Annotated in this window: 47 protein-coding genes, 1 tRNA gene and 3 pseudogenes (2 of these 51 running past the window's edge); 35 read left to right on the top strand and 16 right to left on the bottom strand. The window is 70.2% G+C overall.

Annotated features, from left to right (window positions below; translation table 11 throughout):
* Positions 1 to 1,468: the 5' portion of a glycosyltransferase gene (locus ACZ4WS_RS03840; protein ID WP_467976795.1), read on the bottom strand. 983 nt of this gene lie to the left of the window's left edge; 1,468 of the gene's 2,451 nt are visible here — the first part of the coding sequence; its start codon is at positions 1,466 to 1,468; the stop codon falls past the left edge of the window.
* A gap of 415 nt (positions 1,469 to 1,883) precedes the next feature.
* Between ACZ4WS_RS03840 and ACZ4WS_RS03835 the strand changes: the two genes are divergently transcribed.
* Together ACZ4WS_RS03835 and ACZ4WS_RS03830 are read left to right on the top strand one after the other, a co-directional pair.
* Positions 1,884 to 2,255 (top strand): ANTAR domain-containing response regulator, encoded by a 372-nt coding sequence (locus tag ACZ4WS_RS03835; protein WP_467976793.1) that lies wholly within the window; start codon positions 1,884 to 1,886, stop codon positions 2,253 to 2,255.
* 626 nt (positions 2,256 to 2,881) lie between these two features.
* A tRNA-Leu gene (locus ACZ4WS_RS03830) sits at positions 2,882 to 2,966 on the top strand.
* Between the two features lie 145 nt (positions 2,967 to 3,111).
* Here ACZ4WS_RS03830 and ACZ4WS_RS03825 read toward each other — a convergent pair.
* The 4 genes from ACZ4WS_RS03825 to ACZ4WS_RS03810 all read right to left on the bottom strand — a co-directional run bounded on the left by ACZ4WS_RS03825 (position 3,112) and on the right by ACZ4WS_RS03810 (position 5,784).
* Positions 3,112 to 3,552, bottom strand: coding sequence for a recombinase zinc ribbon domain-containing protein (locus ACZ4WS_RS03825; protein WP_467976791.1), 441 nt, complete (start codon positions 3,550 to 3,552; stop codon positions 3,112 to 3,114).
* A complete protein-coding gene (locus ACZ4WS_RS03820; RefSeq protein ID WP_467977176.1) occupies positions 3,489 to 3,737 on the bottom strand; it encodes a recombinase family protein in 249 nt (82 codons plus the stop codon). The genes ACZ4WS_RS03825 and ACZ4WS_RS03820 overlap by 64 nt, the downstream gene beginning before the upstream one ends.
* 11 nt (positions 3,738 to 3,748) lie before the next feature.
* Positions 3,749 to 4,372: a UPF0158 family protein gene (locus tag ACZ4WS_RS03815; protein ID WP_467976790.1), complete on the bottom strand. Its 624-nt coding sequence runs from the start codon at positions 4,370 to 4,372 to the stop codon at positions 3,749 to 3,751.
* Between the two features lie 167 nt (positions 4,373 to 4,539).
* The gene (locus tag ACZ4WS_RS03810) at positions 4,540 to 5,784 is read right to left on the bottom strand and encodes a DUF6880 family protein (RefSeq protein WP_467976788.1); all 1,245 of its coding nucleotides are present in this window, start codon (positions 5,782 to 5,784) and stop codon (positions 4,540 to 4,542) included.
* A gap of 43 nt (positions 5,785 to 5,827) precedes the next feature.
* On the opposite strand from ACZ4WS_RS03810, the gene ACZ4WS_RS03805 reads away from it, so the two are divergent.
* The 7 genes and pseudogenes from ACZ4WS_RS03805 (at position 5,828) to ACZ4WS_RS03775 (ending at position 13,308) form a co-directional block, all read left to right on the top strand.
* Positions 5,828 to 7,000 (top strand): hypothetical protein, encoded by a 1,173-nt coding sequence (locus ACZ4WS_RS03805; RefSeq protein ID WP_467976786.1) that lies wholly within the window; start codon positions 5,828 to 5,830, stop codon positions 6,998 to 7,000.
* Between the two features lie 243 nt (positions 7,001 to 7,243).
* Positions 7,244 to 8,323: an SEC-C domain-containing protein gene (locus ACZ4WS_RS03800; protein WP_467976785.1), complete on the top strand. Its 1,080-nt coding sequence runs from the start codon at positions 7,244 to 7,246 to the stop codon at positions 8,321 to 8,323.
* A 22-nt stretch (positions 8,324 to 8,345) separates the two neighbouring features.
* The gene (locus tag ACZ4WS_RS03795; protein ID WP_467976783.1) at positions 8,346 to 8,657 is read left to right on the top strand and encodes a hypothetical protein; all 312 of its coding nucleotides are present in this window, start codon (positions 8,346 to 8,348) and stop codon (positions 8,655 to 8,657) included.
* Between the two features lie 375 nt (positions 8,658 to 9,032).
* Positions 9,033 to 9,230, top strand: a pseudogene (locus tag ACZ4WS_RS03790) (DUF4357 domain-containing protein); the annotation flags it as partial.
* A 9-nt stretch (positions 9,231 to 9,239) separates the two neighbouring features.
* The gene (locus tag ACZ4WS_RS03785) at positions 9,240 to 10,067 is read left to right on the top strand and encodes a DUF429 domain-containing protein (RefSeq protein WP_467976781.1); all 828 of its coding nucleotides are present in this window, start codon (positions 9,240 to 9,242) and stop codon (positions 10,065 to 10,067) included.
* 168 nt (positions 10,068 to 10,235) lie between these two features.
* A complete protein-coding gene (locus ACZ4WS_RS03780) occupies positions 10,236 to 12,527 on the top strand; it encodes an FdhF/YdeP family oxidoreductase (RefSeq protein ID WP_467976779.1) in 2,292 nt (763 codons plus the stop codon).
* 229 nt (positions 12,528 to 12,756) lie between these two features.
* On the top strand, positions 12,757 to 13,308 hold the full coding sequence (locus ACZ4WS_RS03775; RefSeq protein WP_467976777.1) for a beta-class carbonic anhydrase: 552 nt from the start codon (positions 12,757 to 12,759) through the stop codon (positions 13,306 to 13,308).
* 13 nt (positions 13,309 to 13,321) lie between these two features.
* Here ACZ4WS_RS03775 and ACZ4WS_RS03770 read toward each other — a convergent pair whose 3' ends face one another.
* Positions 13,322 to 14,014, bottom strand: coding sequence for a GntR family transcriptional regulator (locus tag ACZ4WS_RS03770; protein ID WP_467976776.1), 693 nt, complete (start codon positions 14,012 to 14,014; stop codon positions 13,322 to 13,324).
* A 302-nt stretch (positions 14,015 to 14,316) separates the two neighbouring features.
* Between ACZ4WS_RS03770 and ACZ4WS_RS03765 the strand changes: the two genes are divergently transcribed.
* On the top strand, positions 14,317 to 15,144 hold the full coding sequence (locus tag ACZ4WS_RS03765; RefSeq protein WP_467976774.1) for an acyl-CoA dehydrogenase family protein: 828 nt from the start codon (positions 14,317 to 14,319) through the stop codon (positions 15,142 to 15,144).
* A gap of 118 nt (positions 15,145 to 15,262) precedes the next feature.
* Here the strand turns inward: ACZ4WS_RS03765 and ACZ4WS_RS03760 are convergent, their stop codons facing one another.
* Positions 15,263 to 15,952, bottom strand: a complete 690-nt coding sequence (locus tag ACZ4WS_RS03760; protein ID WP_467976773.1) for a GntR family transcriptional regulator — start codon at positions 15,950 to 15,952, stop codon at positions 15,263 to 15,265.
* 276 nt (positions 15,953 to 16,228) lie between these two features.
* Here ACZ4WS_RS03760 and ACZ4WS_RS03755 point away from each other — a divergent pair, with 276 nt between their 5' ends.
* From ACZ4WS_RS03755 to ACZ4WS_RS03735, 5 genes are all read left to right on the top strand, one after another.
* On the top strand, positions 16,229 to 16,708 hold the full coding sequence (locus ACZ4WS_RS03755) for a formate dehydrogenase subunit gamma (RefSeq protein WP_467976772.1): 480 nt from the start codon (positions 16,229 to 16,231) through the stop codon (positions 16,706 to 16,708).
* Entirely contained in the window at positions 16,705 to 18,342 is a 1,638-nt protein-coding gene (locus ACZ4WS_RS03750) for a formate dehydrogenase beta subunit (protein WP_467976770.1), read from the top strand. The genes ACZ4WS_RS03755 and ACZ4WS_RS03750 overlap by 4 nt, the downstream gene beginning before the upstream one ends.
* Positions 18,339 to 21,170, top strand: coding sequence for a formate dehydrogenase subunit alpha (gene fdhF / locus ACZ4WS_RS03745; protein ID WP_467976769.1), 2,832 nt, complete (start codon positions 18,339 to 18,341; stop codon positions 21,168 to 21,170). Before ACZ4WS_RS03750 ends, fdhF begins: the two co-directional genes overlap by 4 nt.
* Position 21,171: 1 nt before the next feature.
* Entirely contained in the window at positions 21,172 to 21,384 is a 213-nt protein-coding gene (locus ACZ4WS_RS03740; RefSeq protein ID WP_467976767.1) for a formate dehydrogenase subunit delta, read from the top strand.
* Positions 21,385 to 21,540: 156 nt separating this feature from the next.
* Positions 21,541 to 22,473, top strand: coding sequence for a LysR family transcriptional regulator (locus tag ACZ4WS_RS03735; RefSeq protein ID WP_467976766.1), 933 nt, complete (start codon positions 21,541 to 21,543; stop codon positions 22,471 to 22,473).
* 16 nt (positions 22,474 to 22,489) lie between these two features.
* Here the strand turns inward: ACZ4WS_RS03735 and ACZ4WS_RS03730 are convergent, their stop codons facing one another.
* Positions 22,490 to 24,085 carry a FadD7 family fatty acid--CoA ligase gene (locus ACZ4WS_RS03730; RefSeq protein WP_467976764.1) on the bottom strand — a complete coding sequence of 532 codons (1,596 nt, stop codon included), beginning with the start codon at positions 24,083 to 24,085 and terminating at the stop codon, positions 22,490 to 22,492.
* A gap of 256 nt (positions 24,086 to 24,341) precedes the next feature.
* Here ACZ4WS_RS03730 and oxc point away from each other — a divergent pair, with 256 nt between their 5' ends.
* Both oxc and frc read left to right on the top strand, forming a co-directional pair.
* The gene (gene oxc / locus ACZ4WS_RS03725) at positions 24,342 to 26,093 is read left to right on the top strand and encodes an oxalyl-CoA decarboxylase (protein WP_467976763.1); all 1,752 of its coding nucleotides are present in this window, start codon (positions 24,342 to 24,344) and stop codon (positions 26,091 to 26,093) included.
* 96 nt (positions 26,094 to 26,189) lie between these two features.
* The gene (gene frc / locus ACZ4WS_RS03720; protein ID WP_467976761.1) at positions 26,190 to 27,446 is read left to right on the top strand and encodes a formyl-CoA transferase; all 1,257 of its coding nucleotides are present in this window, start codon (positions 26,190 to 26,192) and stop codon (positions 27,444 to 27,446) included.
* An 80-nt stretch (positions 27,447 to 27,526) separates the two neighbouring features.
* Here frc and ACZ4WS_RS03715 read toward each other — a convergent pair whose 3' ends face one another.
* On the bottom strand, positions 27,527 to 27,967 hold the full coding sequence (locus ACZ4WS_RS03715) for a PAS domain S-box protein (protein ID WP_467976759.1): 441 nt from the start codon (positions 27,965 to 27,967) through the stop codon (positions 27,527 to 27,529).
* A 262-nt stretch (positions 27,968 to 28,229) separates the two neighbouring features.
* Here ACZ4WS_RS03715 and ACZ4WS_RS03710 point away from each other — a divergent pair, with 262 nt between their 5' ends.
* The 3 genes from ACZ4WS_RS03710 (at position 28,230) to ACZ4WS_RS03700 (ending at position 30,881) form a co-directional block, all read left to right on the top strand.
* Positions 28,230 to 29,087 carry an AAA family ATPase gene (locus ACZ4WS_RS03710; RefSeq protein ID WP_467977174.1) on the top strand — a complete coding sequence of 286 codons (858 nt, stop codon included), beginning with the start codon at positions 28,230 to 28,232 and terminating at the stop codon, positions 29,085 to 29,087.
* On the top strand, positions 29,084 to 30,454 hold the full coding sequence (locus tag ACZ4WS_RS03705) for a VWA domain-containing protein (RefSeq protein ID WP_467976758.1): 1,371 nt from the start codon (positions 29,084 to 29,086) through the stop codon (positions 30,452 to 30,454). The genes ACZ4WS_RS03710 and ACZ4WS_RS03705 overlap by 4 nt, the downstream gene beginning before the upstream one ends.
* Positions 30,455 to 30,560: 106 nt before the next feature.
* Entirely contained in the window at positions 30,561 to 30,881 is a 321-nt protein-coding gene (locus ACZ4WS_RS03700) for a hypothetical protein (RefSeq protein WP_467976756.1), read from the top strand.
* 204 nt (positions 30,882 to 31,085) lie between these two features.
* Here ACZ4WS_RS03700 and ACZ4WS_RS03695 read toward each other — a convergent pair.
* Positions 31,086 to 31,922: pseudogene (locus tag ACZ4WS_RS03695) on the bottom strand (RNA repair domain-containing protein); the annotation flags it as partial.
* Between the two features lie 278 nt (positions 31,923 to 32,200).
* Here ACZ4WS_RS03695 and ACZ4WS_RS03690 point away from each other — a divergent pair.
* Positions 32,201 to 34,399: a hypothetical protein gene (locus tag ACZ4WS_RS03690; protein WP_467976755.1), complete on the top strand. Its 2,199-nt coding sequence runs from the start codon at positions 32,201 to 32,203 to the stop codon at positions 34,397 to 34,399.
* A gap of 169 nt (positions 34,400 to 34,568) precedes the next feature.
* Here ACZ4WS_RS03690 and ACZ4WS_RS03685 read toward each other — a convergent pair whose 3' ends face one another.
* A complete protein-coding gene (locus ACZ4WS_RS03685; protein WP_467976753.1) occupies positions 34,569 to 35,393 on the bottom strand; it encodes an FUSC family protein in 825 nt (274 codons plus the stop codon).
* Positions 35,394 to 35,419: 26 nt separating this feature from the next.
* A pseudogene (locus tag ACZ4WS_RS03680) lies at positions 35,420 to 35,530 on the bottom strand (hypothetical protein); the annotation flags it as partial.
* A gap of 52 nt (positions 35,531 to 35,582) precedes the next feature.
* Here ACZ4WS_RS03680 and ACZ4WS_RS03675 point away from each other — a divergent pair.
* Positions 35,583 to 35,807, top strand: coding sequence for a hypothetical protein (locus ACZ4WS_RS03675; protein ID WP_467976751.1), 225 nt, complete (start codon positions 35,583 to 35,585; stop codon positions 35,805 to 35,807).
* A gap of 336 nt (positions 35,808 to 36,143) precedes the next feature.
* Here the strand turns inward: ACZ4WS_RS03675 and ACZ4WS_RS03670 are convergent, their stop codons facing one another.
* Positions 36,144 to 40,220, bottom strand: a complete 4,077-nt coding sequence (locus tag ACZ4WS_RS03670) for a discoidin domain-containing protein (protein ID WP_467976750.1) — start codon at positions 40,218 to 40,220, stop codon at positions 36,144 to 36,146.
* 282 nt (positions 40,221 to 40,502) lie between these two features.
* Between ACZ4WS_RS03670 and ACZ4WS_RS03665 the strand changes: the two genes are divergently transcribed.
* From ACZ4WS_RS03665 to ACZ4WS_RS03605, 13 genes are all read left to right on the top strand, one after another.
* Entirely contained in the window at positions 40,503 to 42,632 is a 2,130-nt protein-coding gene (locus ACZ4WS_RS03665; RefSeq protein ID WP_467976748.1) for a DUF8189 domain-containing protein, read from the top strand.
* Between the two features lie 115 nt (positions 42,633 to 42,747).
* Positions 42,748 to 44,034, top strand: coding sequence for an ABC transporter substrate-binding protein (locus tag ACZ4WS_RS03660; RefSeq protein ID WP_467976747.1), 1,287 nt, complete (start codon positions 42,748 to 42,750; stop codon positions 44,032 to 44,034).
* A gap of 1 nt (position 44,035) precedes the next feature.
* The gene (locus ACZ4WS_RS03655) at positions 44,036 to 44,971 is read left to right on the top strand and encodes a carbohydrate ABC transporter permease (protein ID WP_467976745.1); all 936 of its coding nucleotides are present in this window, start codon (positions 44,036 to 44,038) and stop codon (positions 44,969 to 44,971) included.
* Positions 44,971 to 45,819, top strand: coding sequence for a carbohydrate ABC transporter permease (locus ACZ4WS_RS03650; RefSeq protein ID WP_467976743.1), 849 nt, complete (start codon positions 44,971 to 44,973; stop codon positions 45,817 to 45,819). Before ACZ4WS_RS03655 ends, ACZ4WS_RS03650 begins: the two co-directional genes overlap by 1 nt.
* The gene (locus ACZ4WS_RS03645) at positions 45,816 to 47,900 is read left to right on the top strand and encodes an alpha-galactosidase (RefSeq protein ID WP_467976741.1); all 2,085 of its coding nucleotides are present in this window, start codon (positions 45,816 to 45,818) and stop codon (positions 47,898 to 47,900) included. Before ACZ4WS_RS03650 ends, ACZ4WS_RS03645 begins: the two co-directional genes overlap by 4 nt.
* A gap of 73 nt (positions 47,901 to 47,973) precedes the next feature.
* Entirely contained in the window at positions 47,974 to 48,747 is a 774-nt protein-coding gene (locus ACZ4WS_RS03640; protein WP_467976739.1) for an SDR family NAD(P)-dependent oxidoreductase, read from the top strand.
* 35 nt (positions 48,748 to 48,782) lie between these two features.
* Positions 48,783 to 49,520: a FadR/GntR family transcriptional regulator gene (locus ACZ4WS_RS03635; RefSeq protein WP_467977172.1), complete on the top strand. Its 738-nt coding sequence runs from the start codon at positions 48,783 to 48,785 to the stop codon at positions 49,518 to 49,520.
* Positions 49,517 to 50,662, top strand: a complete 1,146-nt coding sequence (gene dgoD, locus ACZ4WS_RS03630) for a galactonate dehydratase (protein ID WP_467976737.1) — start codon at positions 49,517 to 49,519, stop codon at positions 50,660 to 50,662. Before ACZ4WS_RS03635 ends, dgoD begins: the two co-directional genes overlap by 4 nt.
* Before the next feature lie 8 nt (positions 50,663 to 50,670).
* A complete protein-coding gene (locus ACZ4WS_RS03625; RefSeq protein ID WP_467977171.1) occupies positions 50,671 to 51,480 on the top strand; it encodes a hypothetical protein in 810 nt (269 codons plus the stop codon).
* Positions 51,481 to 51,509: 29 nt separating this feature from the next.
* Positions 51,510 to 52,142, top strand: a complete 633-nt coding sequence (locus tag ACZ4WS_RS03620) for a bifunctional 4-hydroxy-2-oxoglutarate aldolase/2-dehydro-3-deoxy-phosphogluconate aldolase (protein ID WP_467976736.1) — start codon at positions 51,510 to 51,512, stop codon at positions 52,140 to 52,142.
* Complete coding sequence (locus ACZ4WS_RS03615; protein WP_467976734.1) at positions 52,139 to 53,029, top strand: SMP-30/gluconolactonase/LRE family protein; 891 nt, start codon at positions 52,139 to 52,141, stop codon at positions 53,027 to 53,029. Before ACZ4WS_RS03620 ends, ACZ4WS_RS03615 begins: the two co-directional genes overlap by 4 nt.
* Positions 53,026 to 54,027, top strand: coding sequence for a sugar kinase (locus tag ACZ4WS_RS03610; protein ID WP_467976733.1), 1,002 nt, complete (start codon positions 53,026 to 53,028; stop codon positions 54,025 to 54,027). The genes ACZ4WS_RS03615 and ACZ4WS_RS03610 overlap by 4 nt, the downstream gene beginning before the upstream one ends.
* A 924-nt stretch (positions 54,028 to 54,951) precedes the next feature.
* Positions 54,952 to 55,158, top strand: coding sequence for a response regulator transcription factor (locus ACZ4WS_RS03605; RefSeq protein WP_467976732.1), 207 nt, complete (start codon positions 54,952 to 54,954; stop codon positions 55,156 to 55,158).
* A gap of 64 nt (positions 55,159 to 55,222) precedes the next feature.
* Here ACZ4WS_RS03605 and ACZ4WS_RS03600 read toward each other — a convergent pair whose 3' ends face one another.
* The 3 genes in view from ACZ4WS_RS03600 to ACZ4WS_RS03590 are tightly spaced (at most 3 nt apart) and all read right to left on the bottom strand, a layout consistent with a single transcriptional unit that may run on beyond the window.
* The gene (locus ACZ4WS_RS03600; protein WP_467976731.1) at positions 55,223 to 56,350 is read right to left on the bottom strand and encodes an ABC transporter ATP-binding protein; all 1,128 of its coding nucleotides are present in this window, start codon (positions 56,348 to 56,350) and stop codon (positions 55,223 to 55,225) included.
* A 3-nt stretch (positions 56,351 to 56,353) separates the two neighbouring features.
* Positions 56,354 to 57,184, bottom strand: a complete 831-nt coding sequence (locus ACZ4WS_RS03595) for an ABC transporter permease (RefSeq protein WP_467976729.1) — start codon at positions 57,182 to 57,184, stop codon at positions 56,354 to 56,356.
* A protein-coding gene (locus tag ACZ4WS_RS03590; RefSeq protein ID WP_467976727.1) for an ABC transporter permease crosses the window boundary here: on the bottom strand, positions 57,171 to 57,496 show its end. The gene runs 562 nt beyond the window's last position; the window shows 326 of its 888 coding nt (coding positions 563-888); its start codon lies off the right edge, out of view — the gene reads right to left on this strand; it ends in the stop codon at positions 57,171 to 57,173. The genes ACZ4WS_RS03595 and ACZ4WS_RS03590 overlap by 14 nt, the downstream gene beginning before the upstream one ends.

Genomic DNA, 57,496 nt, shown 5'->3' with positions numbered 1-57,496 from the left:
CCTCCGTCAGCGCGGCCCGCCGCCGCGGCCTGCGCCTGCCGACGTCACCCACCCGCACCGCGATGTCGACGTCCGCGTCCGGAACCCACTGGGCGCGGAAGAACTCCAGCTCGGGCAGCCGGATTTGCGAGCCGATGGTGACGGTGCCGGCGACGTCGTACCGGTAGGGGAGGTACACGGACCGCTTGCGGTGGGGTACTTCGGCGCTCACCGCGTCGGGATCCACCAACATCCTTACGGGATCGCGCCGTTGGACCTTCTTCTCGCCGCCTCGATAGATCATGCGGTCGCTGATCAGGAAGCGGAGGAGGAAGAGCAGTACGAGGGTGAGCGCGTTGGCGGTGAGCACGCCCATGCCCGCGAGCACCAGCCACTGGAGCAGGGGCAGACGGGCGACGAGCAGCAGATTGTTCATCGCGAAGAACCGTCCGGCACGCCCGTACCAGGTGCCCTTGCGCTGTCCCCCGCGGTACACGGCCGCGTCGGTGAGGACAAAGTTCCAGATCGTGGAGAACTGCGTGGCGAGCGCCGCGCCGACCAGATGGTGGACGCCGAGCACGTCGAAGAACAGCCACAGCGCGGCCGTGTTGACCGCGACCCCGGACAGGCCGACCGCGCCGAACGCCGTCATCCGCAGCAACTGCCGCTGCCCGCCCGCCACTCCACGGCGCAGCCGCGCGACATGCCGTACGAAGGCGATCCCTTCCCGCAGCGAGGCCTTGGAGTGACCCGCCTCGCGAGGTGCGAAGGTGTACGCGACCTCGGCGACCCGGGCCGCCGGGTGCCGGACCAGAATCTCCAGGAGGATCTTGAAGCCGACGGGCCGCAGCCGGTCGGCGTCGATCGCGTCCTTGCGGAAGGCGAACAGGCCGCTGAGCGGATCGCTGACCGTGGCGAGCCTGCGCGGGAACGCGGCCTTGACCAGGCGCGTCGCGGTCGACGAGGTCGCCTGCCGGCCGGCGCCCGCGAGCCCCTCGGACTGACCGGTACCGGCATACCGGGTGCCCACCGCGATGTCGACGCCCTCCCGCATCGCGGTCCTGGCCAGCAGCGCCGCTGCTCCCGGCGGATGCTGGAGATCCCCGTCCATGACGAGGACCCAGTCGCCGCGCGCGACCCGGGTACCGGCCACCACCGCACCCGACAGACCTCCTCCGCGCAGGCCCGGCGGACGGTGCAGCACACGGATCGGGACGCGGCTGCCCGGCGCGAGAGCGGCGATCTCGTCGACCGTGCCGTCGTCGCTGTCGTCCACGAAAAGGATCTCCGCGCCGAGCGGCGCGACCGCCGGACCGAGCCGGTCCAGGAGCAGCGGAACACTTTCCTGCTCATTGCGGGTGGGCACCAGGACGGTCAGCCGGGGCGCGGCACCGTCGCCGTGCGCACCGCCGCCGAGATCCTGGACACCGAGGTATTCCGGACGGTCCCCCTCGCGGGCATCCGTACGGGAATTGATGACGTGCGTCATGGAGTCCCCCCAGTAACGCGTGCCCGTCAGCGGCACAGCGCGACGGACACCGGCACCGCCCGAGGACACGGGCGGAGAAGTGAGCGGTGACCCTCGCGGCGTACGGTCTCGACGCGGCGCGGGAGGTACGGGACGTGCCAGAGGTACGGAAACGTACCGGGCTCCACGGTCAGGAGCGGATGCCAGAGGCTAGCAGCGCGATCGTGCGGTTCGCCGGGCATTCGGCTCGTATCCGATGGTAATTAGCCTGCTGTTAACCCGAGTTGGTCGCCTTCTGCCCCTTGGGTCGATCACCGCCCCATCTGTCCCGGTCAGACGTAGTCAGATCTGCGCATCGATTACATGGAGGTGAAAGTCTGCGCATTCTTCACCAGGCCTCTGCCGAAGCCGGCATTCCGCGACAACCATGACCCGCATGACTTCCGACGGATCAGCAACCATGCCGGAAGCCCCCGCCGACGCGCCCGGGGGCGCGCCACCCCCCTCCTCGCGGGACGACGCGCTCACGCTCATGGACGCGATGCGTGCGGTCCTGGCCATGATCGACGACCTGGAGGCACTGAGAACCGAGAACCGCCAGCTCAAGGAGGCCCTCGAGGGCCGCGCCCTGATCGAACGCGCCAAGGGCATGCTCATGGCCCACCGCGGCTGCGACGAGGCGACGGCCTTCCGGCTCCTGGTCGCCCTCTCCCGCAAGCAGCACCGCAAGGTGCGGGCGGTGGCGGCGGACTTCGCGGAGGGGACCGGGACGGGAGGCATGGATGTGGGGGTGCACCCGCCGGCGTGAGGGCATGCCGACGGAGGCGGGTTCCAGCGCCTGCTGCGCGCCGCCCGCTGCTCGCCGTCCGGCTGTCCGATGTCCTGCCGGTCCAGCCGGGCACGGGCCGCACCCGCCGTACGGTCCCGTGCCGGTCGCGGTGCAGCGAGGCATGGCGAGCGTCAGGATCGACTGGACCGGGGGGACGGGGGACGGAGGTGCTGAACACCGCGACGATGAAGGTCATCATCGCGGTGGTGACCGCGGTCACCACGACCTTCGCCTCGTCGACGAGCTTCAGCAGCTCGTTCAGCGCGTCGTAGTCGTGCGCGGCCCGCAGCGCCTCGACGATCTCGGTGTCGATCTCCGACGTCACCGCCCTGGCCGCGAAGACCAGCACTACGGCCGCGGTGGGCGCGAACCAGAAGGTGTCCCGCAGATGCTCCCGCAACGGCGACAGCGTCAGCGGCCGCCACCCCTCCAGTGAGCTCCTGGTAGTCAGGCAGTCACCCATGGTGAGGCTCCAGCTGCACCCCCACCTGCTCCGGCGTATCCGCTCCCACGACCCGGATATGCAGGTGAAAGCCACTCCGAAACCTTGGTATTGTTGTCCATGTCGCCGCGGGGAACACCCCCGGCCAGGCGGCAGACACCTAGTCCGGGTGGCGGAATGGCAGACGCGCTAGCTTGAGGTGCTAGTGCCCTTTATCGGGCGTGGGGGTTCAAGTCCCCCCTCGGACACACACCGAACACCTTCTGTACACGCGGCCTGTTTTCGGGGCAGCGTCGATCGGCGCCCGATCTCGGCCTGAGGCCGGGGCGGGTGCTTTTCGCTGTCTGCCTCCGTTCCGCGTGGAGCTCTGCCTGGTCAGTCGAGGTGTATGCGCTACTTTCCGGGGGTTTGGGCGGTGATGGTCCGGGCCGCCGGGTTGAAGAGGAGCCCGATCTGGTGCTCGCGCAGATATGTGGCTGCTGCTTCGGCGGGCGGTGCTGTCGGGGCTCCGGTGGTGCGCAAGTGCAGGGCGGGCAGGGCCGCCCAGACCCGATCCTCGCGGACGTAGGCGTTGCGTGGCCGGGTGGTGTCCGGTGGGGTGGCGCTGGAGTGGCCGTGGCGGCACCGGTAGGCGGGATGCTGGTGGGCCCAGCAGGACTCCATCCGCCGTCCGCAGATCCCGCAGGTGAGCAGGCCGGCCAGCCGGTAGGTGTGCCCGGGCGTCTGGACGGTGGCGCGGATGGACTGGGCCCGGACGAACTCCGTCTCGTTCACCAGCGCCGGGTGGGCGAGCTGGCGGGAGATGACCCACTCGTCGCGGGGGTTCCAGCGCACACGTCACGGTCCCCGAGGGTGGTGTTGTCCGGGTCGAGCAGGACGTGGTCGGTGCGCTGGCGGTTCCAGACCTGGCGGCCGGTGTAGCGGGGGTTGCTCAAGATCGCGCGCACGGTGGTGAGGGTCCACTGGCGGTGGGTGCGGTGCGGGTTGCGCTGAGGGTCGGCGGCGGACGGGCAGGGGATGTCCGCGTCGTTCAGGGCGCGGGCGATGCGGGACGTGCTGTGTCCGGCAAGACATCTTTGAAGCGGCGGAAGGCGCCCCGGCCGGTGATGGCGATGCGCAGCCGTTCGGCGAGATCGTCATCGTCGAGTGTGTCGATGAAGAGCTCCATGTCCTGGTAGCCAGGTCGGGAGCCGTGGCAGGGCACGTACAGCCAGCGGTCGGGGTCATCCTCCCGTGCGTCGGCTTCGCCTTCGAGCCGTTCGATCGCCTGCGGGTAGCAGTCGCCGGTGGTCAGGTCGAGATGGCCGCCGCCATTCATCAGGTCGCCTTCCAGCAGCGTGGCGAGTTCCTCCAGGTCCACGGGCAGCGGGCGCAACAGCGGTGCCGGGCCCGCCTCGGCGGAGCCGCGCAGCCGGTCGGCCAGTTCCGCGTCGCCGTCCCAGCCGCGGGCGGTGAGGTGTTCGAGGAACTCGGCCGCCACCGCGTCCGCGCCCGGCATCCGTCGGGCGGCCGCGGCCGCAACGCCGTCGCCGGCCAACTGCAGCACCGCCCGCACCGGTCGGCTCCGCAACGCTGCGAGCAGCGCCGACCCGTCCGCGCTGTGGATCGCGGTGCGCACTGCCCGCACATCGTCCTCGCTCCACCCCTGGGCCATGGCGTTGACCATAGCGTCCCCGGCTGGCAGGCGAACGCAGGGAGTGCCGCGCAGGTTGGCCCGCGCACCAGTGGTGGCAGGTGTCATCACGGCACGACGCCGGCGCGGTTGGCTGATCCGTGTCCGGCCGCCGCACCCGCAGCCCGCCGACGTTCGCGTACCCGCCGTCAACCGCCGAGTCCGGCCTTGTCCAGCTGGGCGAGGAAGCTGGTCTTACGTTTGTGCTCGGCACGCAGGGCGTGCAGGTAGTCGGCGAACTCGCCTGGGGTGCCGAGCTGTTGGTGGAGCGCACGCAGCGCCTTGAGGTGGCGTACCGCGTACTGGTAGCGGTACTTATTGCCGGTCTCCGCCAGATACCCGGCGATCAAGCGCCGGTAGGGGCCGGTCACGTCGGCCGGGTGCGTCGTGCGCCGTTGTTCGATCAGGTCCTGGAGCAGGTACTTACCCAGGTCGTCAAGGTGGTCGACGGCTACCTGCCAGGCGTCATCGTGCTGTCCGGTCTCTTGCAGGCACAAGATCAGTTCCCGGGCGCCGGCGGGGTTGGCCGGCAGCCGTTCGCGCAGCAGGCCGAGCGCCCACTGAATGGTCTGTGGATTTCCGATGCGGGTGGCGGTGGCCTGCAGCGGATGGAAGACCGCGTGTACGGGGGTACGCTCGAAGGCCGCGCGGCGCACGGCGAGTGCCTCCTCTTCGTTGCCCGCCCGTGTGAGCAGGTCCACCAGGGCATCGCGCAGCGGCGGCAGGTAAGGGCTGGTGGGGTGGGCGGCCAGACCGCGGCGCGCCCAGACGGTCGCCTCCTCGGTGCGGGCAGCGTCCCGCAGCGCCTCGGTGATCTTCAGATACTGCCCCGGGGTGCGCAGGTCGCGCGCCACCACACCGATGTACCGGTCCGTGTCGCCGACGTTCGCGGCCAGCTGTTCACGCAGATCCTGAATGTGCAAAGCGGCCCCGTACCGGTCCTCATCCGTAAGGCCGGACGCCCGGTCCTCGACCAGGTCAGCGAGGTGCGCCAGTCCGACCGGCCCGAGGCCGGCAGCGAAATCCGCCAGCTGGAGGTCGGGCCAGCCGGGCCCGTCGAACGTGGTCTTGTCGATCCACGTGGCCAACGTCTGCGGACGCCTCGGCGGCGCAGCACAGACGGCCTTGGCGTAGAGGACCGTCAACGCACGCAACGCGTCGCCCACAGTGCCGCCGGAGTCATCCAGGTACATCAACGCCTTCGCCACCCGGTCCACCGCGATGCGCAGTTTCGGCGCCGCCTGGTCCGCCAGCCCGCCGTCCAGCAGCCGCTCGGCCGCTTCGTGGACGGCCCAGGCCGCATCCAGGTATTCGCCGTGCCCGGCGTAGGGGCCGTGGCGCCTGTCCCGGCGCAGCCCGTCCACCAGCCCGGCCAGCTCCTGAACCTCGCTCATCCGGACATCCCATCACACCGCCGCGCAGGTAGGCTGCCGGGCCGTGAGCGAGTACCAGTACTACGAGTTCCTGGCCGTCGACCGCCCGCTGACCAAGGCCGAGATCGCCCAGGTGAGAGCGCTGTCTACGCGGGCCCGGATCACCTCCACCAGCTTCGTCAACGAATATCACTGGGGTGACTTCCACGGCGATCCCACCAAGCTCGTCGAGCAGCTTTACGACGCCCACCTGTACTACGCGAACTGGGGCAGCCGCCGTCTTCTGCTGCGTATCCCCGCCTCCGTGCTCCCGGCCAAGACCGCGCAGGGCTACGCGCTTCAGGAGACACTCGCGGTGTGGACGCGCGGCGGCCATACCCTGCTGGACTTCTCCCTGAGCGCCGAGGACGGCGGCGAGTGGGATTTCGAGACCTCCTTCGAGCTCGCCTCGTTCGCCGGGCTCCGCGCCGAGCTCGCGGCTGGGGACCTTCGCCCGTTGTACCTGGGCTGGCTGGCCGCCGTCGCCGTCTGGGAGCTCGCGGACGATGACGAAGAGGAGTACCAGCGCGAAACGGAGCCATCCGTCCCCGCCGGGCTGGCCGAGCTGACCGGGCCGCAGCAGGCCCTCGCGGACTTCCTGCGCGTCCCGCAGGACCTGCTCGCCGTCGCAGCGTCCGACAGCGCTCCGGCCACCGAGTCGGCGGCCGCCCCGGACAGGCTCGCCGCCTTCATCGCCGGACTTCCGGCGCCCGAGAAGGACACCCTGCTGCTCCAGGCAGCCCTCGGCACAGCCCCCCAGCTCGGCCCCGGACTCCTGGCCCGCTTCCGGCAATCCCTATGCATCAGCGAGGGCGGCCCCGGGGTACGCCGCAGCGCGGCCCAGCTCCTGGACGCGGCCCACCGCCACCGCACCGTGCGCGCCCAGCGGGAGCGGGCCGCACGCGGGGCGGCGGAGCAAGCCCCAGTACGGGCAGTCGCCGAGGCCCGCGACGCGCGCCTGGACCACTTGGCCCGCGACCAGGCGACCGCCTGGCGCACCGTCGACGACCTCATCGCCCAGCGCAAACCGGCCGCCTACGAGCAGGCCGTCGCGCTGCTCAGCGACCTGCGCGCACTCCACGCACGTCAGGGCAGCGCCGCCGACTTCGACCGCAGATCCGGCGAACTGCGCACCGCCCACCGAGGAAAGCCCTCGCTCATGCGCCGATTCGACGCCCTGGGCTTCCCCAACCCCTGACCGTCCGGCCGGGCGAGCCGAGCCAAGGCGCCTTCATACATGGGTGTGCGCCGAAGCCACCCACTAGGCCGGGCGGCTTCGGCACGGAGTTGGGGACGGCCAGAGACGGGCGCGTGCGGCACGTCCAGGCACAGCCCGACCGCAGCGCGGCGATGTCGGCCGTCGATACCACATGGCCCGTCCGGGTGTCAGGCCCGTAAACGAAAGGGGAGTTGGGCTGCCGGTCCTCGGTAGGGTCGCGGTATGAGCAGCGCATCCCCTTCGCCTATCCGAGCCGTCGACTCCCCGTACGAGCAGTTCCTCGCGACGGTGGGCAGGCAGCCGACGGCGGCGCAGTGTGAACAGTGGGCCGACGAGCACCCCGGGGATCCGGACCAGGGCCGCGCCCTGGTGCACGCCGGATGGCTGACCGCCCGCGGCAAGCAGCACCAGGGCGGCGACGACGCAAAGGCGCTGGAGCTGTTCACTCGGGCGACGAAACTCAGCGGCGCGGCCGGCCGACAGGCGCAGGTCGGGGTGGTGGAGACGCTCTACGCGCAGGACCGCGAGCGGGACGCCGAACAGGCCGAGCAAGCCCTACGCGAGGAGCTGACCGAGCAGCCCGATGAGGCCGCGGCCGACCTGCAGGTCTTCGACGACATGGTCGACATGCTCGGGGAGATCGGCAGATCCGAACGGGCCCTTGACTGGTGCCTGGCCGCCCTGGCACACCCCGCAGCGCGGGAGAACAAGGGGACCGGTGGCGGCGAGGCCGCCCGACTGCGCCGCGAGCTGCGCATCAGCCGGGCTCTCCTGCGCCGGGACCTCGGTCTGGAGCCGACCGACGACGACCTGGCCGCCGAAGCCGAGACTGACGCCGAACTACGGGAATTCGGCGAAGAGTTGGACCGGGCGCTGAGTGGGCTGCCGTCGGGGAGGCCGGTGGAGGTGCCCGAGGGCACAGCGGCCTTCGACGGGATCGTGCTGCGCTGGGTACGCGAGGACTTCGCCGCGGTACGCACCCGCTGGCCCGAGTCGACCGACTCCTATGGGGACGACTACACCGCCTACGCACAGCGGCTGCAGACCGACGCGCGCACCTACGCGGAGGCCGGCGCCGCCCGGGTGCACATCGTCAGCGCCACCCTGGCCGCGTACGAGGAGTTCGCCGTCCGTGAAGGGCGCGATGCCGACAACCCGGACACTCGCGGCGCGTTCAGCAGGCATGTGGTGCGCGCCCACCCGGACGAGTCGCTGGCCTGGCCCCCGCCGCGGAACGGGCCATGCTGGTGCGACTCGGGCCGAAAATACAAGAAGTGCTGCGGCGCCCCGGCCAGGAACTGATCTCGCAGGGAAGGACCACACAGTGGAGGGTCTGTCGGACCAGGACCTCGACGCCATGATCGCCGAGGCGCTCGTTGACGCCTACGGCGAGGACGAAGAGCTGGTCGGCTTCCATGCCGTGCTCAGCGACCGCGTTACCGTGCCCTTCACCACCGAGGTGTTGGGAGTCGACGTCATCGTCGAGGAGATCGACCTGCGACCAGGCAGCGGAGTGGTAGCGATCTGCCGCCGCGGACGGATCCTCCAACCCATAGGTCTGCGAGACCTCCCGCTGCCCGACCCTCCGCCCGAGGGCGTCGAATGGATCGAAGCTTTCCGCCACTGGGCCCTGTGAAACCCTTCGGTGAAAAGCGTCCCGAAGAGGGAGGGATTCGTGCTCCGGAATCGACAGGGCCCTTGCCCATGTCCCTCGATAAGGCCGGGACCAGAGAGCGCCACCCCTGTGAGGGATGTCGACCGGCGTCCAAGTTCAATACGCTGAGTGATATCTGCCCTACACCGATAGCTCAAGTACCGCGGTGAGACACGCATTCCGTGGGCTCCCGGTATCGATCCCCCCTCGGACACAAACCGATCCCCGAGGTTGATCTATCAACCTCGGGGTTTGTCGTGTGCCCGGCCGCGAGCGGGGTCGGAGGTCCGTAGATTTAATGACCACGACAGCGTTGTTGCCGGATCCCCGGCAGTACTCACTCAGAGTGACGGGCCGGAACTGGCCGATCCGCTTGAGGAGCTCAACTCCCGTATCGACGAAGCCGACTTCCGGATCGGGCCGTCGTACCTGATGAAGCCGGGCGTGTACCGGGAAGGCGGTCTGGAGCGCACCTGGCGGACCAAGATCCTGCCGTTGTTGGAGGAACACCACTATGGGGAGGTCGTGGACATCCGGCGGCCGTGGCTCTGGTAGGACCGACGCATGGCGATAGAACGGTTCATCGGGGTCGATCTCGCCTGGGCGCAGGGCGGGGCCCGGGCCAGGCCGAACGAGACAGGTGTCGCCGTCATCGATGGAGGCGGCGAGGTGATCGACTGCGGATGGACCCGAGGGATCGAGGAGGCGACGTCCTGGATCGGCCGGGTCGCCGGGGGTGGATCGTCCCTCGTGTTCGTGGACGCGCCACTGATCGTCGACAACCCGACCGGCCAGCGGCCCTGCGAGCGGGAGGTCGGCCGGCGGTACGGGCGCTGGAAGGTGAGCGCGAACAGCACGAACCAGGGCTCGCCCCGACTGGCCGGAGTGCTCCTGCGCGAGCGCCTGCAGGCGGCGGGATGGGTGTACGACGACGGGAGGGCCGGGCCTCCGACGAACGGCTCGGCCCTGTCCGAGTGTTACCCGTACACGACCCTGGTCGGAGCCGCCGAGCTGGGCTACGCCGACGAGCGCCCCACGTACAAACGCCGGCCCGCGCGCGTGCCGCCGGCACGGTGGCGCGCGGTGCGCGCGGCGGCGTGCGACCAGCTGATCGCCCGCATGACGTCCCTGGTCACCGCTGATCCGCCCCTCCTCATCGGCTCCCACCCGGTGTCGCGCCGCCTGATCGACGAGCCCACCCCCGAGGGCGCGGCCGACTACAAACACCGCGAGGACCTCATCGACGCCCTGCTGTGCGCCTGGACGGCATCCCTGTGGTCATGTCATGGACGCACGCGCTGCCAAGTACTGGGCGAGGACACCCCCGTTCCCCTGGGAACGGCCGCCACCATCATCGCGCCTGCCCGCCCCGAACAGAGACGGAACGGCTGACGGTGACCGACGGCTGCTGAGAGGCGACCCGGCAGGTCGCATGCAGTTCATAGGAGGCGTCTATCACCTAGAAGTTGTTGTCTCTTTGACTACCTCTGACGAGCTGGCCGAAGCTGCTCTCCGAGCGGGTTCTGCGCCCGGGAGCGGCAGAAAGGCACAGGCCGGATCATGAGCACCATCGAAGACCCGACAGAGGACGCTCTGGAGGTCACGCCGCCGAAGACCTGGGCCACCGGACTGCCCGCGGTGACGCACGCGTTGCAGTACTCGTTGGGGCAGACGTCGGTGCGGCGTACGGCTTTGACGCTGCTGAACATCAATCAGGCGAAGGGCTTCGACTGCCCTGGCTGCGCCTGGCCGGAGCACGCGCCGGGGCAGCGGGCCAAGAACGAGTACTGCGAGAACGGCGCCAAGCACATCAACGACGAGGCGACCTCGCGCCGGGTCACCGCTGATCTCTTCCGTCAGTACTCGGTCTCGGAGTTGGGGGAGAAGTCCGACTACTGGCTCAACCAACAGGGGCGGCTGACCGAACCCATGGTCAAGCGGCCCGGGGCGGACCACTACGAGCCGATCGACTGGGACGAGGCGATCGGGCTGCTCGCCGAGGAGTTGCGCGCGCTCGATTCACCCGACGAAGCCCTCTTCTACACCTCGGGCCGACTCAACAACGAGGCCGCTTTCCTTCTTCAGCTCTTCGCCCGGGCCTTCGGCACGAACAACCTGCCCGACTGCAGCAACATGTGCCATGAATCCAGCGGCTCCGCACTTCAGGAGACGCTCGGTATCGGCAAGGGCAGTGTGAGTCTCGACGACATCCACCACTCGGATCTCATCCTGGTGGTGGGGCAGAACCCGGGGACGAATCATCCGCGGATGCTGTCCGCCCTGGAGGAGACCAAGCGCAACGGCGGCCACATCGTCGCCGTGAACCCGCTGCCCGAGGCCGGGCTGATCCGGTTCAAGCATCCGCAGAAGGCCCGTGGAATCGTCGGCCGCGGCACCGCCATCGCCGACCAGTTCCTCCAGATCCGCCCCGGTGGTGACCTCGCGCTCTTCCAGGCGCTGAACCTGCTGCTGCTGGAGGCCGAGGACGCCCGGCCGGGGGAGGTGCTGGACCACGCGTTCATCGCGCGGTCCACGACGGGGTTCGACGAGTTCGTCGAGCAGGCCCGCAAGACCTCCTGGGACGACATCCTCGACGCCACCGGACTGACCCGCGAAGAGATCGAGGCCGTGGGCGAGCGGGTTCTGCGGAGCGAGAGCGTCATCGTCTGCTGGGCGATGGGGCTGACCCAGCAGAAGCACGCCGTCCCCACCATCCGTGAGGTCGTCAACTTCCTCATGCTGCGCGGCAACATAGGCCGGGCCGGCGCGGGCGTCTGCCCGGTGCGCGGCCACAGCAATGTGCAGGGCGACCGGACCATGGGCATCTGGGAACGGATGCCGCAGGCCTTCCTGGATGCTCTGGAGCGCGAGTTCACCTTCACCCCGCCCACCGCGCACGGCCTGGACTCCGTCAACGCCATCCGGGCCATGCGCGACGGCGAGGCCAAGGTGTTCCTCGGGGTCGCCGGCAACTTCGTACGGGCCACCCCCGACAGCGAGGTCACCGAGCGGGCGATGCGGCGGTGCCGGCTCACCGCGCACATCTCCACCAAGCTGAACCGCTCCCACACCGTCTGCGGCGAGACCGCGTTGATCCTGCCCACGCTCGGCCGCAGCGACCGGGACATCCAGGCGGGCGGGGAGCAGTTCATCACCGTCGAGGACTCCATGAGCGAGGTGCACGCCTCGCGTGGCCGACTCCACCCGGCCTCGCCGCACCTGCTCAGCGAAGTGGCGATCATCGGGCGGCTGGCCCGGCGGACGCTCGGGGACCAACCGGCCATCCCCTGGGAGGAGTTCGAGGCGGACTACGGAACGATCCGCGACCGGATCTCCCGCGTCGTCCCGGGCTTCGAGGACTTCAACGCCCGGGTGACCCGTCCGGGCGGCTTCCGGCTGCCCAATCCGGTGAACGAGGGAGTGTTCCCCACCTCGAGCGGCAAAGCCGTGTTCACCTGCAACGACTTCGAGATGCTGCGCGCCCCCGAGGGGCATCTGCTGCTCCAGACCCTGCGCTCCCACGACCAGTGGAACACCATCCCGTACGCCATGAACGACCGTTACCGGGGCATCCACAACGCCCGCCGCGTGGTGCTCGTGAACCCCGCCGACCTGGACGCGCTCGGGCTTGCCGACCGCGCCGAGGTGGACCTGGTGAGCGTGTGGCGCGACGGCGTCGAACGCCGTGCGGAGAACTTCCGGGTCGTCGCCTATCCGACCACGCCCGGTTCCGCCGCCGCCTACTACCCCGAGACCAACGTCCTGGTGCCCTTGGACAGCGTGGCCGACATCAGCAACACACCCACCTCGAAGGGCGTCGTGGTCCGGCTGGAGCCCGCCGTCGCGGGGTGACACACACCCCGAGGCACTCCCGGCACACCTCTCGACTTCGGTCTACTCCATACCGTATACAGATACTAAAATCTGTCTGATTTCCCGGGTGACCGGCTCCCGCGAGGGCGTGGGGCCGGTCACCGCGTGGGAAGGCTGAGGACGTCTTCGTCTCTGACCTGATCGGACGTCTTCGTATCCGACGTGATCCGTGGTCCTTTCGAGCTCGACCGGAGTGAGGTAGCCCAGCATGTCGACGTCAGCATCCCGATTCACCCTGCCCGCCAACGGAGTTCCCGGCAGTCGCACGGTCATCGACCGGCTCGTGGAGTCCAATCGCGCATACGCCGCCGGATTCGCCGACCCGGGCATGGGCGCCCGCCCGGTCCTGCGTGTCGCCGTCGTGGCCTGCATGGACGCCCGGATCGACCTGCACGCCGCGCTCGGCCTGGAGCTGGGCGACTGTCACACCGTCCGCAACGCGGGCGGAGTCGTCACCGACGACACGATCCGCTCCCTGACGATCAGTCAACGTGCCCTCGGCACCAGTAGCGTCATACTCATCCACCACACCGGCTGCGGTCTGCAGAGCCTGACCGAGGACTTCCGGCACGAGCTGGAGATGGAGGTCGGCCAGCGGCCGGCCTGGGCGGTGGAGGCCTTCCGGGACGTCGACCAGGATGTACGGCAGTCGATGCAACGCGTGCGTACGTCACCGTTTCTGCCGCACACCGACGACGTCCGCGGCTTCGTCTTCGACGTCACGACCGGGCTGCTCAGCGAGATCGACCCGCGGTCCTGAGCCCGAGCCGTCGTCAGGCGCGCCGGGCCGCCACCGCCGCGATCTGCCGGCAGTAGAAGTCGGTGGTGTTCCGCGTGTGTTGGCCCATGAGGTGTTCGGCGCGGTCGGGGTCGCCGTCGGCGATGGCCTGGATGATCCGGGCGTGCTCGCTCCATGCGTCCGTGCCGCGCGGTTTGGCGATGGGCATGTAGTACCAGCGCACGCGCCGGTCGACCTGGGGGATCAGTTCGGCGAGGACCTCGTTGCGCGACAGCTGGGTGATGTGGCCGTGCAGGGCGGCGTTCGCCTCGACGATGGCGCGGGCGTCCCCGGCCGCGAGCGCGGTGAGGCCCGTTTGTTGCAGCTCCCACAGGCGGGTGACGTCATCGGGGGTGGCGTACTGGGCCGCGCCCCGCGCGGAGTGGGTTTCCAACACTGCCCGGACGCTGAGGAGTTGGGCGCACTCCTCGGCGGTGGGGGAGTGGACGAAGGCGCCCTGGGCGGGGCGCAGGTCGACCCAGCCAGTGGTGTGCAGGCGTTGCAGGGCCTCCCGGATGGGCTGGCGGCTGACGCCGAGGTGCTCGGCGAGGTCGGCCTCGACGAGGTGCTGGCCGGGTTTGAGGGAGCCGTTGATGATCAGTTCGGTCAATGTGTCGTAGACGGCCTGGCGCAGCGGGGCGGGCCTGCGGATCGGACCGGGTGCTGCCACGGTGGGCATGTCGGGCATGGGATCCTCCCCGTCGTCGTACTGCGGACGCCATGTCGGCGGATGCCACGTCGGCCAGGGCCGGTCATCGCCGACCATGGGCTTCGGCATACAGATTTCAGTATGCAATAGACGTGTGAGTTACGTGTGTCGCGTGCGGCCCTTGTCGCGAAATCACCCCGTCATGCGGTCGTCCCGTCCGTGCGGTCGCGGAAATTGGCTCGCTCCGCCACTGGCGCATTCGCATGGCAGGCAGAATACTGTATGCAATATCTAGCCCCGCGGACGTACCGCAAGGTCGTCCCTGAGGAGGGGGTCACCCCGTGTCCTACCGCACCGCTCTCTCCGAAGTCCTGACCGACGTCATCGCACCCGCCGCCCAACTGACCGACGGGCAGGGTAAGTTCCCGCGCGCCGCCGTAACGGCTCTCGGCCGCTCCGGGCTGCTGGGGCTCACCGTCTCCACGGAATTCGGTGGTGGCGGCGGAGGCCTGCCGGATGCCGCCGACGTGGTGGCGCGGACCGCGCGTGTCTGCCCGGCGACCGCGGCCGTGCTCCAGTCGCACTACGCGGCGGTCGCCGCCATTGAGTCCTACGGCAGCCCCTGGGTGCGCGGCGAGATCGCCGCCGGACGCCATCTGAGCAGCCTCGCGCTGGCCGAGGAAGGATCAGCGGACGGCCCCGAGGGCCATTCCGGCGAGCGAGGTGGCGCGCAGGCTCCGCTCTGGTCGTCGCGCTGCACCGCCGCACGCTCCAGTGACGTGGTCGCGCTGCGCGCCCGTAAACACGAGGTGGTCGCGGCCGGGGAGGCCGACAGTTACGTCTGGTCCTCGCGGCCGCTCGCCGCGGTGGGCGGCCTGACGCTCTGGGTGGTCCCGGCGCACGCGCCCGATCTGTTCGTGCCGGCCCGGCCGGGCGGAGGCGGGCCGAACGGCAGCGCTACGTCCACCGTGTTCGCCGACCCGGTGCTGGTTCCCGCCGACGCGATGCTCGGATCAGACGGGGGCGGGCTCGACATCGTGCTGCGTCGGGTGCTGCCGTGGCTGCTCGAACTGCGGGCCGCCGCCGGGATCGAGGCCGCGCACCCCGCGACCGCCGACACCCTCCTCGGGTCCGCCCGCCGCGGCACGGAATCCCTGGCGCCGTCCTGAGCACGAAGGGAAGGAACGGGCTGAGACCGAAGGGAACGGCCCTGCCCGGTGGCATGCGCGGTCAGCCGCTTGGTGGCCCGCTCGGTCGGCCCGTTGGGCCTCATGGTGGCCCAGCCGGTCAGTCCTTGTTCGTGCCCGTCGCGATCTGCTTGCGGTAGAAGTCCGTGGTGCGCTCGGTGTGCTTGCGCATGATCTCGCCGGCGCGGTCCGCGTCGCCTTTGGCGATGGCCTTGATGAGCTGCGCGTGCTCGTTCCACGCCTCCTTGCCGCGAGGGCGGGCGATCGGTGTGTAGTACCAGCGCACCTTCTGGCTCACGCCCGAGATCAGCTCGGCCAGTACGGCGTTGTCGGCCACGTCGTTGATGAAGGCGTGCAGGGCGGTGTTGGCCGCGACCAGGCGTTCGACGTCGCCCTTCGCGAGCGCGTCGACGCCCTCCCGCTGCAACTCCTGGAGCCGTTCGATGTCCTCGGGGGTCGCGTGCTGGGCGGCGAGCTGGGCCGAGTAGGTCTCCAACACCGCGCGGACGCCCAGGAGTTGGGCGGCCTCCTGCTCGGTGGGGGAGTGCACGAAGGCGCCCTGGGCGGGGCGCAGGTCGACCCAGCCGTTCACCTGTAGCCGTTGCAGGGCCTCGCGGACCGGCTGGCGGCTGACGCCGAGGTGCTCGGCCAACTCGGCCTCGACCAGGTGCTGGCCGGGCTTGAGGGAGCCGTTGACGATCAGCTCGGTCAGGGCGTCGTACACGGCCTGACGCAGCGGTGCCGGGCGGGTGACGCGCCGGGACGCTGCGGCCGTGAGTGCCTCGCGCATGGGTGCCCCGTTCTGCCACCGGGCCCGCGGGCCGACGGCTCTGCCAAGTGGTGGCCGCCGAGAGGGTTGCCGACGGCAGCCTCAGCATACAGGTTTTGGTATGCAAGATGGCATGTGCCGCGGGAGCGAACTCGCTGATGGGCCGGGGTTCGGACCGTCCATCGCGAGGTCGGCCCCGATTCCGTCCGACTGACTTCTGTATACAGAAGCCTGTATGGGGTATCGTCTCAGTCTCCTGCAACGCCGGGAACCCGTGGGACGGAAGGCGGAGCGATCATGACGACCAGCGGGAGTGACGCGACGGTCGAGGACGTGGTCCGGAGGGTGGTGGCCGGACACCGGGATCAGCGCGGGGCGCTGCTGCCCGTACTGCACGCCGTGCAGGCCGAGTTGGGCCATGTGCCACCAGAGGCGATTCCGGTATTGGCCGACGCACTCAACCTCTCCCGGGCGGATGTCCATGGGGTGGTGACCTTCTACCACGACTTCCGCCACGAGCCCGCCGGACGCACCACGGTGCGCATCTGCCGCGCAGAGGCGTGCCAGGCCCTGGGGGCGGACGGACTGGTGGGCTACGCCCACGAGGCCGGACTGGCGCTCGGGGAGACGACGGCGGACGGCTCGGTCACCGTCGAGCAGGTCTTCTGCCTCGGCAACTGCGCCCTCGGGCCGTCGGTCGAGGTCGACGGACGGCTGTACGGACGCGTGGCCCCCGCCCGACTGGGCTCGATCCTCAACGGGACGGTCTCCTCATGAACAACCCCTCGCACCCCTCCCCGTACTCGCCTTCGCACTCCACGGCGACGGTCTACGTCCCCCGCGACTCGGCGGCCCGCTCCGTCGGCGCGGACGAGGTCGCGGACGCCCTCCAACAGGCGGCCGCTCGCGGGGACTTCGCCATCGACGTCGTACGCAATGGATCGCGCGGCATGCTCTGGCTGGAGCCCCTCGTCGAGGTGGTGACCCCGCAGGGCCGCGTCGGCTATGGGCCCGTGAGCCCCCAGGACGTGGAGGACCTGCTGGCCGCCGGCCTGCTCGACGGCGCCGACCATCCGCTGCGGCTCGGCGTCGTGGACGAACTGCCCTGGCTGGCACGCCAGAGGCGCGTCACGTTCGCCAGAGTCGGGGTCACCGACCCGCTGTCGACCGACGACTACCTGGAGCACGGCGGGCTGGCGGGGCTGCGCGCGGCGCTGGCCCGCGACCCCGCTGACGTGGTCGCGGAGGTCACCGCGTCCGGGCTGCGCGGCCGGGGCGGCGCGGGCTTCCCGGCCGGGATCAAGTGGAAGACCGTGCTCGACTGTGCGGACGAGCTGAAGTTCGTCTGCTGCAACGCCGACGAGGGCGACAGCGGGACCTTCGCCGACCGGATGGTCATGGAGGGCGACCCGTTCCTGCTCATCGAGGGCATGACGATCGCCGCGCATGCGGTCGGCGCGAGCGAGGGCTATCTCTACATCCGCTCGGAGTACCCCGACGCGGTGGCCACGATGCGCGCCGCCATCGACATCGCGCGCGAGCACGGCTGGCTCGGCAAGGGCATCCTCGGCTCCGCGCTCGACTTCGATCTGCAGGTCCGCGTCGGCGCCGGGGCGTACATCTGCGGCGAGGAGACCTCCATGCTGGAGAGCCTGGAGGGCAAGCGGGGCATGGTCCGGGCGAAGCCGCCGATCCCCGCGATCGAGGGCCTGTTCGGCAAACCGACCGTGGTGAACAACGTCCTCACCCTGGCCACCGTCCCCGTCGTCCTCGCCGACGGGGCGCAGGCGTACCAGGAACTCGGCGTGGAGCGCTCGCGCGGCACCCAGGTGTTCCAGCTCGGCGGCAACATCGCGCGCGGCGGCATCGTGGAGACCGCCTTCGGTGTCACCCTGCGCGAACTCGTCGAGGACTACGGCGGCGGGACGTACTCCGGGCGTCCCGTGCGCACCGTGCAGGTCGGCGGGCCGCTCGGCGCCTATCTGCCGACGTCGATGTTCGACCTGCCGATGGACTACGAGGCCTTCGCGGCGGCCGGAGCGATGGTCGGCCACGGCGGGATCGTGGTGTTCGACGACACCGTCGACCTGGCCGCCCAGGCCCGCTTCGCGATGGAGTTCTGCGCGGAGGAGTCCTGCGGCAAGTGCACACCGTGCCGGGTCGGTTCGGTGCGGGGCGTCGAGGTGATCGACAAGATCGTGGCCGGCACGCACCGGGACGAGAATCTCGCCCTGCTCGAGGACCTGTGCGACCTGATGACCGAGGGATCGCTGTGCGCGATGGGCGGGCTCACCCCCATGCCCGTACGCAGCGCCCTCACCCACTTCCCCGACGACTTCCTCGGCGGTCGTCGAAGCCTGGAGATCCAACCCGTACAAGCGACTGGCGTGAGGACGGAGGGCACGGCATGACACTGCTCAAGGAACCCGACTTCGGTACCCCGGAACGGCCCGGCGAGGCGACGGTCTCGGTCGAGGTGGACGGGCTGCCGGTGACCGTGCCGGAGGGCACCTCGGTGATGCGCGCCGCCGCGCTCGCCGGTGTCGACATACCCAAACTGTGCGCCACCGACAGCCTGGAGGCGTTCGGCTCGTGCCGGCTGTGCGTGGTGGAGATCGACGGCCGGCGCGGCACCCCGGCGTCCTGCACCACGCCCGTGGCGGACGGGATGAGGGTGAGCACGCAGACGCCGAAGGTCGAGAAGCTCCGCCAGGGCGTCATGGAGCTGTACATCTCCGACCACCCGCTGGACTGCCTCACCTGCCCGGCCAACGGTGACTGCGAACTGCAGGACATGGCCGGTGTGGTCGGGCTGCGCCAGGTGCGCTACGGCTACGAGGGCGAGAACCACCTCGACGCCGAGAAGGACACCTCCAACCCGTACTTCGACTTCGACCCGTCCAAGTGCATCGCCTGCTCCCGCTGCGTACGGGCCTGCGGCGAGGTGCAGGGGACGTTCGCGCTGACCATCGAGGGGCGCGGCTTCGAGTCCAAGGTCTCGGCCGGCGCCGGCGAGACGTTCATGGACTCCGAGTGCGTCTCCTGCGGGGCCTGCGTCCAGGCCTGCCCGACCTCCACGCTCCAGGAGCGCTCGGTGGTCGAACTCGGCATGCCGACCCGGTCGGTGGTCACCACCTGCGCGTACTGCGGAGTCGGCTGCTCCTTCAAGGCCGAGCTGCGCGGCGACGAGCTGGTGCGGATGGTGCCGCACAAGGACGGCGGGGCGAACGAGGGCCACTCCTGTGTGAAGGGCCGGTTCGCCTTCGGCTACGCCACGCACCCCGACCGCGTTCTCAAGCCCATGGTCCGCGACCGGATCACGGACCCGTGGCGCGAGGTCGAGTGGGACGAGGCGATCGGCACCGTCGCCCGGCGGATGCGGGAACTCCAGGACCGCCACGGACCGAGCTCGATCGGCGCCATCACTTCCTCGCGCTGCACCAACGAAGAGGTGTACGTCGTCCAGAAGATGGTCCGCGCCGCCTTCGGCAACAACAACGTGGACACCTGCGCCCGGGTCTGCCACTCCCCGACGGGCTACGGACTCAAGCAGACCTTCGGCGAGTCGGCGGGCACCCAGGACTTCCGTTCGGTGGCCGAGGCCGACGTGATCATGGTGATCGGGGCGAACCCCACGGACGGACACCCGGTGTTCGCCTCGCAGATGAAGCGCCGGCTGCGTGAGGGCGCCCGGCTCATCGTCGTCGACCCGCGCAGGATCGATCTTGTCCGCTCGCCGCACATCGAGGCCGCCCACCACCTCCAGCTCAGGCCGAGCACCAATGTCGCCGTGGTCAACGCCATGGCGCACGTGGTCGTCACCGAGGGCCTGGTCGACCGGTCCTTCGTGGACCAGCGGTGCGAAGGGTTCGACGAGTGGGCCGAGTTCATCGCCCGCCCGGAGAACAGCCCGGAGGCCGCCGAGCCGATCACCGGCGTACCGGCCGAGGAACTGCGGGCCGCCGCCCGGCTGTACGCCGAGGCACCGAACGGGGCCATCTACTACGGTCTCGGTGTCACCGAACACAGCCAGGGCTCGACCATGGTCATGGGAATGGCCAACCTCGCCATGGCGTGCGGCAACATCGGCCGCGACGGCGTCGGTGTGAACCCGCTGCGCGGGCAGAACAACGTGCAGGGCTCCTGCGACATGGGCTCCTTCCCGCACGAACTGCCCGGCTACCGGCACGTCTCCGACGACGCCGTGCGCACCGTGTTCGAGAACCTCTGGGGCGGCACCCTGCTCGCCGAGCCCGGACTGCGCATCCCCAACATGTTCGACGCGGCCATCGACGGAAGCTTCCGCGGACTGTTCGTGCACGGCGAGGACATCGCCCAGTCCGACCCGAACCTCCAGCACGTCACTGCCGCGCTGGAGGCCATGGAACTGGTCGTCGTCCAGGACCTGTTCCTCAACGAGACGGCGAAGTTCGCGCATGTCTTCCTGCCCGGCGCCTCCTTCCTGGAGAAGGACGGTACGTTCACCAATGCCGAACGCCGGATCAACCGGGTGCGCGCCGTGATGAAGCCGAAGACGGGCAAGCACGAGTGGCAGATCGTCAGCGAGATCGCCACCGCCATGGGCTATCCGATGGCGTACGGTCATCCGAGCGAGATCATGGACGAGATCGCGTCGGTCACGCCGACGTTCACCGGAGTCTCCTTCGAGGTGCTCGACAAGCTCGGCAGCGTCCAGTGGCCGTGCAACGAGTCGGCTCCGGAAGGCACCCCGATCATGCACGTGGACGAATTCGTGCGTGGCAAGGGAAAGTTCGTGGTCACCGCCTTCGTACCGACCAACGAGCGCAGCACCCGGCGCTTCCCGCTGGTGCTGACCACGGGGCGAATCCTCAGCCAGTACAACGTCGGGGCGCAGACACGGCGCACGGGGAATGTCGCCTGGCATCCCGAGGACATCCTGGAGCTGCACCCGCACGACGCCGAGGTGCGCGGCATCACCGACGGCGACATGGTCACGCTGGCCAGCCGCGTCGGACGGACGACGCTGCGCGCGGAGATCTCCGACCGGATGCCGACCGGGGTCGTGTACACCACGTTCCACCATCCCGTGACCGGCGCCAACGTGGTGACCACGGAGAACTCCGACTGGGCGACCAACTGCCCGGAGTACAAGGTGACCGCCGTACAGGTCGGACTCGCGCGCCCGCTGCAACAAGACGACGCGGAGCACGAGGCGACGCAACCGGCGGCGGCCGACCTGGTCACGGTGGTGGACTGAGATGGCGGGCACCGTGCCACCGGAGCGCAGGATGGCCAACGACATCGCCGCCAACCACGGCCATCTGCCGGACGAGCGGGCCGCCGCGGCCATCGCGGGACACCTGGAGAGGTTCTGGGACCCGCGGATGCGCACCCGTCTCTTCGCGTTCGTCGATTCCGGGGCGGAGGGGTTGGACCCGGTGGTGGTGGCCGCGGTGAAACTCATGCGCTGACCGGGAGTACGGGGCCCCTGGAGGGCTGCCCAGCGCGCTGCGCAGCCGTCGGACTCTGGGCGGGGCCTGCCGCGCTGGGTAGGCTCCGGGTGATCACGTGGCATCCGGCTCGCCCCTCGTACGGCCGGCGCGGCCCCGGGCAGAGAGGAGTCGGTCATGCTGTTCCGGCAGCTGGAGTACTTCGTGGCGGTGGCCAGGGAACGGCACTTCGCCCGGGCCGCCGAATCCTGCTATGTGTCGCAGCCCGCGCTCTCGGCGGCGATCGCCAAGCTGGAGCGCGAGCTGAACGTCACGCTGATCAACCGAGGGCACAACTACCAGGGCCTCACCCCGGAGGGCGAACGCCTCGTCGTGTGGGCCAAGCGGATCCTCGCCGAACAGGACGCGTTCAAGGCAGAGGTGGCCGCCGTGCAGTCCGGTATCAGCGGGACACTGCGGCTGGGCACCGACCCCACGGCCTCGACGACCCTGGCGCTCCCCGTGGCCGCGTTCTGCGCGGCCCACCCGCTGGCCAAGGTGCAGGTCCGCTCCCGGCTGTCGACGAAGGAACTGCACCGCCAGCTCCGCGACTTCGAGCTGGATGTGGCGATCGCGCACTTCGACCCGGGCGATCAGGAGGGGCTGCAGGTCGTCCCCCTCTACCAGGAGCGGTACATGCTGCTCGTCTCGGACGACCAGCTGACCTCCCAGGCGTCGACCATGACCTGGGCGGACGCGGCCCAGCTGCCGCTCGCGCTGCTGACGCCCGACATGCGCATCCGGCAGATCGTCGACAGCGTCTTCGCGGACAAGGGGTTCGTGGTGACCCCGCAGGTGGAGACCGACTCGATCGCCTCCCTCTACGCGCACGTGGGCGGCGGAGGGTGGGCCAGTATCGTCCCGCACACCTGGCTGCGCGCGATGCCGGTGATCGGCAGGACCAGGGCGCTGCCGCTGGTCGATCCGGAGGCCGGGGCCCAGGTCTCGGTGGCCATCCACGCGGCGACCCCCGGCTCGGTCGCCGCCCGGGCCTTCGTGAACGCGGCGACGGGCCTGTCGCTGGACGACTTCTTCGCCAGTCCGCTGCCGGCCGAGCACCGCGTGCGGTGAGCGTGCCGCCCAGGCGTCACGGCGCGGCGTACCGGTCCTCCACCGCCCGCCGGTCGAGTCCTCCCTTGGCGGTGTACGGCAGGGCGTCGACGAACGCGAGCCGGTCGGGCACCTCGAAGGGGGCCAGCCGGTCACGGCAGTACCTGAGGATCTCCTCGGTCCCGACGCACTCGCCCTCGCGTACGACGACGACGGCGCCGACGCGCTGCCCGTACGTCGCGTCGGGGATCGCGAAGACGGCCGCCTCGGCGAGGCCGGGGCACCCGGCGAGGATGTCCTCGACATGCTCGGGCGAGATCTTCTCGCCGCCGCGGTTGATGAGGTTCTTGATCCGCCCGGTCAGCGACAGATAGCCGTCCTTGTCGAGTGAGCCCAGGTCGCCGGTGCGCAACCACCCGTCGGTGAAACCACGCGCCGTCTCGGCCGGGTTGGCGAGATAGCCGCGGGCCACGGTCGGGCCGTGCACCCACACCTCGCCCTCGACACCGACAGGGCAGGCGCACCCGCTCGGGTCGGCGATCCGCACCTCGACCCCGGTCGGGCGGCCGACCGAGCCGTGCTTCAGCGGCCCGCGCGGCGGCAGCGGCTCGCTGGTCGCCTGGTGCGTGGACTCGGTCATCCCGTACGCGGACAGCAGCGGCGCCTCGAACGTGCGCTCAAGGGCCCGCTGCGTGGCGGTGTTGAGAGGCGCACTGCAACTGCGTACGAACTTCAAAGGCGGTCCCTGCGGCCCCGGGTACTCGGTCTCCGACCGGTCCAGGAGGATCTCGTGGATGGTCGGGACCGCGGTGAACCAGGTGGCCGACGCGGCGCGCAGGTCGTCCCAGAAGGTGCGGGCCGAGAACCGTCCGCGCTCGGGGAGCAGGACGCACCCTCCGGCGGCGAGCGAGGCCAGCAGGGCCGCGAACAGCCCGTGGCCGTGGAAGAACGGCATCACCGCGACCGTCGCGTCGCCGGGTCCCAGTTCGTACGTGGCGCAGATGCCGCGTACCGACGCGGCCACGTTGGCGTGGGTCAGCGGGACCATCTTGGCCCGGTCGGTGGTTCCCGCGGTGAACAGGACCAGGGCGTCGTCGTGCGCCAACTCGTCCGTCGCGCCGTGTACTTGACGCACCCCGAGCGGACCGGGTTCGAGCGCCACGGCCGCCGTACCGGCGCGGGAGACGTCCACGCGCAGCGGCCAGGCCGGCACCGGCACCGCCGCGATGGGCGGGGCGTCGGCCGCGGGCGGGCCGAGGAGGACCGCCGGCGCGCCCAGCGCCTCGAGCCGGGCGGTCAGCTGGGTCGCGGGCAGCGCGGGGTCCAGCGGAGCGACCACCAGACCGGCCCGCGCCGCGCCGAGCAGCGCGACGACGAACTCGGCGGTGTTGGCGCAGATCAGGCCGACCGGGTCGCCCCGGCGCAGCCCCGAGCCGGCCAGCCGGGCGGCCACGTCGTCGGCGAGGGTCGCCAGGGCCCGGTAGGACAGGTGCACGCGGTCCCCGGTGACGACGAGGGCCCGGGCGTGCGGACGTATCCGCACCTGCCGGTCGAGGAGGTCGACGAGGCCCGTGACCTCCGGGGGCCGGTACCGGTCCGCGCCGCGCACGGACGCCGCCGCCGGAACGGCCATGACCCCACCTCCTCGCCCCGGGTCCGATGAAGCAGTCCTCTGCGAGCCTGCGACGGCGGGCGGTGCGCGTCCAATACGTACTGGCGAACGGCCGATAGCGGCCGTCTATCAAGGGAGTTGCGAGGGCCTCCACCAGCCGTCGATAGACGTTGTTTATCGGCTGGTCGTCGATGGGTCTTGGACGCGGGGAGACGAGCTGCGGAAGGTGAGAGGAGTAGCCGCACAGGCATGACCTGCCCAAGGAGGACCTCGGACCATGACCGCCCCCTCGACACCGGAGACCGCGGCAACAGCCGACGCTGCGACCGAGCTCACCGACGGGTATCACCTGGTCGTCGACGCCCTGAAGATGAACGACGTCGACACCATCTACGGGGTGGTCGGCATCCCCATCACCGACCTGGCCCGCCTCGCCCAGGCCCAGGGCATCCGCTACATCGGCTTCCGGCACGAGAGCAACGCCGGACACGCCGCGGCGGCCGCCGGCTACCTCACCAAGGAGCCGGGCGTGGCGCTGACGGTGTCGGCACCGGGCTTCCTCAACGGTCTTGTCGCGCTGGCGAACGCCACCACGAACTGCTTCCCCATGGTCCAGATATCCGGCTCCAGCGAGCGCCACCTCGTCGACCTCAAGCAGGGCGACTACGAGGAGATGGACCAGCTCGCCGCCGCGCAGCCCTTCGTCAAGGCCGCGTACCGGGTGAGCCGGGTGGAGGACATCGGCCGGGGCATCGCCCGCGCGCTGCGGACCGCGATCTCCGGGCGCCCCGGCGGGGTCTACCTCGACATCCCCGCCGCGGTGCTCGGCTCCATCATCGACGCGGAGGCGGGCGCGAAGACGCTGAGCCGTCTCGTCGACCCCGCGCCGCGCCAGTTGCCCGCCCCGGAGGCCGTGGACCGGGCGATCGAGCTTCTCGCGGGCGCCGAGCGGCCGTTGGTGGTGCTCGGCAAGGGCGCCGCGTACGCGCAGGCGGACGTCAAGATCCGCGAGTTCATCGAGTCCACCGGCATCCCGTACGTACCGATGTCGATGGCGAAGGGCCTGCTGCCCGACGACCACCCGCAGTCGGCGGCCACCGCGCGCTCGCTGGCGCTGAAGAAGGCCGACGTCGTGATGCTGGTCGGCGCTCGCCTCAACTGGCTGCTGAATCACGGGGAGGCACCGCAGTGGAACCCCGACGCGAAGTTCGTCCAGGTGGACATCGAGCCCAAGGAGATCGACAGCAACCAGCCCATCGCGGCTCCGCTCGTCGGTGACATCGAGTCGGTGCTCGACGCACTGGCCGAGCGGACGAAGCCCGGCCAGATCGCGGCCCCCGCGGCCTGGCGGGAGGAGCTGGGGGCACGCTCCGCGCAGAACGTCGCCAAGATGGCGGAGCGCCTCAAGGCCGATCCGCACCCCATGCAGTTCATGGGCGCGCTGAAGGCCGTACGGGACGTCGTGCACGAGCGCCCGGAGACGTACATCGTCAACGAGGGCGCCAACGCGCTGGACATCGCGCGCAACGTCATCGACATGCGCGTACCGCGCCACCGCCTCGACAGCGGCACCTGGGGTGTCATGGGCATCGGCATGGGCTACGCAATCGCCGCCGCCGTCGAGAGCGGCGCGCCGGTGGTGGCCGTGGAGGGCGACAGCGCCTTCGGGTTCAGCGGTATGGAGCTGGAGACGATCTGCCGCTACAAGCTGCCCGTCGTCACCATCATCATGAACAACGGCGGTGTCTACCGCGGCGACGACGTCAACCCGCTCGATGACGCACCGTCCCCGACGACCCTGATGCTCGCGGCCCGCCACGACCTGATGATCGAGGCGTTCGGCGGCAAGGGCTATCGCGCGACCACGCCCGCCGAGGTCACCGCCGCGCTCACCGAGGCCCTGGCCTCGGGCGGCCCGGCGCTCATCGACTGTGTGATCGACCCCTCGGCGGGCACCGAGAGCGGCCATATCTCGCACCTCAACCCGAAGGGCATCACCGTCGGCAACATCACGCCGGCGAAGAAGTGAGCAGCCGTCTCGACTCCCAGTGGAGCCACCCAGACCCCCAGCACGGCCCGTTCAGCCCACCCTCGTACCGAGATCATTGAGGAAAAGGAAGCCACCATGAGTGAAAAGCCGCTCGCCGGAATCAAGGTGATCGACTTCACCGGGGTCCAGGCCGGTCCCGCCTGCACACAGATGCTCGCCTGGTTCGGCGCCGACGTCATCAAGGTCGAGCGCATCAACGGCGGCGACGTGACCCGCCGTCAGCTGCGCGACATCCCCGACCTGGACGCCCTCTACTTCACCATGCTGAACAGCAACAAGCGCTCCCTGGCCATCAACACCAAGTCCCCCGAGGGCAAGGAGGTCATGGAGAAGCTGATCCGCGAGGCGGACATCCTGGTGGAGAACTTCGCGCCGGGCGCGATGGACCGCATGGGTCTCGGCTGGGACTACATCCACGAGCTGAACCCGCGGCTGATCTTCGGTTCGGTCAAGGGCTTCAACGACGACTCCAAGTGGAACGACCTCAAGGTCTACGAGAACGTCGCCCAGGCCGCCGGCGGCGCCGCGTCCACCACCGGCTTCTGGGACGGCCCGCCCACCATCAGCGGCTCGGCCCTCGGCGACAGCAACAGCGGGATGCACCTGATGATCGGCCTGCTGACCGCGATCATCCAGCGCAACGCGACCGGCCTGGGCCAGAAGGTGTCGGTGTCCATGCAGGACGCCGTCCTCAACCTGACCCGCGTCAAGCTCCGTGACCAGCAGCGCCTGGAGAAGGTCGGCTACCTGGAGGAGTACCCGCAGTACCCGAACGGCGAGTTCGGCGACGCGGTGCCGCGCGGCGGCAACGCCGGCGGTGGCGGTCAGCCGGGCTGGATCCTGAAGTGCAAGGGCTGGGAGACCGACCCCAATGCCTACATCTACTTCACCATCCAGGAGCAGAACTGGGTGCGTACCGCCGAGGTCATCGGCAGGCCCGAGTGGGCCGAGGACCCGGAGTACAACACCGCCCTGGCGCGTCAGTCGCACATCTTCGACATCTTCGACGAGATCGAGAAGTGGCTGGCCGACAAGACCAAGTACGAGGCGGTCGACATCCTGCGCACCTTCGAGGTGCCCTGCTCGCCCGTACTCAGCATGAAGGAACTCGCCGCGGACCCGGACATGCGCAAGAGCGGCACGATCGTCGAGGTCGAGCAGAAGGAGCGGGGCACCTACCTGACCGTGGGCAGCCCCATCAAGTTCTCGGGCTTCAAGCCCGACATCAAGGGTGCGCCGCTGCTCGGCGAGCACACCGACGAGGTGCTCGCGGACCTCGGCTACGACGCGGACGACATCCGCAAGCTGCACGAGGGCCAGGTCGTCGCCTGAACCCGCTTCACACCGGTGCCCCGCGTACGGAATGCGTACGCGGGGCACCGGTGTGTGAGGGGGCCGTCGGCCCCTCGAGGTCAGGCCGTTGCGTGCTCGACGGCGGCGGCCGCCCGCTGCCGCATCAGCTCACGCTCCCGCGCCCGTCGCGCGGTCACGTCCCGGATGACCGCTCCGACGTGTGCGGCGCCGTCGGGACCGGTCAGCAGCACCACGCTGAACTCGATGGACAGGGTCCTGCCGTCCGCCGCCAGCGCGGGAACCGTCAGGAGGTCCGCGTCCCCGTACTTGGTGGCGCCTCGGTCCATGGCCGTCTGGAAGCCGTCCCAATGACGTTTCCGGTGTTTTTCGGGGATGATGATGTCCAGATTGCGGCCCGCCGCGTCGGCCGCCGAGAACCCGAAGATGCGCTCTGCACCCCGGTTCCAATAGCGGATCAGACCCGCACTGTCGATGATCACTATGCCGTCGGGTGCCTGGGCGGTCATCCCCAGCACCACCTCGGGATCCAGATCTTCCACGTCGCCTCCGAGTTGGAGCCATTGGTGGCGACAGTATACAGAATGCATCTTGGGAAACCGTCGTGCGGGCGGCGTCAGTTGGCGGCGTTGACGCCCTCGGGGGCGACGGCCGGGACGCGAGGGTCGGTGTCCGGCAGTGGCCGCCGGGAGACTTCCCGCCATCACAGGTGACAGGGGCGGTGAACAAGCGCTTAGATAGTGAGTCTCGGTCTTGTCTTGGCCGAGTCTTGACCTCGTCCGCGCCGAGCTGGAGGCCCTGTTGCTGTTCACATCCGTCGACGACGTCTCCGCGCGCCTCGCCGAGACCGGCTATCTCGCGTCGCCGGCGGTCGCCACGACCGTCTTCCTGGCCGACCGCCTCGGCAAGCCGCTCCTGGTGGAGGGCCCCGCCGGGGTCGGCAAGACGGAACTCGCCAAGGCCGTCGCAGAGGTCGCCGGAGCCCGACTGGTCCGGCTGCAGTGCTACGAAGGCGTCGACGAGTCACGGGCGTTGTACGAGTGGAACCACGCCAAGCAGCTCCTGCGCATCAGCGCGGGCCGCGACGAGTCGTGGGACGAGACGCGCACGGACATCTTCAGCGAGGAGTTCCTGCTGGCGCGCCCGTTGCTCACCGCCATCCGCGGCGACGACCCCAAGGTGCTGCTGATCGACGAGACCGACAAGGCCGACGTCGAGGTGGAGGGCCTGCTGCTCGAAGTGCTCAGCGACTTCCAGGTCACCGTGCCTGAGCTGGGCACGATCGCCGCGACCAGCCGCCCCTTCGTGGTGCTCACGTCGAACGCGAGCCGCGAGCTGTCCGAGGCGCTGCGCCGCCGCTGTCTCTTCCTCCACATCGGCTTCCCGGAGGAGGAGTTGGAGCGTCGCATCGTACGGCTGAAGGTGCCGGGCCTCGACGAGGCGCTGACGGAGTCCGTGGTGCGGGTGGTCGGGGCGCTGCGCGCAATGGATCTGCGGAAGGTTCCGTCGGTCGCCGAGACCATCGACTGGGCGCGCACGCTGCTCGCGCTCGGGGCCGACACCCTCGACGAGACCGTCGTACGCGACAGCCTCGGCGTGATCCTCAAGCATCAGGACGACATCCTCAAGGCGGCGGCCAAGCTCGACCTGGACGCCATGTGAACGCTCCCGCGCCGGCGGCGGGTGTCGCTGACCGGCTTACGGGTCTTGTCGGCGCGCTGCGCTCGCACGGCGTCCGGATCGGCACCGGAGAAACCGTGGACGCCGCGCAGGCGTTGGAGGCGCTCGGCCTCACGGACCGCGAGCGGCTGCGCGAAGGGCTGGCCGCCACGCTGCTGCACACCAGCGGGCAGCGACGGGTGTTCGACCCGGTCTTCGACGTGTACTTTCCGCGCGGTGTCGGATCACCCGACACCGAAGCGCCCGCGGACCGGGAGGATCTGCGCGACCGGCTCGCGGCCGCGCTCGCCGCCGATGACCAGGCGATGATGGCCCGGCTGGCGGTCGAGGCGGTGGACGGCTTCGGAGGATACGGGGCATCGCCCGGGTCGGACGGCTGGTCGTCGTACCAGACGCTCGACCGGCTCCGCCCGCAGACGCTGATGGCCCGCGTGCGGGACACCGTCCGAGCGCAGGGCGACGGTACGGGATTCACCGACCGGCTGCTGGAGGACGAGATCCGGCGGCGTATCGAAGGCTTCCGGCGCCAGGTCGCCACGGAGGCGCGCCGCCGGGTCGCCGAGCGGCGCGGCCGGGACCAGATCGCGCGACGGGCGGTCGCCCCGACCGCCGACCGGGTCGACTTCCTGTTCGCCGGACGGGACCAACTCGCCGAGCTGCGCAGGGTGGTTCAGCCGCTCGCGCGCAAGCTGGCCACCCGACTCGCCGCGCGCCGCCGCCGTGCCGCCCGCGGCACCATCGACCTGCGGCGGACCCTGCGTGGGTCGTTGTCGACCGGCGGGGTGCCCATGCGACCGGTGCTGCGTCGGCGCCGCCCCGTCCGACCCGAACTGGTGCTGTTGTGCGATGTGTCGGGCTCGGTGTCGGGATTCTCCGACTTCACGATGCTGCTGGTGCAGGCGCTGCACGACCAGTTCAGCAAGGTGCGGGTGTTCGCTTTCGTCAACCTGATCGACGAGGTGACCGGGTTGCTGGTGCAGGGCGCCGCCGACGCGGACGGACTGAGCGCCCGTATCCGGTCCGAGGCGACCCTGGCGGGCTGGCACGGCAGCAGCGACTACGGCGTCGCGCTGGGCGAATTCGACGAGCGGTACGCCGACGCGGTGGGCCCGCGCACCACCGTGTTCGTCCTCGGCGACGCCCGCACGAACATGAGCGACCCGAACCTGCCGGCCGTGCGGCGCCTGTCCGAACGGGCCCGCCGGGTCTACTGGTTGAACCCCGAGCAGTGCTCCCGATGGGGCACGGGCGACTCCGTCGCGCCCGCCTACGCGAAACTCGTCGAGATGCACGAGTGCCGCGACGCCCAGCAGCTCAGCGGGCTGATCGCGCGCCTGCTGCCGGTCTGACTGTGTCATCGGTTGTCGATACGGCAATCTGAGGGCTTCTCGCCGTGCCGGCGGCGGAGTCAACTCCACCAGATCCCACTGGACATCGCCGGACTGCACCTGAGTCTTGAGCCCGGCGAGGCTGGTGTTGGCCAGCAGCGACGAGCGCACACCCGACTTCTTCTCGAACGGCTTGAGCAGGGCCTTCGTCAACTGGTCGTTGTACGAGCCGCCGTACGAGGTGACGGTCACGGTGGTGTCCGGCTTGGCCGACGGAGTCGACTTGGTGCTGCACGCGGCGGTGGGCATCGCGGAACTCAAGACCGTTGCCGAGCACGCGCTGCGCAAGCCGAGCGCACGCGTCGGCCGTGTCGTCCAACAGCGGTCGCAGGGCAAGAACAAGAACACGGGCCGGGGGGCTCGCAAGGGAGGCAAGAGGCGCCGGTGACCGACCGAGCGAGCCACTGTTGGTTGCTGGGAGGGGCGGGCGCTGACGCATCTCCGGCAGGCGTCAGACACTCCGCCCGTGCGACCTGAATCCCGGGCGGCGCTTTGCCTCACCTGGTTATGTGAATCACCTGTCGGTGATCTCGGAGAGCCAGGCCGTGTCCTCCGGGCCCGGCGCTTCGGGGCCGGGCGCGGGCAGCCGGCGGACCTCGCCCGTGCGCAGGGCGACCGTGGCCCGTGGCCGCATCGGCCCGTCGCCCCTGCGTGAGAGCAGGACGAGTTCCCAGACTGTCGCCGTCATGGCGTCGAGCCGGGTGGCGCAGTCGGCGGTGACTTGCCGCGGATCCTGGGTCCGGCCCAGGGACAGATGTGGGGTGAAGTTCTTGGCGGGTCCACGACAGCGCGGGAACCGCTGCTGCAGTACGCGGTGCAGGTCCGCCCACGGCGCCTTGCCGGCCGCCGTCGGGTCGATCCACACGGTGAAGTACGCCCTGTGCCGGAAGGTGCGCATCCCGTCCAGCCGGGCGGTGAAGACCGGCGTCTCGGCCGTCGCCGCGGCGAGCAGCGGGGCCGCCCGCTCGAAGTCGGACTCCGGCACGAAGCCGAAGAGCACATTGACGTGCGGCGGCCAGCGATGGATCTGCGGATCGTAATCCCGGCGGATGTCCTGGATCGGCGGCCACAGCTCCGCAGACGGGATCCAGGCCACCGCCGTGCGGGCCGTCGGGGATACGTCGAGGACGCCGGCGGGCTCGCCCCTGCCGGAGCTCGTGTCGAAGCTCAGGTCCGCTTGCGGGTCCCGCACCCGGCCGGCGCCCGACGCGTCGATGCGGTCCACACCCGTGGCCCGGTCCCAGACCACCTCGCCGTCCGCCTCGATGAGTACCACCCGGTGCCACGGGATGTCGCCCCCGGGCACGAAGTAGGGCAGCGGGATGCGTTTGAGGGCATCCCCGCGCCGGCTGATCCCCAGCACGAACCGGGCCGGGTCGAACCGCGGGTCCCAGCGGACCCGGTGATAGATCTCGTCGCTGGTCCGCATCACGCCTCCTCTTCCGCCTTCACACCTTCCCTTCCTCCAGGGTGCCGCCCACCCTGCCTTCGACGGTTGTTCCGCTCGCACCGCGACGCGTCAGGTGCGGTGCGCCTGACGGGGGACGGCAGAGAGAACCGGTGCGCCTGTGTGGTGAGGACCCGCGGCAGCACTGTCGCACCTGTTCTCGGCGTCCTGTCGGTTCTGGGACCGGCTTGTTCGTCACGGCCGGTAGCGTGGGCACCGAGACAGAGCCCTGCGAAAGACAAGAGCGGGAAACCATGCGGATGATCTTCAATCCCGCGGAGGAGAACGAGTACGAAGCGGTTCGTGGTCTTCTTGTCCACCGGTTCGAACAGTGGGCCTGGGAGAACGGGATCGACGCCGATCCGTTCGTCGTCGAAGCCGCGCTGGACTACCGCCATCTCGGTACGCCGGACGGCAGGCTGGGACTGTGGGACCAGCGGCACATCGAGGAGTTCCTGCTCGACTGGGTTCCGCGGACGGTGACCGTACTTCCCGACGAGGAGCCCGCCGATGCGCCGGGCACTCTGCGGTGCCTGCTGCGCTATCTGGACGCCGTCCATCTTGCCGATCCCCGAGGGGCGTCCCTGCCCGAGGTGCTGGAGGCCGTCGACGCGGCGGCGCCCCGCTACGCGGAGGCGATGGCCGACCGCAGCCTCTGGGGCCTGGCGAAGTTCTGGATCACTACCGCCGCGGAGCAGGGCGTCGACGTCCACGACGAGCAGGCGTTGCAGGACTTCGTGGGGCGGGCACAGGGTGGCGAGGTGCCCTACGACCCCGAGGTGCTTCAGACCATCGTCGAGCGGCACACACGGAGTTCCGGGCCCGTACGGTCCGAGCCGCAGCTCCCGGTCGCGCTCCCGGGCGACGACGTCCTGCGGGAGCAGGCCGGCCGGTCACCGGTCCTGCGGCAGCTGCGCGGCCTGGCCGAGTGGGCGGGGCGCGACCGCAGGACGCTCACCGGTTCCGGCAGGCTGCGTCTGTCAGATGCCCGGGAACTCGTAGAGCGGCTGGACACCGGAGATGACACGGACTCGGTCCGCTCGTCCGCGGACCTGCCGCGCCTCCACCTCCTTGTGGAGTGGGCGAAGACAGCCAGGCTGATACGAGTCGCCAAGGGGAGGCTGTACGCGGTGGCCAAGGCCGAGCCTGTACTGAACGACCCGCTGGCACTGTGGCGGCGCGCGTTCGACGCGTTCCGCGAGCTGCCCAGCCCAGTGAGGGGCGGGCGCGGCGGCAGGTACGGAGAATCCGTGCTGTTCGACGAGTACGACATGTACGACGTCGTCCTGCATGACGTACTGGCAACCCTCTACAGCCTGCCGTACCCCATGCCCTGGCCCGGGCTGCGGGACACCGTCCACCTCGCCTACCGCTCGAGTAGCCTGCTCGAGGTCTTCGCCACGGACTCCATCGGGTTCGAACAGGCCGATGACGATCTGCGCACCGTGCTGGGTGTTTTGGAGGACCTGGGGGCGATCGAGTGCCACCAGGGGATGGCCGCCCCTGTCTTTGCGGATCTGGCGATGAGCGAGAACGACCTCGAGGGGTGGGCCGGAGTACCGACCGAGGACGATGACGACCTCGAGTCGCCGTCCGGCATACTGCCAGGGATGCCGACCGGACTTGCCGGGCTGCTGGACGACGCCCTGCTGGACGAGACCCTGTCGGGTGACGCCCTGTTGGACGGCGCCCCGCCCGATGACGCCCTGTTGAGTGACGCCCTGCTGGATAACGAGGCCACCCGGCGGGCCCGGAAATTGAAGTCCGAACTGAGCTCGGGCCCGGTCGAGTTGATCCGTCTCACCGACCTCGGAACGGACTCCGTGCGCCGTCGGCTGCTGGCCGAAGGCCGGGATGCACCCCTGATCGGCGAGCTTGCGCAGGCCTCGCCGGCCGGTTTGCTGGGCGTCCTCGCCGATCACTACGATCCGGAGTCCGCCCGGGCGGAGCTCGCCGCGTGGATCGCTGTCCACGGCGACCGGTCCGCGGCGCTGGAGCAGCTCGTCTGCGCGGTGCGGACCATGCCGTTCCGTACCCGGGCCGAGGCCATGCTGGACGTCCTCGTCTCATCGCTCGACGACGGGGAGCTCCTGCTGCGAAGCCTGCGATCGGATCCCTCGCTGGCTCCCACCGCGCTGAGCCTCCTGGCCCGCCGGGGGATTCTCACGCCCGAGGACCTCACGGAGCCGGAAAGCCTGCTCATGGTCGCTGAAAGCCTGTTGCAGCTCTGTGAGGCGACCGGCGCCGACGGGGTGAGGGAGGTACTGCGCCAACAGGGTCACGAGGCCGAAGAGGCCCTCCGGGCCGCTCTGGCCTCCGGTCACCCGGACCGGGAGGGCCTCGCGGCCCTTCAGGCCCTCGCCGAACGTGTGCCCGGGGAGCGCAAGGCCCACGTCGGCCTTGTTCAGCACCGCGGCCACCGAAAGGACGGCAGACGGGGCGGCAGGCGGCGCCGCTGAGACTCAGCACCGGCTCCCCCTCAGGAGGGAATCGTACGAACGGGGGGCTCGGCAACGGTCGGCAGTGTCGTCGGCTCATGCTCAGCCGGTCACAATCCAATCCAATGCGGCGATCAGTTCCGCCGGCTCGGTCGAGCAGCGGCAGCAGGCTGGCGAAGTTTTCCCCTGTTCAGGACGGACCGCCCGACCTCGCGGCAGCGGCCAGGCTCGGTTGGAGGCGGCGGGCGGCGTTGAGGTGGTCCGCGGTCCAGGTGATGCGGACGGCTGTGTCTGTGGCCTGCCCGCCTTCGTCCCACAGGTCGCGGCGGAGGGAGTCGACCAGTTGTGCTTCGGCCGCAGGGTTGCGTGGCAGTGGATCCGGGAGTGCGGTGTGCCGACCCAGGCTCGCGGCCAGGTCGCGGTACCAGGCGGACACTCGGCCGGCGGAGCCGAGCGGTACGAGGCGAGCCTCGGTCCGGTCCGCTTCGGCGGACCGCTCGTCGCAGCGTTGCCACAGTCCCAGCACCGCGTCGGCGGCGAGGCGCAGTCCGACGATGCCGGTGACCAGGGTGGTCATGTCCGCCAGCGGCAGGCTTTTGGGTCCGCGTTCGGCGAGGTGGCTGCGGAAGGCGTCGTCAAGTCTTCGGGCCGCTGCGGCCGCTTGGCGTCTCTCCTCCAGGGGGACATCGGCTGGCGCAGGGCTGGAGCCGCAGCGACCGACCGCGTACTCGACCGCGCCGGTCAGATAGCCGGCGCTGTCGGTGTACGCCTCGGCGAGCGCCTGGGTGACGGCGGCCGCGGCGCCGCGCGGCCAGAAGAACAGGCCCACCAGCACGCTCACCGCGCAGCCGATGGCGATGTCCTGGATGCGCAGCAGCGCGATGTGCCAGTCCGGGTTCTGGCCGATGTTGAACAGGATGACCAGGGTGATGGTGAACGCTGCCTGGCCGGCGGCGAAGAGATGACGGTGGGGGCGATGCCCGCGACCAGTACGGCGAGGGGGAGCAGGAACCACAGCGCGGTGCCGTGCCGGCCGATGAGGTGCGGCAATCCGGCCCCGATGAGCGACCCGACGATGGTCCCGCCCACGACGCGAACCGCGTTCTGCCCGGTGTTGAGCGCGTTCGAGCGCAGCACCGAGAGGGTCCCCAGGAGTACCCAGAATGAGTGCTGAACGCTCGTGAGATTCGCCAGGGCGACCGCGATGCCCAGGCCGATCGCTCCCCGGAGGCTGTTGTGCAGCCAGACCGAGTGCGGCTTCAGGTGGGCGACGGCCCGTTTCGCGGGCCGACGCCAGCGGTCGGGCCAGGGCGCCGGGCTCGCGGCCGAGCAGCCGGTCCGGCCGGCTGCGTCGTTGGGCCGCCGCGGCCAGGCCCACGTTGCCCGCGATCTGGAGGGCTGCGAAGCCCAGTTCCTGGGCGCGGAATGACAGGTCCAGGGTTTCGATGAAGGCGCGGGGCTCCCACTGCGTGCCCGGTCCGGGTGGGTGCGTGGGGAGGCGGGCGGTGGCGCTGCGCTCCATGCCGGTCATGGCCTTGTCCAGGTCCGCCGACGCGGTACGGAGCGCGTCGGGTGCGCCGTACGGATCTTCGAGCAGGTCGGCCGCCTGGTCCAGGACCGCGGCGGCGACCCGCCGGACGGCGTGCGCCTCGGGGTCGCACGTCAGGTGGAACGCGTGGCGCACCCGACCACGGCTCGATCAATTCTGTTCATAGTGTTCGGACAGTCCTGGGCCGACTTGGGCACTCGCTCTCTGCGCTCGGTATCAGGGCCGTGCGGAGGTCTGTTCCACGTTGTAGCCCTCCAGACGGATTTTCGGCTTGTTCGACGCGAGAGCGCCGGCGGGCCATGACGCGCTGATGGTCCTGGACTCCCCGGGGAGCAGCCACAGGTAGTTGTCGCTGTAGAGCGTCGGCAGCACCCGGTGATCGGTCCTGGCGTCGCGGAGTGAGACGCGCACCATGGCCGCGATCGACGAGCCTCGGTTGCGCAGCCGGGCCGTGAGCCCATGGCGTTCGCCCGAGTGGTCCGTTTCGGTGATGTCGACCAACACCCGGGCCTTTTCAAGGCCGTTCAGCGCCCGCATGTCGTGGGCACCCCGGTAGCGCCAGTACGTGTTCTCGGACAACGATCCGCCGCGTGCGTCGATGAGGCGTACCCGCAGCACATGGAAGTCCGGCAGGTCGTCCGTCCAGCCGGCGGTGAACGCATACGTGGTGGCAGAGGGGGCGATGTCGACCGTCTTGCGCTGTTCCGGGGTGAGCAGGCGGCCGGAGAGGTCGTAACAGCGCGCGGAGACCGTGGCGCCGGCGATGGCCCTGGGGGTGTGATTCACCGCGATTACTCGCCCGTCCGTGGGGCCGGCCTGCACGTGGACGGGCTCGCCCGCCTTGCGGGCGCCGTAGTAGGTGCCGTTGACGTCGAAGTCGTAGTCGTACGTCTGCCACACGGTGCTGTACCAGGCGGGGTGGGACATCCACAGCATCAGCCCGCTGGCGTCCTCCCACAGGTGCGCGTTCCAGGCCTCGAACATGGCGCGGGTGTTCTCGTAGTTGACGAACTGCGCCTTGCGGCAGAAGTCGTCGAGTTCCGCTGCGACGTCGAGCCGGCTTTCGATGGCGGCCCGGTAGTTCTGCGGCGCCTGGTTCCCCCTGGTGCTCCAGTCGTGGTAGTACCAGGGGCCGCCGATGGGCCACTCGGGCTCGTCGCCGACGAGGCGGCGCATCGTCTCCGCCGTCGACACGACCGGCATGCCGATCTCGGTGTGAAAGCCGAAGCTCCCGCTGCCGTACGTGGACGAGGAGTAGTACCGCTCCGGCTCGACCCAGCCGTAGGGGCCGCCGCCGGAGACGATTCCGCCGGCCGAGTTGTTCTGGTAGAGCAGATCGGGTGCTTCGGCCCGCACCGCGGCTCGCATACCGTCGTCGACCGGGCCCGGAGGGTTGCCCTCGTTGGCCCCGCACCACACGACGATGCTGGGGTGGATGCGGTAGCGCCGCACGGTGTCCTGCACAAGGTCGACGAAGGCCTTGTGGTCCGGCGGGTCCATGGCCCAGGCATTGGGGAAGTCGTTCCACACCAGAAGGCCGTGCTCGTCGCAACTGGCGTAGAACTCCTCGCGGTTGCTGCTGCCCACCCAGTTGCGGATCATCGTGAAGTTCATGTCGCGATGCATCCGCACGGCTGTGTCCATCCGCTCGGCGGGCATGCGTCGCAGCAGTTCGTCCCAGCCCCAGTTTCCGCCGCGGCAGAAGACACGGACACCGTTGACACTGATCTTGAGTGGCACGGGGGAGTTGTCGACCGACTTCACATCCCTCCAGCTGTCGCCGTCGTCGGAGACCTGGAGGGTGTACGTCTTGGCGTAGGCCTGCTCCCACAGGATGACGACGCGGTCGAACGAGACGCTGGACCCCAGGTCGACCTGGACCCACTGGTCGTCCTCGAAGGCGGAGGACCAGCGGGTCGCGGGATTTCCGTCCACCGCGTTGCCGGGCTGGTTGGCCGTGTCGTCGACGGAGGACGCGGTGGCCGCCTGGTGCAGGGCCAGATCGGTGTCCGGCGAGGCGCTGTCCACGACCGACAGGCCCCACATCGACGCCCCCCAACTGGTCGCCCGCGTACGGCAGAAGATGCGCAGAAACCGTGCGGTGGTGGCGGCGAAGTCCACGTTCTGCAGGCTGGCGGCACCCGCCGTCCGGAAGGGAAGCGGTACCGCCGTGTTGTCGACCGCCGTCACATCCGTCCAGGTGTCGCCGTCGTCGGAGACCTGGATGGTGTACGTCTTGGCGTAGGCCTGCTCCCATGTGATGACGACGCGGTCGAAGGACAGCGAGGTCTCGAGGTCGACCTGGATCCACTGGTCGTCCTCGAAGGCGGAGGACCAGCGGGTGCCCGCCTCGCCGTCCGTCGCGTTGCCGGGCTGGTTGGCCGTGTCATCGACGGAGGAGGCGGTGGCCTTCTTGCGCAGGGCCAGGTCGGTGTCGGGTGCGGAGCTGTCCGAGACCGTCAGATTCCACATCGACGATCCCCAACTGGTGGCGCGCGTACGGCACATGATCCTGACGTAGCGGGCCCCTTGACGGGCGAAGTTCACCGTCTGCGCGTACGCATCGCTGCCGGACTGGAACGTCAGCGGCACGTCGTACTCGTAGCCGTACTGGCGGATCCCGAAGCGGGTGGTCCGCCGGTCGCTCTCCTCGCCCGCGACGGAGGCGGCGAGGGTCAGCTCGTGCAGGGCGGGGTCGCCGTAGCCGTTGGGCCACCACAACGTCGGCTCATGCAACCGCAGTTGGGGGTGGCTGGCGGGGGTGAACGTGACGTCGACGCTCTCGCCCGCCGGCACGGTGACCGTCTGGCTCAGCTGTATGCCGTCGAAGGCCGCCGATACGGCGACGCGTCCGGCGTCCGCGTCGGCATTGCGCACGGGAACCACGATCGTCAGCTCGGCCGTACGGGTGTCGGGCAGGTCCGGGAGCCTGGTGTCGACGCGGGGGTCGCCGAGGACGGCCGCTCCGGTGGAGCGCAGCCGGACGTGATTCCAGATGCCGGCGGCCCGGTCCCGTACGGCCGGCATCCAGTCCCAGCCCGACGAGGCCAGGTAGGTGGGCGAGTTGCGGTTCATCATGTTCGCGCCGGCGTCCACGAAGGCCAGCCCGGCCGGGCCCTTGTCGCCCGGGCTGCCCGGGTACGGCATGGGGGCGATCCGCACGGCGAGAGCCTGCTCGCCGTCGGTCAGCAACTCGGTCACGTCGTACGCGGCGCGGGCGAAGGGGAACGTGAGATCGCCGACCCTGCTGCCGTTGAACCAGATGTCGGCGCTGTGGTTGATGCCCTCGAACTCCAGCCAGATGCGACGTCCCTCGCCGGTGCGCAGGTCCTTGGGGAGACGGAAGGCGCGCCGATACCACCAGGCGTGGCGCGAGAGGGCCTCCGGGATGTGGAGGTTGTTGAAGCCGGCGACCGGATCGGGCAGATGTCCCTGGTCCACGAGTGAGGACAGCACGGTCCCGGGGACGGTCGCGGGCAGCCAGCTGCTGGTGTCCGCCGACGGCCCAGACAGCGCGGCGCCGTCGCCGCCGGCCCAGTCGTCCATGGTCAGGTCCCAGCCGGACTCCAACGGGACGGTGCCGTCCTCGGAGATCTCGAGAGCCGGAGGGGTCCGGTGGTGGGTGCCCCAGTCGGTCCAGCCGGTGGCGTCGGGTCGGGCGGTGTGGCAGCTGCCGTACACCTGAAGGCCGTTGAGGCCCAGCGGGTTGGCGTTGGAGCGCTTGTGCACGGTCATCCGCACCCAACGGGCCGTCACGGGCTTCGCCAGTGTGATCTCCACGACCCCGCCCTTACCGGAGTCGGTTCGGTGTACGGCCGTCCACGCCGTGTGGTCCCGAGAGGTCTCGATGACGAAGTCGACCGCGCAACTGGACAGGATCTCCTGCCCCGTCGTGTTGTCCCGCGGGTTGCCGCCAGGGGCGTCGACGTAGGGCGGGTCGCTCGCCGTCGCCTCGAAGGTGAGGCGGAGCGACTCGACCTCGCACGGCGCCTGGAGGTCGACGGATATCCACTGGGGGTCGCCGGGCGCGGCGCGCCAACCCGTGCCGCGCACTCCGACGAAGTCGACGTTGTCGACCACGAATGCACCGGGTGTGGGGGCGTAGTCGGTGGAGGACACCGAGACGGGGCGGTGGGCGGCGAGTTCGCCGGGCGCGGCGGGCCGGTTCGGCTGGCCGGATTCGGCCGCGAATCCGTCGGCGGGCAGGGCCATGCCGAGCCCGAAGCCCGCGAGCAGGGTGGAGCCGGCGGAGAGGACGGTGCGACGGGACGGCCGGGGCGACTGATCAGACATCAAATATGGCTCCGATCAGGGAAGTTCGGGGATCGAGGAGGCTTGTGCCGCGCCGGAGGACAACGTTGCCATAGCGGCTCTGACAACGTTGCCGAACACTGCACCCCGGGACAGGGGCTGTCAAGGATTCCGGCGTGACCGCGAGAGGTCTCTGAATAAATTAGTAATAAATATTGACAGGGTTTCGGCCGCGCGCCACAGTCTTCGCCGTGACGCCGACGGCCCCCGTTGCAGCGCGGCCCGCGTCACGTCCTCCTGCTTCCCAACCCTCGGGAGAGGCAAGTGACTTCACACCCGCAGGCCCGCACCTCCGCAGGTCTCAGACGTACGCGCCGTGCCACGACGGCCGCGATCGCGACGGTCCTCGCCGTGACCGTGGCCCCCACCGCCACGGCCCGGACCGCCGTCGACCAGGGCGCGCCCGAGTACTACGACAGTGGTCTCGCGCCGACGCCCTACATGGGCTGGAACACGTACTACGGGCTGGGCGCGCCCACGGAGAAGGAGGTACGCGCCGTCGCCGACAAGCTGGTCGGCAGCGGTCTGCGCGACAGCGGCTACAACATCGTGTGGCTCGACGGCGGCTGGCAGGCCGACAACCCCCGTGACGTACAGGGGCGGTTGGTCGCCAACCCGGACCGCTTCCCCTCCGGCATCCCGGCGCTTGTGTCGTACCTGCACAAACGCGGTCTGCGGGCGGGCATCTACACCGATGCGGGCGCCTACGACGGCGGCAAGAGCTGCGGCCTGGGAAGCCGCGGCCACTACACCGAGGACGCACGGCAGTTCGCCGACTGGAAGATCGACGCGATCAAGGTCGACTTCCTGTGCGGGATCGGGGCGAAGCTCGATCCGGGGCCCGCGTTCAAGGAGTTCAGCGACGCGGTCGCCAAGTCCGGCCGCCGGATGCTGCTGAATCTGTGCAACCCGCTCACCGACGACTGGGGCCTGCCGCACACGCCCGAGCAGGACGCGCACAACACGTACGTCTACGCCCCGACGATCGCCGACTCCTGGCGCACCGGCACCGACATCGCCTGGGGCACCCCGAGCCCCGGCCAGTGGCCCAACGTGCTGCGCAACATGGACGCCAACGCCTGGCATCCCGAGGCGCAGGGGCCGGGGCGCTACAACGACCCGGACTACCTCATCCCCATGCGCCGCATGACCGACGGGTCGTACGAACTCACGCAGGAGGAGTCCACCACCCAGTTCGTGATGTGGGCCGAGATGGGCTCGCCGCTCATGCTCGGCTCCGACCCGCGGACCCTGTCCGACTCGATGATCGGCACGCTCCGCAACCCCGAGATCATCGCCGTCGACCAGGACCCGCTCGCCGTCCAGGGCGTACGGGTGGCGACGGACTCGGTCGGCGACGCGTACAGCAAGGTCCTCCAGGGGCACGGTCGGCGCGCGGTCGTCCTGCTCAACCGCTCCGACCAGCCCGCCGAGCGCACGGTGAGGTTCGCCGATGTCGGGCTCGATGGGCCGGTCCAGGTCCGCGACCTGCGGGAACGTGCCGACCGGGGCAGACATACGGGGTCGTACACCGTGGAAGTTCCCGCGCACGGGACCGCGTTCCTGAGGCTGACCGGGGCGGATGCCGTCCCCGGTACGAGTCTGGGCGAGAAGGCCACGGCGAGTCCGGCCGTCGTGCGCGACGGCGACACGCTGACCACCTTCCTGCGGGGCCCGCACGGCTCGCTCGTCCAGCAGGCCGACGGCACGACGAGGGACCTCGGCGGTCCCGCACAGGGCGGGATCCTGGGGCAGCCCGCCGCCTACGCCTCGGCGGGCGGCCGGATCGACGTCTTCGTGCGCGGCGCGGACTCCCGGGCGTACCGGCGGGTCTTCGCCGACGGGCGCTGGGGTCAATGGGAGAGTCTGGGCGGGCAGTTGACCGACGCGCCGTCCGTGGCCTTCACCGACCTCGCGCACTGGACGCTGTTCGCGCGCGGTGCCGACGGGCGGATCGTGCAGCGCGGGCAGGCGTCCGGCTGGTCGTCGCTCGGCGCGCCGGGCGATCGCCCGACGTACGGCAGGCCATCCGCCGTCGTCGACGGTCAGGGACGCGTCCATGTGGCCGTACGCACCGCGGCGGACGACGTATGGACGCGGACGCGTCAGGCGTCGGGGGAGTGGTCGGCATGGAGCTCGCTCGGCGGGACCGTCAGCGGCAGTCCGACGCTGGTCGCCGTGGGAGACGGCGTGGTGCTGTACGCGCGAGCCGCCGACTACACGCTCTGGCAGCAGCGCTACGGGGACGGTGCCTGGCAGGGCTGGACCAAGCGGCAGGAGTTCCCCAGTGCCGCCTTCGACGGTGCGCTGGGCGCGGCGGCCGGGCCGGAGGGAACGGTCGACGCCGTGTTCCGTGGCGTTGACGGCTACGTGTACCGAACCCAGTTCAAATAAATTAGTAATTATTCTTGACGTGGTCGGAGTGCCACGCGAATCTGGATCCGCCGCGAGCGGGGCCCCGGCCGTCAGGAGGGCCGGCCCCGCCGCGCGGAGCCACAGGGAGTCCTCCATGACGAACCATCAGCCCAGTCGACGCCGGTTCCTCGCCGGAGTGGGTGCCGCAGGGACGGCGGCACTGCTCAGCGGCTGTGTCACCTCCACCTCCTCCGGCAAGAGCTCCTCCAAAGGCGCGGTGACCCTCCAGTCCAACCTCTCCGCCCCGCAGGCCAAGGCCGCGATGCAGGACATCGTCGCCGCCTACGGGAAGAAGGGGTCCGGGCACGCCAGCCTCAACACGGTCGCCGCGGAGACCTTCCGCACCCAGCTGCCGACGTATCTGACCTCCGCCAACCCGCCGGACGTGTACACCTGGTACCCCGGCTCGGTGGCGGATGCCTACGCGAAGAAGAACCTGCTGCTCGACCTCGACGACGTCTGGGCCTCGCCCGACCTGAAGCGATACTCCAAGGCGCTGCACACGCTGTGCACCGCGAGCTCGGGCAAGAAGGTCTTCGTCCCCAGCACCTACTACTGGTGGGGCATGTTCTACCGGAAGTCGAACTTCGCCAAGTGGGGCGTGAGCGAGCCGAAGAGCTGGGACGACTTTCTCGACCTGTGCGACAAGCTCAAGAGCAAGGGCGTCGCCCCCATAGGCCTCGGCGCGGGCGGCAACACGCCCTGGGTGGCCTCGGCCTGGTTCGACTACCTCGACATCCGGATCAACGGTGCCGACTACCACCGTCAACTCCTTGCCGGAAAGCACCGCTTCGACGACCCCGAGGTACGCAAGGTCTTCGACCGCTGGCAGGAGGTGCTGCCCTACTTCGACCCGGACGGCACCGCTGTCGCCTTCCAGGACGCCACGACCTCGCTGCTCAACGGCCGTAGCGGCATGATGCTGATCGGCACCTTCTTCGCCGACGCCGCCCCCAAGGACGCCCTCGACGACATCGACTTCTTCCGTTTCCCCGTCATCGATCCGAAGGTCCCGCTCGCCGAGGAAGCGCCCACCGACGGCTACTTCGCCAGCGCCCGCACCGGCCGCCACGACCAGGTCGTCGACCTGATGCGCTACCTCGCCACGGCCGAGGCCCAGGAGATCTACATCAAGGGATCCTCGGGCACCGTCCTGCCGTGCCACCCCGACGCCAAGGACGCCGGAACCGCCCTGGTGAAGAAGGGCCGCAAGCACATCGAGGAGGCCGTCGAGATCACCCAGTTCTTCAACCGCGACTCCAGCGACGCCCTTCAGCCCACCGCGGACACCGCGCTGACCAAGTTCCTGGCCAAGCCGAAGTCCATCGGCTCCATCCTCACCGACTGGCAGCGCGACGCCGAGAAGATCTGGCAGGCCTGACGTGGCCGTCCTGACCGCCGCCGAACGAAAGACCCCGGCCCCGCCGCGCCCTCGCGGCAAGCGGGTCCGGGGTCCGGGGCGCACACCCCCGCTGGTGCTCGCCTTCGTCCTCGTGCCGCTGCTCGCCGAGGCACTGTGGGTGTTCTGGCCCGCGCTGCAGGGCTTCTACCTGGCGCTCACTCAGTGGGACGGCGTCTCGGCGCCGAAGTTCATCGGCCTGGACAACTTCCGGGAGATGGCCCACGACGACACCTTCCGCAGCGCGGCCGGCCACACCGTGCTGTGGCTGCTCGTGTTCGGCGGCCTGTCCGCGCTCCTCGGCCTGGCCGCCGCGCTGCTGCTCCAGCAGGAACGGCGCGGCGTCGGCTTCTACCGGGCCGCCCTCTTCCTGCCCGTCGTCTTCTCCCTGGTCGCCACCGCCCTCGTCTGGCAGGCGATCTACCAGCCCGACGGGGTCCTCAACCAACTCCTGGAATCGGTGGGCCTCGACAGCCTGCGCCACGCATGGCTCGCCGACCAGGACACCGCCCTGTACGCCGTGATCGTGCCCGCGCTGTGGCGGCAGATCGGCTACGTCATGGTCCTCTACCTCGCCGGCCTCAAGGGCATCGACCCGGCCCTGTACGAGGCGGCCAAGGTCGACGGCGCAGGAGCGTGGCAGCGCTTCCGCCACGTCACCCTGCCCCAGCTGCGCAGCGTCAACGCCGTCGTCCTGTCCGTCATCGTCATCGACTCGCTGCGCTCCTTCGACGTCGTGTGGTCGCTGACCCGCGGCGGCCCCTACCACTCGTCCGAGCTGCTGAGCACGTACATGTACTCCACCGCCTTCCAGTCCCTGCGGCTCGGCTACGGCTCCGCCTTGGCCGTCGTCATCTTCGTCCTCGCCTTCGGCGTCATCTGCTCCTACCTCGTCCGAGCGTTCCGGGAGGCCGACTGATGTCCGCCACGTCCACGGCACTGCGCCGCAAACGAGCCGCGACCGCGGGATTCCACCTGGGCGCCGGCACCCTGGCCGTCCTGTGGCTGCTGCCCATCGCCCTCGTCCTGGTGACCAGCCTGCGCTCCTTCGACGACATTGCCGCGCACGGCCTGGGCAGTTGGCCCCGCTCCTTCACTCTCGGCAACTTCCGCCAGGCCTGGGTCGACGGCGGCCAGCAGCGGGCCCTGATCAACAGCCTGGTCGTCACCGTGCCGTGCGTCCTGGTGACGCTGGCCCTGGCCGCCATGGCCGCGTTCGCTCTCAGCCGCTACGAACTGCCCTTCCGCCGCTTCCTGTTGCTGCTCATGCTCGGCGGCAACCTGCTGCCGCCGCAGATCCTGCTCATCCCGGTCTCCAAGCTGAGCGAGCTGATGGGCATCTTCGACACCCTGCCGGCCCTCATCGGCGTGCAGATCGGCTTCGGTGTCGGCTTCTACGTCTTCGTCCTGCACGGCTTCATGCGCGCCATTCCGCCCGAGATCCAGCAGGCGGCGGTCGTCGACGGCGCAGGTCCCGGGCAGGTCTTCTGGCGGATCATCCTCCCGCTGACCCGCCCCGCGCTCGCCGCGCTCAGCGCGCTGTCCTTCACCTGGATCTTCAACGACCTGCTCTGGGCGATCACCGTGCTGCGCAGCGACACCAAGATGCCGATCACCGCCGCCCTCATCGGGCTCCAGGGGCAGTACGTGTCGATGTGGAACGTGATCGCCGCCGGGTCGGTCATCGCGGCCGCGCCCACCGTGGCCGTGTTCCTGCGGTTCCAGCGGCACTTCGTGGCGGGCCTCAACCTGGGAGCGGTGAAGTGACGTCGTACCGGCGCTGGACCCTGCGTACCGAGAACACCAGCTACACCGTCCGCCTCTCCCCGGACGACCGGTGGGCCGAACTCGACGCCTGGGGACCGCTCGGGGCCGAAGACGGCCCGTCCGCCCTGGACTGGTCGAGACGCACCCACTTCATCACCCCCGCGGATGCCGCGCCCGCCGAATATCTCCCCTACGGGCTGCGCCCGTTCACCGGCGCGGACCTCGTGGCGGCACGCCCGGGCGCGGAGCGCGGCGTGTGGTGGGACTTCGACGGCGCGGAGGAAGCAGCGGGTGCCCTGCGGCTCGCCTTCACCGACGACGTCCTGGGACTGCGCACCGTCCTGTGCTACGCGACCGTACCGGGCACAGACGTCGTCCTGCGCTGGACCGAACTCATCTGCACGGGAGACGAGGAACTGCGCCTGGAGCGGCTCGACTCGGCGGCCGTGAACATCCCCGTCACCGCCGGCGCACGGCTGACGTACCTCACCGGTCAGTGGTCGCAGGAGTTCCAGCACACCCAACTCCACCTGAGCCGGGGCACGTTCACCATGGGCAGCCTCCAGGGTGTGCCCGGACACGCGTACGCGCCGTGGCTCGCCGTGCAGGACGGGGATGCGCCGGCCGCCTACGGAGTCGCCCTGGAATGGCCCGGCAACTGGCACATCACCGCGCAGGCCGAACCCGGCGGTATTGTCCGCGTCCGCGCCGGCCGGGTCCCGCACGAGGGCGCGGTCCTCCTCGCTCCCGGCGAGACCCTCACCACCCCCCGTCTCGCCTGCGCGTTCAGCCCTGACGGGCTGGAGGGACTGGCGCGGGTCTGGCACCGCTACGAGCGCCGTCTGGCGGGTGAGCGGCTGCACCGCCTCCGCAAGGTCCTCTACAACTCCTGGGAGGCCACCGGCTTCGACGTCGACGCGGCGGGCCAGCTGGAGCTGGCCAAGACAGCCGCGGACATCGGGGTCGAACTGTTCGTCGTGGACGACGGCTGGTTCACCGGCCGCGCCGACGACACCGGGGGACTGGGCGACTGGTACCCGGACCCGGCGGCCTTCCCCCAGGGCTTCGGCCGGTTCGTCGAGGACGTACGCGCCCTGGGCCTCGACTTCGGCCTGTGGGTCGAGCCGGAAGCCGTCAGCCCGGGCAGCCGCCTGTACGCCGAGCACCCCGACTGGGTCTACCGGATCGACGAGCGCCCGGCCCGCCTGGTCCGCAACCAGCTGCTGATGGACCTGGGCCGCCCCGACGTCCAGGACTTCGTCATCAGCACGCTCGACCGGCTGCTGACCGCGTACGACATCGGCTACCTGAAGTGGGACATGAACCGGCCGCCCACCGAACGCGGCCGTCCGGGCACGGATCGCGCCGACCGGCTCGACCTGGACGCCCGGCACGTCGCCGGATATCTGCGCGTCCTGGACCACCTGCGCGCCGCCCACCCTGCCGTCACCGTCGAGGGCTGCGCGGGCGGCGGCGGGCGCATCGACCACGCGACCCTCGCGCGGACCGATGTCGTCTGGCCCAGCGACAACACCGCCCCCCTGGACCGGCTGTCCATCCAGTACGGCTTCCTGCACGCCCACGCCCCGCACGTCATGAGCTCCTGGGTCACCGACGCCCCCGGAGTGTTCGACCCACGCCCTCGCAGTCTCGCCTTCCGTTTCGTGAGCGCCATGTGCGGCGTGCTCGGCATCGGCGCCGACCTGCGTGCCTGGACCGGAGAACAGCAAGCCGAGGCCGCCCGGTGGATCGCCCGCTACAAGGAGGTGCGTCAGATCATCCACGGGGGCGAGGCCCGGCTGCTCGGCACCCCCGAAGACTCCACCTGCGGTGTGCAGTACGACGCCCCGGACGCGGGCCGCACGGTCGTCGCCGCGCTCAGCACGGGACGCCTCGACGGCGCTCCACTCGTACCCGGCCGTGCCGACCGGCTCCGGCTGCGAGGCCTGGACCCCGATGCCCGCTACCGCGACAACGCCACGGGAACGACGTACAGCGGAGCCCATCTGCTCCACTACGGGGTGCCTTTCACCTGGAGCGCCGGCCACGACGCCGAACTGGTGGTGCTGACACGGCAGTAAAGCCCGGTCCGGCATATGTTGCCCAGCACGGCAGACCAGCAGTTCCGTTCCCACCAAGGAGTCGAACCCCACGATGGACCAGTCCGCACGACGGTACGGTGCCCGCTTCACCGGCCGCACGGCCGTGGTCACCGGCGCCGCCTCCGGGATCGGAGCCGCCACGGCCGAACGCCTCGCCCTGGAGGGAGCCGCCGTCGTGCTCGCCGACGTCGCCGAGGAGCGCGGCGAAGCCGTGGCCGAGCAGATCACCAAGGCGGGCGGCCTCGCCCGGTTCGTCGGAGCCGACGTCGCCGCGCAGGACGACTGGACACGGATCGTGGCCGCCGCCCACGACTTCGGACCTGTGGACGTCCTCGTCAGCAACGCCTACACCGTCGACGTCACCCCGGCTCACGAGATGTCCCTCGCCTCGTGGCAGCGGCAGTTGGCCGTCAACGTGACCGGCAGCTTCCTCGGCTTCCAGGCGGTCGTACCCGATCTGCGGGACCGCTCGGGGGCGGTGGTGCTGACCTCGTCCGTCCACGCCTACAAGGGTATCCCCGGACATCCCGCCTACGCGGCCTCCAAGGGCGCCCTGCTGTCCCTGTGCGGTCAACTCGCCGTCGAATACGGTCCCGAGGTACGCGTCAACGCCGTCGTGCCCGGGCCGATCCTGACCGCCGCCTGGGACAGGGTGCGCCCTGAGGACCGGGAGCGCAGCATCGCCGAGACCGCGGCCGCCCGCTTCGGCACCCCCGAGGAGGTGGCCGCGGCCATCGCGTTCCTCGCCGCCGACGAAGCCTCCTACATCACCGGGACGAGTCTCGTCGTGGACGGCGGCTGGAGCGTCGTCAAGGCCTCCGCATGACCACGCTCACCTCCGAAGCAGAAAGGCTGTACGACATGACGCCCTACGCCCGTCGCGGCGTGCACGGTCAGACCGTGGAAGCCCTCGCCCGCCGTATCCTCAGCGGCGAGATCCCCGAGGGCGCCACACTCGACCTGGTGGCATTGCAGAGCGAGCTGGACGTGAGCCTCACCGCCCTGCGCGAGTCCCTCAAAGTGCTCGCCGCCAAGGGGATGGTCGACGCCCGCCAGAAGCGCGGCACCTTCGTACGGGCCCGGGCCGACTGGAACCTGCTCGACGTCGACGTACTGCGCTGGCAGTTCGAGGGCGGTCGCACCACCGACGCCGACCGCGCGCTGCTGCAGAACCTCGCCGAAGTGCGCGCCATCATCGAACCGGCCGCCGTGCGCCTCGCCGCCGAACGGCGCACCGACGCCGACCTCGCCGCCCTCGACAAGGCCCTGGAGGCGATGGGAGAGCAGGGCAGCGACGCGGCACACGCCGTCGAAGCGGACCTCGCCTTCCACCGCGCCCTGCTCGCCGCCACCCACAACGAACTCCTCGAACGCATGGAGATGGTGATCGAGTCGGGCCTGGCCCACCGCGACCGCATCGTGCACAGCCACCCGCACAGCGAGGACCCCGTACCGGCCCACCACGCCGTCCTGGACGCCGTACGGGAGCAGAACCCGCAGGCGGCCGAGGCCGCGATGCGTGCCCTGCTCGACCAGGCCGGCCGCGATCTGGACCGCATCGGCGGCTCCGACGAGACGGAAGGCTCGCGCGCTCAGTGAAGATCACTCGCATCGAAACCTTTCTCGTCCCGCCACGCTGGCTGTTCTGCCGCATCGAGACCGACGACGGCGTGGTCGGCTGGGGTGAACCGGTCGTCGAGGGACGCGCCGAGGTGGTCCGCGCCGCCGTGGACGTCTTGTCCGAATACCTCGTCGGCCAGGACCCGCTGCGCATCCAGGACCACTGGCAAGTACTCACCAAGGGCGGCTTCTATCGCGGCGGCCCCGTCCTGTCCAGTGCCGTCGCCGGCCTCGACCAGGCCCTGTGGGACATCGCGGGAAAGACGTACGGCGCCCCGGTGCACGCCCTGCTGGGCGGCCCCGTGCGCGACCGGGTCCGGGTCTACGCCTGGGTCGGCGGTGACGAACCCGCCGAGCTCACCGAGCAGATATCCGCCCAGGTGGAGGCCGGTTTCACCGCCGTCAAGATGAACGGTGCCGGGGCCACATCGCCGGTGGTCACCGCGGCCGAGACCGCGGCGGTCGTCGCGCGCGTGACAGCCGCCCGCGAGGTCCTCGGCCCCGACCGCGACGTCGCCGTCGACTTCCACGGCCGCTTCACGGCCGCCAGCGCCCGCCGGGTCCTGGCCGAACTCGCCTGTCTGCACCCGCTGTTCGTCGAGGAACCCGTCGTACCTGAACAAGGGCACCTGCTGCCCGGCCTTGTCGCGGCGACCGACGTACCGCTCGCCACCGGCGAGCGGCTCTACGGGCGCAGCGATTTCCTGCCCGTCCTCGCCGCGGGCATCGCCGTCGCCCAGCCGGACCTGTCCCACGCCGGCGGTATCTCCGAGGTGCACCGCATCGCGTCGCTCGCCGAGACCTACGGCGCCCTCCTCGCCCCGCACTGCCCCCTCGGCCCGATCGCCCTGGCGGCCAGTCTCCAGATCGCGTTCGCGACACCGAACTTCCTGATCCAGGAGCAGAGCCGAGGCATCCACTACAACAAGGACGCCGACCTGCTCTCCTACCTTGTCGACCCCGAACCGTTCCGGTTCGTGGACGGGCACGCACCTCGCGGCGAGGCACCCGGCCTGGGCATCACCGTGGACGAGGCGGCCGTACGCGCGGCCGACCGCACCGGTCACGCCTGGCGCAACCCGGTGTGGCGGCATGCCGACGGCTCCTTCACGGAGTGGTGACGGTGCCCATGGACATCGTCACCGATCCTGCGCACGGCGGTCGGTGGACATCGCTGCGGGCAGCAGACCGCGAGTGGCTGTGGAGGCGCGAGGCCCCAGGACGCGAGAGCGTGTCCCCCGGCGACGTGTTCGTGGATGCGGGAGGCCTGGAGGAATGCGTCCCCACCGTGCGGGGTGCTCCCGACCACGGTGAAGCCTGGTCACGGCCTTGGACGCGTGACGAGCACGGCACGGAAACCGTGCGCGGGAGCCGGTTCGTTCTGACGCGCGCGATGCGGCCCACGGCCGACGGCGCCGAGGCCGACTACCTCCTGACCGCCGACCCGGGCTTCCGCTTCGTCTGGGCCGCCCACGCGCTGCTCGACCTGTCCGAGCACGCTGCCCTGCACGCCCGCGCGGGAGCGAGCACCCGTCTCTTCCCGGAAGCGGCCACGCTGCTGGGCCGGCCATGGCCGACGGGCGCCCCCTGGGTGGAGGGAAGCTGGCCCACCCCCTGCGGACTGAGCCTGGACCGGTTCGGCCCCGACGACGGCACCGCGGTCGGAGCCGTCGTGGACGTATCACGCTGCTGCGTCCACGACCACGAGGACCGCCTCGCGCTGACTCTCGAAGCCGACGGGCAGCCCATGTCGATCGGCCTGTGGCGCAACCTCGGCGGCTTTCCCGCTGAACGCCCTTATCGCAGTACGGGAGTTGAGCCGATGCTCGGCCGGGTCTTCGACCTCGCCGAGGCGGGCCCCGGTGACGCCGCCTGCGTGCCGTCGTCCGGCGAAGTCCGCTGGCGGCTGACGCTGACCGCGGACTGCCGCTGCCCCTGAACCGGCCTGCGAGACAAGGAGACTCGTCCATGGATCTTCGAGCGGCCCTGGCCGCCCACCGCCTGGTCGCGATCATTCGCGGCTCCGACGCCGACGCCGCGCTGCGCACTGTGCTGACCCTGGCCGACGCGGGCATCGAGCTGATCGAGGTTTCGCTGACCGGAAAGGACGCCCTGTCCGTCATCGAGCGGGCGCGACGGGACCTCGGCCCCGACCGGCCCCTCGGCGTCGGCACCGTCCTGACCGCCGCCGATGCCCGGGCTGCCCACCTGGCCGGGGCGGACTTCGCCGTCACCCCCGCACTGGGAGACGGCGCCGAGGCCGCACGCGAACTGGGCATGCCCGTCCTGGCCGGCGTCATGACTCCGACCGAGATCCTGAGCGCACGCGCCCTCGGTGCCGCCGCGCTGAAGATCTTCCCCGCTGCCCAGGCCGGCGGCCCCGCCTACCTCAGGGCCCTGCGCGGACCGTTCCCGCATGAGCCGTTCGTCCCGGTGGGCGGCATCGACGAACGGGCCGCCCGCGCCTATCTGGCCGCAGGAGCAACCGCCGTCGGGATCGGCTCACCGCTTGTCGACGACGCCGCCGACGGCGGCAGCCTGACCGACCTCCGTGCCCGTGCCCGCGCCTTTCGAGCCGCCGTACAGGAGGTCACGCAGTGATCGAAGCCCTCCGTCCCGACCGACTGGAACTCGGCGAGGGCATCCGCTGGACGGAGCGCGGCATCGTGCTCGTGGACATTCTCGCGGGCCGGCTGCTGAGCGCCCCCGACGATCCTGCAGCGCCCTTGAGGGAACTGGCTCAACTGCCGGAACCTCTGGGAGCGGTGGCGCCCGTGGCCGACCGTCCGGGCACCTGGATCGCCGCGGCCGGGACGGGGATCTGCCTGCTCGCCCCCGACGGCTGCACGACGTGGCTGGCGCGCCCCGAGGCGGCGGCTCCGCTGCCCATGCGCATGAACGACGCCACTGCCGATCCCGCCGGCCGGTTCTGGGCGGGCAGCATGGCCTACGAGGCGGACGAGGGCGTCGGCGCGCTCTACCGGGTGGACCACGACGGCACGGTGGTCCGGGTCCTTGACGGCATCACGGTGCCGAACGGGCCCGCGTTCACGGCCGACGGCCGCACCATGTTCCTGGCCGACAGTGCGCGGGGGATCATCCGGCGCTTCCCGGTCGACCCGGTGACCGCCCACCTCGGCGCACCGGAGGCGTTTGTCACCGTGGACGAGGGCAGCCCCGACGGCATGGTGGTCGATGTCGAAGGAGCCCTCTGGGTCGCCGTGTGGGGCACGGGAGAGGTACGCCGGTATCTGCCGGACGGCCGACTCGACCGCACCGTGAAGCTGCCGGCGAGTCAGCCCGCCGGTGTGTGCCTCGAACACGACATCCTCCACGTCACCACCGCCCGCGTAGGTCTGGCCGCACCTGGCCCGCACGATGGCGCACTCTTCGCCGTGCCGGTCGACGTACCGGGGACACCCGCGCCCGCATACAGGCTCGACACCCCCGGGCGGCTGCGGTCGACGGTTGCGGCGGAGTCGGCATGAACCTTCCCTGGCTTCCCCTCACCGGAGCGGTCGTGTGCATCGGCGAGACGATGGCAGCCCTGGCCCCCGACCCGCCCCGGCCTGTGCAGGACGCCGAGGCTCTGCACCTGTCGGTTGCCGGAGCCGAGTCGAACGTCGCCATGTACCTGGCGGACCACGGCATCCCCGTCGCCTGGCTCTCGGCCCTCGGGGATGACGCACTGGGACTCCGCGTCCGGGCTGCCGTCGCGGCGGCCGGAGTTGACGTCTCGCACGTGCGTACCGACCCCCACCGCCCCACGGGCCTTCTCGTGAAGAACCCGCTCTCCGCCGGTACCCGCGTCCACTATTACCGGAGCAATTCGGCAGCCTCCGCCCTCGGTCCCGAACTCCTGGAGCAGGAACCGGTGCGCACGGCCTCCGTACTTCACTTCACCGGCATCACACCGGCACTGTCCTCGTCCTGTCGGCGCCTGGTGACGCGTGCCCTCGCCGTTCCCGTCGGCGAGCGGCCGTATGCGGTCAGCTTCGACGTCAATCACCGCGCCGCGTTGTGGCCGCCCGACACGGCTCCAGCCATGCTGCGTGAGCTGGCGGATCAGGCGGACATCGTCTTTGTCGGTCTCGATGAGGCGCAGGACCTGTGGGGCACGAGACTGACGGCCACGGGCATCCGTGAGCTGCTCCCGCATCCGCGGATCCTGGTGGTCAAGGACGGGGCCTGCGCCGCGTCCGCTCTCACCGTGGACGGCATCTGGACGGTGCCGGCACTGCGGACGACGGTCGTGGAACCGGTCGGCGCCGGTGACGCTTTCGCGGCCGGCTTTCTCGCGGGCCTGGTACGAGGGGTGACCATGACGCAAGCCCTCCGGCTGGGTCACGTCACCGCCGTGTCCGCTCTCAAAGTGATGGGGGACCACGGCGCCCTGCCCGGGACTCAAGAGAGGGAACGGCTTCTCCATATCCCGGCGCAGGAGTGGGAAGCGCTGGATGCCGACCATCTCTGGGGGAGTTTCTGAGAATTGGAGAACACGAGGGGGTGCCGACGTTGTGATCAGGCACCTTGCCGGGAGGCGGAGGTCGGCTGTTGAGTTGTCGCGGTGGGTGAAGCCGGATGTGGCCCTCTGCGCCGCTATCGGCGCAGGAGGGGCGTAGTCATGCAGCCGGTGCCGCGCTGTTTCTTCTTGCTCCTGAACCAGGCGCTGTGGACGGGCGAGTGCCGAGGCCGGCGCGTTCAGCTGTTCGGACACCGGGCCGAGGGTGATCAGGCCGCTTCCGGCGCCGGCGAGTTCGGAGGAAGCCGGCTCCAGTTGTGTGTATGCGCGCTGCATCACCGTGTGGTCGCCCACACGGATCGCCGCCTGCGCGAGAAGACACCGGAGTGCCTCGAACATCAGGTCGCGCGGCGGGGAAGCGATGTCCCGCAGTGCGTGGCGGGCATCGTCGTCGTGTCCTGCGGATACGAGCAGGATGGGATGCACCCAGGGTTCGTAGGGGGCCCCAATCGGTGTGCCTGTCCATCCCGCTGATGAGCGCCGGTTGGCTGTGGCGGACGTGGAGACTCAGCCGGGCCAGGGGCAGCAGGCCGCGTTGCAGCCCCGGCATACCGGCCCCGTCCAAGCAGTCGGCAGCCTCTTCGTACGCGGCTTCGGCCGCCCGCAGGGGCTGCGTCATGGAGGCGCGCAATGCTTGGTACCACGTGGTGAAGACGGACACGAGCGGTAGTTCGTGTCGTTCGGACAGCGTGTTCGCAGCCTTGGCGTGCCGGTCGGCTCCGGAGAAGTCGGCGAGGGCACATCGTGACTGAAGGCGAATGAGGTGGCCCAGTACCTCGTACGTGACACCGGCTGCTCGGGGATCGGCTTGTCGCGTACGCCCTGCGGAGAAGGAGCGGTGGCCACCGGACGGCGACGGATGCCGTACAGCTCGTCGACGACCAGTCCATGCTCACCGCAAGGGAGTTCATGGTGGCCGAACTGGTCGCCGACGGACTGACCAACCGGCATATCGCGGACCGGCTCGGTCTTTCGATACGTACGGTCGCCACGCATCTGGACAAGGTCCGCGACAAGCTGGGCATTCGATCGCGCACGCAGATCGCCTTGTGGGTGGCCGCACGGGCCGAGGACGGGCGCACTTCCCTGCGATGAGTTCCGTCATGGGCTCAAGTGACCCGCTGCAAGAACGCCTTGAATCGCCCCGGCCCAGCGGTCCTCAGGGCTCCAGGACGAGCAGCTGAGCCTCCTCCGGGGACCAGCCGACCGTCACGTCGCCGTCGACCTCGCCCGTCGCGCGCGAGCCCGTGCCGAGTTCGCGCATGACCACGTCCTGGCCGCCCACGTGCAGGCGGTGGCGGATGGTGGCTCCGAGGCTGGTGGACGACAGTACGCGGCCGGAGCCGCGGTTCTCGGTGCGGTCGGAGTCGATGAAGCGCAGATGCTCGGGGCGGATGGAGACCGCGTACGCGTCGCCCTTGGCCCCGCGGTCCCGTACCCGGCCGACTCCCCACGCGCCGAGATCGACGACGGCCTCGCCGTCCTTGCGTTCGAGCACCGTGCAGGGCAGCAGGTTGGTGTCGCCGAGGAAGTTGGCCACCCAGTCGGTACGCGGATGTGCGTACACGTCCTCGGGGGCGCCCTCCTGCACGATCCTGCCGTCGCGCATGACCACGATCCTGTCGGACATGGACATGGCCTCGTCCTGGTCATGGGTGACGAACAGGACGGAGATGCCGAGCGACTGCTGCAGTGTCTTGACCTCGTCCTGCATCTGCTCGCGCAGGCGCTTGTCGAGGGCGGCCATCGGCTCGTCCAGGAGGAGGGCCGCAGGGTTGAACACCAGGGCGCGGGCGAGCGCGACGCGCTGCTGCTGGCCGCCGGACATCTGACGCGGACGCCGGTCGCCGAGCCCGGCCAGACCGACGCGGGCCAGTGCCTCTTCCGCGCGCTTGCGCCGCTCGCCGCGCTGCACCCCTCGCATGCGCAGCGGAAACTCGACGTTCTCGGCGGCGCTCATGTGCGGGAACAGGGCGTAACTCTGAAAGACGACACCGAGGTTGCGGTCCTTGGGAGGCAGCCGGTCCACCGGATTGCCGTCGATCAGCACGGTGCCGGAGGTGAGCTCCTCGAACCCGGCGACCATCATCATCGTCGTGGTCTTGCCCGAACCGCTCGGCCCGAGCAGCGTGACGAACTCACCGGGTTCGACCGACAGATCGAGATCATCGACGGCGGCGACATTCCCGTACATCTTGCGAACGCCCCGCAGCTCGATGGCGCCACGCCGCTCCTGGTGGGGAGTCGAGGCGGATGCCTGCTGTGTGGTCGTGGTCGTGGTCGTCATGGTTCACCCTGCTTGTTCGGGGGTGGTCAAGGGGAGCAGCCGCCCGACGGAGCGGCGGCGGATGGTGAAGCAGACCTGTACGAGCAGACCGAGCGTGGCGACGGTGACGAGCATCGCCGAGGACACGGCGATCTTCGGGGTCAGGTTGTACTGGATGTCGGTGAACATCTTCACCGGCAGCGTCGTCGCGTTCGGGGACTGCAGGAACAGCGCTATGACCGTCTCGTCGATGGACACCGAGAAGGCGAACAGGGCCCCTGCGATGAGCCCCGGCCGGATGACCGGGAGATAGACGAACCGCATGACGGAGAACGCCCCCGCGCCCAGGCTGCTCGCCGAGTGGACCAGCGCCGGGTTCAGCCCGGCGAGACTGGCTCGCACGGTGAGGAAGGCATACGGTACGGCGATCACGGCATGGGCCAGGCCGATCGGCAGGACCGTCCCCACCATGCCGATGGAGATGAAGAACTGGTAGAACGCCAGAGCCAGCACCACCGCGGGCACGATCATCGGCGCGAGCAGTACGCCCGTGACCGCCGCCTTCCCGGGAAACGTACGCCCGTGCAGTGCCACCGCGGCCGTCCCGCCCAGCAATACCGCGATCAGTACGGCGATACCGGCCGCCTGCAGGCTCGCGGACAGCGCCGACATCCACGCCTGGTCGCTGAAGAATCCGGTGACCGCCTCGGTGGACAACCGCTTGGGCGGGAAGGTGATGTAGCGGCTGCCGGTGAACGCCACCGGCAGCACGATCAGCGTCGGCACGACGAGGAAGACGAAGACCGGCACCGAGGCGATCAGCGAGGGCACATGCCGAGGTCTAGTGAGCCTCATATTCGCCTCCTGCGCGAAGGATCCGCTGGTATACCGCGACCAGCACGCTGACGATGACGGTGAGCAGCAGCGCCAGCGCCGACGCACCGGCGAAGTCGGTCAACTGCCTTGCGTAGAAATCGATCTGATTGGCGATCATCATGTCGCCGGGGCCGCCCAGCACGACGGGCGTGATGAAGAAGCCTGTGCTGATGATGAACACGAGCAGACCCGCGGCGGACACCCCCGGGATCGTGAGAGGCAGGATGATCCGGCGGAAGACCGACGCCTCGCCCGCCCCCAGTGACCGGGCCGCCAGTTCGAGCCGGTCGT

It is taken from the genome of Streptomyces sp. NPDC029292, assembly GCF_055569295.1.
The sequence above is the reverse complement of the archived record's forward strand: the minus strand, read 5'-3'. Positions and strand labels throughout refer to the sequence as shown.

Excerpts from the sequence above, each read along its gene's own strand:
- ACZ4WS_RS03835 (WP_467976793.1), top strand. The coding sequence starts at position 1,884 with ATGACTTCCGACGGATCAGCAACCATGCCGGAAGCCCCCGCCGACGCG.
- ACZ4WS_RS03815 (WP_467976790.1), bottom strand. The coding sequence starts at position 4,372 with ATGGCCCAGGGGTGGAGCGAGGACGATGTGCGGGCAGTGCGCACCGCG.
- ACZ4WS_RS03810 (WP_467976788.1), bottom strand. The coding sequence starts at position 5,784 with ATGAGCGAGGTTCAGGAGCTGGCCGGGCTGGTGGACGGGCTGCGCCGG.
- ACZ4WS_RS03800 (WP_467976785.1), top strand. The coding sequence starts at position 7,244 with ATGAGCAGCGCATCCCCTTCGCCTATCCGAGCCGTCGACTCCCCGTAC.
- ACZ4WS_RS03785 (WP_467976781.1), top strand. The coding sequence starts at position 9,240 with ATGGCGATAGAACGGTTCATCGGGGTCGATCTCGCCTGGGCGCAGGGC.
- ACZ4WS_RS03780 (WP_467976779.1), top strand. The coding sequence starts at position 10,236 with ATGAGCACCATCGAAGACCCGACAGAGGACGCTCTGGAGGTCACGCCG.
- ACZ4WS_RS03775 (WP_467976777.1), top strand. The coding sequence starts at position 12,757 with ATGTCGACGTCAGCATCCCGATTCACCCTGCCCGCCAACGGAGTTCCC.
- ACZ4WS_RS03770 (WP_467976776.1), bottom strand. The coding sequence starts at position 14,014 with ATGCCCGACATGCCCACCGTGGCAGCACCCGGTCCGATCCGCAGGCCC.
- ACZ4WS_RS03760 (WP_467976773.1), bottom strand. The coding sequence starts at position 15,952 with ATGCGCGAGGCACTCACGGCCGCAGCGTCCCGGCGCGTCACCCGCCCG.
- ACZ4WS_RS03755 (WP_467976772.1), top strand. The coding sequence starts at position 16,229 with ATGACGACCAGCGGGAGTGACGCGACGGTCGAGGACGTGGTCCGGAGG.
- ACZ4WS_RS03750 (WP_467976770.1), top strand. The coding sequence starts at position 16,705 with ATGAACAACCCCTCGCACCCCTCCCCGTACTCGCCTTCGCACTCCACG.
- fdhF (WP_467976769.1), top strand. The coding sequence starts at position 18,339 with ATGACACTGCTCAAGGAACCCGACTTCGGTACCCCGGAACGGCCCGGC.
- ACZ4WS_RS03740 (WP_467976767.1), top strand. The coding sequence starts at position 21,172 with ATGGCGGGCACCGTGCCACCGGAGCGCAGGATGGCCAACGACATCGCC.
- ACZ4WS_RS03735 (WP_467976766.1), top strand. The coding sequence starts at position 21,541 with ATGCTGTTCCGGCAGCTGGAGTACTTCGTGGCGGTGGCCAGGGAACGG.
- ACZ4WS_RS03730 (WP_467976764.1), bottom strand. The coding sequence starts at position 24,085 with ATGGCCGTTCCGGCGGCGGCGTCCGTGCGCGGCGCGGACCGGTACCGG.
- oxc (WP_467976763.1), top strand. The coding sequence starts at position 24,342 with ATGACCGCCCCCTCGACACCGGAGACCGCGGCAACAGCCGACGCTGCG.
- frc (WP_467976761.1), top strand. The coding sequence starts at position 26,190 with ATGAGTGAAAAGCCGCTCGCCGGAATCAAGGTGATCGACTTCACCGGG.
- ACZ4WS_RS03690 (WP_467976755.1), top strand. The coding sequence starts at position 32,201 with ATGATCTTCAATCCCGCGGAGGAGAACGAGTACGAAGCGGTTCGTGGT.
- ACZ4WS_RS03675 (WP_467976751.1), top strand. The coding sequence starts at position 35,583 with ATGCCCAGGCCGATCGCTCCCCGGAGGCTGTTGTGCAGCCAGACCGAG.
- ACZ4WS_RS03670 (WP_467976750.1), bottom strand. The coding sequence starts at position 40,220 with ATGTCTGATCAGTCGCCCCGGCCGTCCCGTCGCACCGTCCTCTCCGCC.
- ACZ4WS_RS03660 (WP_467976747.1), top strand. The coding sequence starts at position 42,748 with ATGACGAACCATCAGCCCAGTCGACGCCGGTTCCTCGCCGGAGTGGGT.
- ACZ4WS_RS03650 (WP_467976743.1), top strand. The coding sequence starts at position 44,971 with ATGTCCGCCACGTCCACGGCACTGCGCCGCAAACGAGCCGCGACCGCG.
- ACZ4WS_RS03640 (WP_467976739.1), top strand. The coding sequence starts at position 47,974 with ATGGACCAGTCCGCACGACGGTACGGTGCCCGCTTCACCGGCCGCACG.
- ACZ4WS_RS03635 (WP_467977172.1), top strand. The coding sequence starts at position 48,783 with ATGACGCCCTACGCCCGTCGCGGCGTGCACGGTCAGACCGTGGAAGCC.
- ACZ4WS_RS03625 (WP_467977171.1), top strand. The coding sequence starts at position 50,671 with ATGGACATCGTCACCGATCCTGCGCACGGCGGTCGGTGGACATCGCTG.
- ACZ4WS_RS03620 (WP_467976736.1), top strand. The coding sequence starts at position 51,510 with ATGGATCTTCGAGCGGCCCTGGCCGCCCACCGCCTGGTCGCGATCATT.
- ACZ4WS_RS03610 (WP_467976733.1), top strand. The coding sequence starts at position 53,026 with ATGAACCTTCCCTGGCTTCCCCTCACCGGAGCGGTCGTGTGCATCGGC.
- ACZ4WS_RS03605 (WP_467976732.1), top strand. The coding sequence starts at position 54,952 with ATGCTCACCGCAAGGGAGTTCATGGTGGCCGAACTGGTCGCCGACGGA.
- ACZ4WS_RS03600 (WP_467976731.1), bottom strand. The coding sequence starts at position 56,350 with ATGACGACCACGACCACGACCACACAGCAGGCATCCGCCTCGACTCCC.
- ACZ4WS_RS03595 (WP_467976729.1), bottom strand. The coding sequence starts at position 57,184 with ATGAGGCTCACTAGACCTCGGCATGTGCCCTCGCTGATCGCCTCGGTG.